The sequence below is a fragment of the Pseudoalteromonas sp. 2CM28B genome (assembly GCF_023161935.1).
In genome coordinates this window covers 113,809-159,557 of the sequence record NZ_JALNTH010000009.1, presented here as the reverse complement: position 1 = coordinate 159,557, position 45,749 = coordinate 113,809, and the positions used below count along the sequence as shown (strand labels likewise).

General features: G+C 40.8%; 37 protein-coding genes and 4 pseudogenes (1 of these 41 running past the window's edge). 24 read left to right on the top strand and 17 right to left on the bottom strand.

All coding sequences use genetic code 11. The annotated features are described in order from the left end of the window. The 11 genes and pseudogenes from MTN96_RS14585 to adk all read left to right on the top strand — a co-directional run. Positions 1-195: pseudogene (locus tag MTN96_RS14585) on the top strand (hypothetical protein); the annotation flags it as partial. 64 nt (positions 196-259) lie between these two features. Further along, positions 260-1,117: a DUF692 domain-containing protein gene (locus MTN96_RS14580; RefSeq protein ID WP_069439628.1), complete on the top strand. Its 858-nt coding sequence runs from the start codon at positions 260-262 to the stop codon at positions 1,115-1,117. A gap of 54 nt (positions 1,118-1,171) precedes the next feature. Beyond that, a complete protein-coding gene (locus MTN96_RS14575) occupies positions 1,172-1,924 on the top strand; it encodes a DUF2063 domain-containing protein (RefSeq protein ID WP_069439627.1) in 753 nt (250 codons plus the stop codon). A 71-nt stretch (positions 1,925-1,995) separates the two neighbouring features. Then, entirely contained in the window at positions 1,996-2,118 is a 123-nt protein-coding gene (locus MTN96_RS37035) for a hypothetical protein (protein ID WP_282447298.1), read from the top strand. 160 nt (positions 2,119-2,278) lie between these two features. Then, positions 2,279-2,824 carry an adenine phosphoribosyltransferase gene (gene apt / locus MTN96_RS14570; RefSeq protein WP_013465193.1) on the top strand — a complete coding sequence of 182 codons (546 nt, stop codon included), beginning with the start codon at positions 2,279-2,281 and terminating at the stop codon, positions 2,822-2,824. Positions 2,825-2,827: 3 nt separating this feature from the next. Next, complete coding sequence (gene dnaX, locus MTN96_RS14565; protein WP_069439626.1) at positions 2,828-5,161, top strand: DNA polymerase III subunit gamma/tau; 2,334 nt, start codon at positions 2,828-2,830, stop codon at positions 5,159-5,161. A 60-nt stretch (positions 5,162-5,221) separates the two neighbouring features. After that, the gene (locus tag MTN96_RS14560) at positions 5,222-5,548 is read left to right on the top strand and encodes a YbaB/EbfC family nucleoid-associated protein (protein ID WP_013465191.1); all 327 of its coding nucleotides are present in this window, start codon (positions 5,222-5,224) and stop codon (positions 5,546-5,548) included. Positions 5,549-5,554: 6 nt separating this feature from the next. Further along, positions 5,555-6,163, top strand: coding sequence for a recombination mediator RecR (recR, locus tag MTN96_RS14555; protein WP_036982332.1), 609 nt, complete (start codon positions 5,555-5,557; stop codon positions 6,161-6,163). Between the two features lie 104 nt (positions 6,164-6,267). Beyond that, positions 6,268-6,980 (top strand): annotated as a pseudogene (locus MTN96_RS14550) (RluA family pseudouridine synthase). A gap of 121 nt (positions 6,981-7,101) precedes the next feature. Beyond that, positions 7,102-9,015, top strand: a complete 1,914-nt coding sequence (htpG, locus tag MTN96_RS14545; RefSeq protein WP_036982337.1) for a molecular chaperone HtpG — start codon at positions 7,102-7,104, stop codon at positions 9,013-9,015. Between the two features lie 361 nt (positions 9,016-9,376). Further along, on the top strand, positions 9,377-10,021 hold the full coding sequence (adk, locus tag MTN96_RS14540; RefSeq protein WP_036982340.1) for an adenylate kinase: 645 nt from the start codon (positions 9,377-9,379) through the stop codon (positions 10,019-10,021). A 73-nt stretch (positions 10,022-10,094) separates the two neighbouring features. On the opposite strand, the gene tpx is transcribed toward adk, so the two are convergent. Next, the gene (gene tpx, locus MTN96_RS14535) at positions 10,095-10,676 is read right to left on the bottom strand and encodes a thiol peroxidase (RefSeq protein ID WP_036982343.1); all 582 of its coding nucleotides are present in this window, start codon (positions 10,674-10,676) and stop codon (positions 10,095-10,097) included. Positions 10,677-10,897: 221 nt separating this feature from the next. On the opposite strand from tpx, the gene MTN96_RS14530 reads away from it, so the two are divergent. Continuing rightward, positions 10,898-11,902, top strand: coding sequence for a response regulator (locus MTN96_RS14530; RefSeq protein ID WP_069439624.1), 1,005 nt, complete (start codon positions 10,898-10,900; stop codon positions 11,900-11,902). A gap of 6 nt (positions 11,903-11,908) precedes the next feature. Then, a complete protein-coding gene (locus MTN96_RS14525; RefSeq protein WP_069439623.1) occupies positions 11,909-12,880 on the top strand; it encodes a diguanylate cyclase in 972 nt (323 codons plus the stop codon). Positions 12,881-12,890: 10 nt separating this feature from the next. On the opposite strand, the gene MTN96_RS14520 is transcribed toward MTN96_RS14525, so the two are convergent. The 5 genes from MTN96_RS14520 to MTN96_RS14500 all read right to left on the bottom strand — a co-directional run bounded on the left by MTN96_RS14520 (position 12,891) and on the right by MTN96_RS14500 (position 19,338). After that, on the bottom strand, positions 12,891-13,772 hold the full coding sequence (locus MTN96_RS14520) for a universal stress protein (RefSeq protein WP_069439622.1): 882 nt from the start codon (positions 13,770-13,772) through the stop codon (positions 12,891-12,893). A gap of 5 nt (positions 13,773-13,777) precedes the next feature. Beyond that, positions 13,778-15,292 carry a SpoVR family protein gene (locus MTN96_RS14515; protein ID WP_069439621.1) on the bottom strand — a complete coding sequence of 505 codons (1,515 nt, stop codon included), beginning with the start codon at positions 15,290-15,292 and terminating at the stop codon, positions 13,778-13,780. 18 nt (positions 15,293-15,310) lie between these two features. After that, complete coding sequence (locus MTN96_RS14510) at positions 15,311-16,594, bottom strand: YeaH/YhbH family protein (protein ID WP_248532062.1); 1,284 nt, start codon at positions 16,592-16,594, stop codon at positions 15,311-15,313. 31 nt (positions 16,595-16,625) lie between these two features. Further along, positions 16,626-18,548, bottom strand: a complete 1,923-nt coding sequence (locus MTN96_RS14505) for a PrkA family serine protein kinase (RefSeq protein WP_013465180.1) — start codon at positions 18,546-18,548, stop codon at positions 16,626-16,628. 208 nt (positions 18,549-18,756) lie between these two features. Then, positions 18,757-19,338, bottom strand: coding sequence for a superoxide dismutase (locus MTN96_RS14500; RefSeq protein ID WP_010388603.1), 582 nt, complete (start codon positions 19,336-19,338; stop codon positions 18,757-18,759). A 264-nt stretch (positions 19,339-19,602) separates the two neighbouring features. On the opposite strand from MTN96_RS14500, the gene MTN96_RS14495 reads away from it, so the two are divergent. Continuing rightward, the gene (locus tag MTN96_RS14495; RefSeq protein WP_008113155.1) at positions 19,603-19,941 is read left to right on the top strand and encodes a Grx4 family monothiol glutaredoxin; all 339 of its coding nucleotides are present in this window, start codon (positions 19,603-19,605) and stop codon (positions 19,939-19,941) included. A 202-nt stretch (positions 19,942-20,143) separates the two neighbouring features. Here MTN96_RS14495 and MTN96_RS14490 read toward each other — a convergent pair. From MTN96_RS14490 to MTN96_RS14480, 3 genes and pseudogenes are all read right to left on the bottom strand, one after another. Then, positions 20,144-20,600 (bottom strand): annotated as a pseudogene (locus MTN96_RS14490) (PAS domain-containing sensor histidine kinase); the annotation flags it as partial. A 1-nt stretch (position 20,601) separates the two neighbouring features. Further along, a pseudogene (locus tag MTN96_RS14485) lies at positions 20,602-20,829 on the bottom strand (ABC transporter ATP-binding protein); the annotation flags it as partial. Continuing rightward, a complete protein-coding gene (locus MTN96_RS14480; protein ID WP_069439619.1) occupies positions 20,825-21,031 on the bottom strand; it encodes a hypothetical protein in 207 nt (68 codons plus the stop codon). The pseudogene MTN96_RS14485 and the gene MTN96_RS14480, both read right to left, overlap by 5 nt. Before the next feature lie 883 nt (positions 21,032-21,914). Between MTN96_RS14480 and gltB the strand changes: the two genes are divergently transcribed. Continuing rightward, positions 21,915-26,372 (top strand): glutamate synthase large subunit, encoded by a 4,458-nt coding sequence (gene gltB, locus MTN96_RS14475; protein WP_069439618.1) that lies wholly within the window; start codon positions 21,915-21,917, stop codon positions 26,370-26,372. 9 nt (positions 26,373-26,381) lie between these two features. After that, positions 26,382-27,797 (top strand): FAD-dependent oxidoreductase, encoded by a 1,416-nt coding sequence (locus tag MTN96_RS14470; protein ID WP_013465171.1) that lies wholly within the window; start codon positions 26,382-26,384, stop codon positions 27,795-27,797. Positions 27,798-28,020: 223 nt separating this feature from the next. Here MTN96_RS14470 and MTN96_RS14465 read toward each other — a convergent pair whose 3' ends face one another. From MTN96_RS14465 to nadK, 4 genes are all read right to left on the bottom strand, one after another. Continuing rightward, the gene (locus MTN96_RS14465; RefSeq protein ID WP_013465170.1) at positions 28,021-28,338 is read right to left on the bottom strand and encodes a hypothetical protein; all 318 of its coding nucleotides are present in this window, start codon (positions 28,336-28,338) and stop codon (positions 28,021-28,023) included. A 48-nt stretch (positions 28,339-28,386) separates the two neighbouring features. Beyond that, on the bottom strand, positions 28,387-30,060 hold the full coding sequence (gene recN / locus MTN96_RS14460; RefSeq protein ID WP_069439616.1) for a DNA repair protein RecN: 1,674 nt from the start codon (positions 30,058-30,060) through the stop codon (positions 28,387-28,389). 91 nt (positions 30,061-30,151) lie between these two features. Continuing rightward, the gene (locus MTN96_RS14455) at positions 30,152-30,691 is read right to left on the bottom strand and encodes a hypothetical protein (protein ID WP_069439615.1); all 540 of its coding nucleotides are present in this window, start codon (positions 30,689-30,691) and stop codon (positions 30,152-30,154) included. A 75-nt stretch (positions 30,692-30,766) separates the two neighbouring features. Further along, positions 30,767-31,651 carry an NAD(+) kinase gene (gene nadK, locus MTN96_RS14450; RefSeq protein WP_036982364.1) on the bottom strand — a complete coding sequence of 295 codons (885 nt, stop codon included), beginning with the start codon at positions 31,649-31,651 and terminating at the stop codon, positions 30,767-30,769. Between the two features lie 167 nt (positions 31,652-31,818). On the opposite strand from nadK, the gene MTN96_RS14445 reads away from it, so the two are divergent. Together MTN96_RS14445 and grpE are read left to right on the top strand one after the other, a co-directional pair. Then, the gene (locus tag MTN96_RS14445) at positions 31,819-32,784 is read left to right on the top strand and encodes an HrcA family transcriptional regulator (protein WP_069439614.1); all 966 of its coding nucleotides are present in this window, start codon (positions 31,819-31,821) and stop codon (positions 32,782-32,784) included. 58 nt (positions 32,785-32,842) lie between these two features. After that, positions 32,843-33,454, top strand: a complete 612-nt coding sequence (grpE, locus tag MTN96_RS14440) for a nucleotide exchange factor GrpE (RefSeq protein ID WP_013465165.1) — start codon at positions 32,843-32,845, stop codon at positions 33,452-33,454. Between the two features lie 27 nt (positions 33,455-33,481). Here the strand turns inward: grpE and MTN96_RS14435 are convergent, their stop codons facing one another. Beyond that, a complete protein-coding gene (locus MTN96_RS14435) occupies positions 33,482-34,681 on the bottom strand; it encodes a Bcr/CflA family efflux MFS transporter (protein WP_248532060.1) in 1,200 nt (399 codons plus the stop codon). Positions 34,682-34,851: 170 nt separating this feature from the next. On the opposite strand from MTN96_RS14435, the gene MTN96_RS14430 reads away from it, so the two are divergent. Next, positions 34,852-35,649 carry a M48 family metallopeptidase gene (locus MTN96_RS14430; RefSeq protein WP_214552014.1) on the top strand — a complete coding sequence of 266 codons (798 nt, stop codon included), beginning with the start codon at positions 34,852-34,854 and terminating at the stop codon, positions 35,647-35,649. Between the two features lie 112 nt (positions 35,650-35,761). Here MTN96_RS14430 and MTN96_RS14425 read toward each other — a convergent pair whose 3' ends face one another. Both MTN96_RS14425 and MTN96_RS14420 read right to left on the bottom strand, forming a co-directional pair. Next, complete coding sequence (locus tag MTN96_RS14425) at positions 35,762-36,550, bottom strand: nucleoside-binding protein (RefSeq protein ID WP_374275314.1); 789 nt, start codon at positions 36,548-36,550, stop codon at positions 35,762-35,764. A 118-nt stretch (positions 36,551-36,668) separates the two neighbouring features. Next, complete coding sequence (locus MTN96_RS14420) at positions 36,669-37,982, bottom strand: Na+/H+ antiporter NhaC family protein (protein ID WP_248532102.1); 1,314 nt, start codon at positions 37,980-37,982, stop codon at positions 36,669-36,671. 362 nt (positions 37,983-38,344) lie between these two features. Here MTN96_RS14420 and dapB point away from each other — a divergent pair, with 362 nt between their 5' ends. From dapB to MTN96_RS14395, 5 genes are all read left to right on the top strand, one after another. Continuing rightward, positions 38,345-39,142 (top strand): 4-hydroxy-tetrahydrodipicolinate reductase, encoded by a 798-nt coding sequence (dapB, locus tag MTN96_RS14415; protein ID WP_248532057.1) that lies wholly within the window; start codon positions 38,345-38,347, stop codon positions 39,140-39,142. A 362-nt stretch (positions 39,143-39,504) separates the two neighbouring features. Next, positions 39,505-40,641, top strand: coding sequence for a glutamine-hydrolyzing carbamoyl-phosphate synthase small subunit (gene carA, locus MTN96_RS14410; protein ID WP_036982376.1), 1,137 nt, complete (start codon positions 39,505-39,507; stop codon positions 40,639-40,641). Positions 40,642-40,657: 16 nt separating this feature from the next. Next, a complete protein-coding gene (gene carB, locus MTN96_RS14405; protein ID WP_248532056.1) occupies positions 40,658-43,876 on the top strand; it encodes a carbamoyl-phosphate synthase large subunit in 3,219 nt (1,072 codons plus the stop codon). A 50-nt stretch (positions 43,877-43,926) separates the two neighbouring features. Beyond that, positions 43,927-44,403, top strand: coding sequence for a transcription elongation factor GreA (gene greA / locus MTN96_RS14400; protein WP_010388635.1), 477 nt, complete (start codon positions 43,927-43,929; stop codon positions 44,401-44,403). 170 nt (positions 44,404-44,573) lie between these two features. After that, positions 44,574-45,632, top strand: coding sequence for a S66 peptidase family protein (locus MTN96_RS14395; protein ID WP_069439609.1), 1,059 nt, complete (start codon positions 44,574-44,576; stop codon positions 45,630-45,632). A 44-nt stretch (positions 45,633-45,676) separates the two neighbouring features. Here MTN96_RS14395 and MTN96_RS14390 read toward each other — a convergent pair whose 3' ends face one another. Next, positions 45,677-45,749, bottom strand: partial view of a nitroreductase family protein gene (locus tag MTN96_RS14390; RefSeq protein WP_069439608.1) — the 3' portion only. It continues 584 nt past the right edge of the window; 73 of the gene's 657 nt are visible here — the last part of the coding sequence; the start codon falls outside the window, past its right edge; the stop codon is at positions 45,677-45,679.

The window sequence follows — 45,749 nt, the reverse complement described above, 5'->3', positions numbered from 1 at the left end:
GAAGGCAAGTGCGGCGAAGGTAAATGCGGCGGTGATGCTAAGGCCAAAAAAGAAGGCAAGTGCGGCGAAGGTAAATGCGGCGGTGATGCTAAGGCCAAAAAAGAAGGCAAGTGCGGCGAAGGTAAATGTGGTGGCGATGCTAAGGCCAAAAAAGAAGGCAAATGTGGCGAAGGTAAATGTGGTGGTAGCCACTAAACTTTTCTTTTTCCGATAAGTGAGAGGGCCATTAGGCCCTTTTTATTTAATATGAGGTTTTATTATGGCTCAAAATCAAACGCCTAACTTTGGCATGGTCGGTTTAGGCTTGCGAAGAGAAATGCTAGATGAGCTTGAGCATGCCATACCAAAACAAATTGAGTTTATGGAAGTGGCCCCTGAAAACTGGTTAAAGCTAGGTGGGCGCTTTGAAAAGCAATTTAAGCAGTTAACTAATAATAATCACTTTGTTTGTCATGGTTTATCTCTTTCTATTGGCTCACCTGAACCGCTAGATATTGAATTTATAAAGTCGTTAAAACCGTTTTTTGATAACCACGATATTAAAGCTTATAGCGAACATTTAAGCTATTGCTCAGGAAAAGGACACATGTATGACTTAATGCCAATTCCTTTTACTGAAGAAGCGATCAAACATGTCGTTTCTCGGGTTAAGCAGGTACAAGATATATTAGAGCGACCACTTGTGCTGGAAAATGTGTCTTATTATGGCGCGCCTGGACAACAGTTAACTGAGCTTGAATTTACAAACGCTATTTTAGAACAGGCTGATTGCCAGTTACTACTAGATGTAAATAATATTTATGTTAATTCAGTTAATCATGGCTACGATGCACATGCCTTTTTAGCTGCATTGCCAGCTAACCGAATTGCTTATGCCCATGTTGCAGGGCATTACAACGAAGCCGAGGACTTGATTATAGATACTCATGGCGCCGATGTTATTGATCCGGTATGGCAGTTGCTCGATAGCGCTTATGAAACGCATGGTGTATTTCCGACGCTGTTAGAGCGGGACTTTAATATTCCACCTATTAACGTGCTAATTGAAGAGCTGGATATAATTCATCAATTACAAGCAAAGCACCTGCAGCTGTTATCCACTGAGCAAAGTGCTTAAACAGTCTTATGCAGCTAGTAATAACAACAGCATGGTTTTAAAAGGGTATTAACTATGAGTTTTATCGATATTCAAAATGAGTTTATGGCTCATATTCGCCAGCCCAACACGAACCCTTGCCCAGCAGATGTTGAAGATAGACGTATGGCTATTTATCGGGAGCTTTTTTTTAATAACATCAATGGGTTTGTATCATCAGCATTTCCGGTATTAAAAACACTTTACACTGAGCAACAATGGCAGTTACGTGTTCGTGAATTTTTTAGTGAACACGATTGTCAGTCGCCTTACTTTTTAGATATTGCTGAAGAGTTTATAACGTACTTAATGACAAGTTATGTGCCCAAAGAGTGTGACCCTGTGTTTATGCTAGCGCTGGCGCATTATGAATGGATTGAGCTTGATGTATCGGTAACTCAGGCTGACTTGAATGAGAGCGAATTGGTAACGAATCAATTAACCCAAAGCCCTTTATATTTATCTAAAACGGCACGTAACTTAAGCTATGAATTCCCCGTGCAACATATTAGCGAAGCGTTTCAACCACAACAGCCCTCAGAGCAGCCTCATTATTTTGTGGTGTACAGAGATAAAGGTGATGAAGTGCAATTTTTATCAACTAATGCGATGACCGCCATGCTGTTGTCTATTATTGACAATAACGCAGGAAGCACATTTGCGCATGTTTGCCAGCAAGTCAGTGAAAATGCACCTCAATTTAGCCTTGAGCAAATAACTCAAGGCGCATTAAGTACCTTAACGGCTATGGCACAGCGTCAAATTATAGTGACAAAAAATCAAGATTAAGCTCTTTATAGATTATTTCACATCGTCTATTATAACGCCTTTATTTGTTGTGCTTAATAAAAGGTTGTACGATGTCAGATGATAAAGAGTTTAAAGACCCGTTTAATGCGGCTTACTTTTTTGCATTTTTAGCCGTGTTTGCTGGAATAGGGTGTTTAAATGCTATTTTAGGTTGGATCACCAACTTGACGTAATTTTTGCTTTATTTCATAAGGCTGTTGTTTTCATCAGCCTTATATTTTTTATCTTGTTTATCCTTCCTGAATTTTTATGACTACCGCAAACTCGCAATTTACGCTCACTTAAGGTTATAATCACCTGCTTTGTAATATGAACCATTGAGCAGTTAAAATTATGACTCAAGTAACACCAGCAATTATCAAAAACAGCATTACTACAATTGCTGATTACCCTAAAGCGGGCATTATGTTTCGCGATGTAACAACCCTAATGGCAAACCCTGAAGCGTTTAAAGCAACCATAGATGCATTTATTAACGCCTATAAAGATCAAGGTTTTACTAAAATTATTGGCACAGAATCGCGTGGCTTTATTTTTGGTGCACCGCTATCTTATGCCTTGGGAATTCCTTTTATCCCTGTTCGCAAACCTGGTAAATTACCGCGCGAAGTTATTCGCCAAGATTACCAACTCGAATATGGTGAAGATACATTAGAGCTTCATACTGATGCAATTGTAGCCGGCGACAAAGTTTTGCTAGTTGATGACTTGTTGGCGACCGGTGGTACAATTGAAGCAACAGCCAAGTTGGTTGCAAAATTAGGCGGCAACGCCACAGATGCAGCATTCGTTGTATCGTTACCTGAACTAGGTGGGGAGCAGCGTGTTGAAAAAATGGGTATTAAAATCCTAAAATTGGTTGAATTCGAAGGCGAATAATCGATGAGTTATCAGGTTCTAGCGAGAAAATGGCGTCCTCAAACCTTTCATGAATTGGTTGGGCAGTCTCATGTTAAACAAGCGCTGGTTAATGCGCTGAATCAAAATAGACTGCATCACGCTTATTTATTCACTGGAACCCGTGGTGTTGGTAAAACGACCATTGCGCGTATTTTTGCTAAAAGCTTAAATTGTGATGAGGGCATTTCTGCCACACCATGTGGTCAATGTAGTAGCTGTGTTGATATAGAAGCAGGGCGCTACATTGATTTACTCGAAATAGATGCGGCCTCACGCACAAAAGTTGAAGATACTCGCGAAATACTCGATAACGTTCAATATGCGCCAACCCGCGGACGCTATAAAGTGTACTTAATTGATGAAGTACACATGTTGTCAAAGCACAGCTTTAATGCCTTATTAAAAACGCTCGAAGAGCCACCTGAGCATGTAAAGTTTTTACTGGCGACCACCGATCCACAAAAATTACCGGTAACTATTTTATCGCGCTGCTTACAGTTTAATTTAAATGCCTTGTCGCAAGCTGAAATTAAGCAACAGCTTGAGCATGTTCTTACGCAAGAGCAGCTCAATTTTGATAATGATGCCCTAAGCATTATTGCTAAAGCAGCCGATGGCAGTATGCGAGATGCGCTGAGCCTGACCGATCAGGCTATTGCTCAAACAAATGGCGATATTAATAATCAAGCTGTTCAAGCCATGCTTGGTTTAATGGATACCCATTATAGTCAGAGTTTACTCGCTGCATTACTCGCGCAGGATGGCGCAGCCTTAATGGCTGAAGTTGCCCAAGTCGCGAGCAGAAATCCGAATTACATTGCACTACTTGATGACTTAATTGCACTTACGCATATTATTCAATTAAGCCAATTAGTGCCTGAAGCGGCAGCACTTGATAGCAATAATGCTGACTACATTAAGCATGTTGCAGCGCACACTCATGCTCAGCAAATTCAAGTGTATTATCAGTTATTACTGAATGGCAAAAAAGATTTACAGTGGGCGCCTGAGCCACGCTTAGGGTTTGAGATGATTATGCTACGATTGTTAGCATTTCAACCTGAGCAGTCACAAACGACGCATTCAGCGCCTAGCTCGCAACCCGCGCCAGAGCAAAATGCCGCAGGGCGTACCAATGCATTGCGTGATATTTTAAATAAAAATAAACCAGCGCAGAGCAATAGCACTGAAAGTCAGCCATCAATACATAATGCACAGCCAACAGAGGCCGCTGAGCCTGAGGTTTCGCGCTCTGATAATAGCCTGACTCACATTGAGCAAGAGTCAACACAAAGTCAGCCAAACGTGTCTGATACAACGCTAATTAGCGATGAACAAGCGCAGCGTCAAAGCGAAGATGATGCCTACATGCAGCACAGCGATGTAGAACAAACCATTGCAGCTCAATACGATGATGTAATGAGTAGCGCGGTTGATCAAGGATTTAATCCTGAGCTATCAAACGCACCTAGTAGCACTGAGCATTCAGCGCCAACAATGGGCGAGCAAGAAGCGCGTGCACAGTCTGCAATAGCGCGTATTTTACGTGACAGAAATATTTCCGGTGCGGGTAAACTGTCAAGCGCAGCAACCGATAAACCTGTTGTGCCAAAATCGACCCCTGCTAGGCCCGTCGATAAACCTATTAGCAATACACCTCAAACTGTAGCGCAGGAGCCGCCTCCATGGGATAGTGAGACGGGTGATGAGTTACCAAAAAAGCCAGCGCTCCCCATGTCAGGGAGCAAGCCACAGGTAAGCACTAAACCTGCAAATAAAGTTGACTTTAAAGCGAAGCACCAAACAATTACCGAAAATCTTGCACCTGAGCTATTAGAGCAAATTAATCCGCAAAAACCGGCTCCTGCTGTTGAACAAGCACCAAGTATTCCGGTACCGGATGATTTTCAAAGCCCCATCAGTGAAATTAGATTTGCCCATCAACAAGATGAATGGGCTTATTTAATTAAGCGAATGGGGCTTGGCGGGCGCATGCGCCAGTTTGCCTTGCATTCAATTTTTACCAAGCAAGATAATCATTTTCATATTGAAGTGGATGAATCGCAAAAGCATTTAGATACGCCTATGCTGCGCCAAAAGTTAAATGTGGCGTTATCTGCTATTTATGGGCATAACGTTGAGCTAAATATCGACTTTGCCAGTGGGGTGATTGACTCGCCTTATCTGATTCAACAAAAAATTGATGCAGGTCGTCACCAGCAAGCGATTGATGTGATCACAAGCGATGAAAATATAGTACAATTTCAACAGCTATTTAGCGCTGAAATTGACGAAAACAGTATTCAGGCATTGTAATTAACTATCAGTGCCCTTATTTATACTTCAGTTAATGTATTAAAAGAAAGAGAGACGATTATGTTTAAAGGTGGAATGGGTAACATGATGAAGCAAGCGCAGCAAATGCAAGAGCGCATGCAAAAAGCCCAAGAAGAAATCGCAACAATGGAAGTCGTTGGTGAAGCTGGTGCAGGTTTAGTTAAAGTAACCATGCTTGGTAACCACAACGTGCGCCGTGTTGAGCTTGATGAGAGCTTAATGGAAGACGACAAAGACATGATTGAAGATTTATTAGCTGCAGCATGTAACGATGCTGTGCGCCGTGTTGCCGACGAAACGCAAGAGCGCATGGGCAAAGTAACAGGCGGTATGCAATTACCACCTGGTATGAAAATGCCGTTCTAAGCAACTATGCAACTTTCAGATAGTTTAACATCGCTTATTGAAGCACTGCGTTGTCAGCCCGGCATTGGTCCAAAGTCTGCTCAGCGTATTGCGTTTCATTTGTTAGAGCGCGACCGTAAAGGCGGTGCTCAACTTGGTAATGCCCTGACTAAAGCAATGAATGCTGTAGGTCATTGCCAATCGTGCCGCACATTTACCGAGCAAGCGCATTGTGATATTTGCTTAAGCACTAAACGCCAAGACAGTGGTATTTTATGTGTTGTTGAATCGCCAACGGATGTACTGGCCATTGAGCAAACAGGTCAATACAAAGGGCTTTACTTTGTATTAATGGGGCATTTATCACCGATTGATGGCATAGGGCCTAAAGAAATTGGCCTTGATGTACTTGAGCAAAAGCTCGCGCAAGGCGGTATTAATGAAGTCATTTTAGCCACAAATCCTTCGGTTGAAGGCGAAACAACGGCGCATTATATTGCTCAGCTTTGCCACAAAAACAATGTGGGTGCATCGCGTATTGCTCATGGTATTCCTGTTGGTGGTGAGCTTGATTTAGTCGATGGAATGACGCTTATGCATGCATTTAGTGGTCGGCGCTTAGTCAGCCATGAATAGTTTATTTTAAGCTTAACTATTTGAACTTATTTTAAAAGCCTACATACATCTTGTAGGCTTTTTTATTGCCTTTGATGCAATATAAATAACAACTTAAGGATGGTATGGCTGCAATAACTCAAAGTGCTAATGTGATTGTTGATGGCTTTATCGCACCTGTTTGCCATGAACACACAGAAATCATTTATCAAGATGATGATATTTTGTTGATCAATAAACCTAGCGGTTTGTTGAGTTTATCGGGTAAAAACCCTCTTAACTGGGATTCGGTTCACCATAGGCTTGTTAATGGTCAACAAGGCGTTACCGCAGCGTTTCCTAAAGCCATATTACCCCACCGTTTAGATTTGGTACCTCCGGAGTGATGGTGGTAGCACTTAACGCGCAAGCAGCTAAAGCACTGAATCTGCAATTTCAATACCGAAGTGTTAAAAAACAATACCGCGCAATGCTCTCAGGGTTGGTTGCTGTGTCTCAAGGAGTGATTACTGCGCCTATAGTAAAAGATAAAATGCTATTTCCGAAAGTGAAAATTTGCCACCACAGCGGCAAACCCGCGCAAACCGAATTTAAAGTGGTTAAACGTTTTCACAAAGAGCAAAAAACCTTAGTCGAATTTACTCCTATAACTGGACGCACTCATCAACTTAGAATACATAGCCTAACGTTTGGCCACCCTATACTAGGGTGTGATTTATATACAAATGATTGCAGTGAGCAGAGAACTCAACGGTTATTATTACATGCCAGCGACTTATTTTTTGTGCATCCACGCACTGATAAGCTAATGCACGGGCATGCCGCAACGCCTTTTTAGTTGATTAAGCCTTTTAAAGTGTCTTTGAATGGGGTTTTTTATATTTTTTTACTTGAAGTTCTCACACCTCCCCCCATATTAAGTGCATAACGCAGACACTTTGCAAATTGGAGATACATAAATGACTGCTGCACAAAAAGAAACATTAGGCTTTCAAACAGAAGTAAAACAATTATTAAACTTAATGATTCATTCGCTTTATTCTAATAAAGAAATATTTTTACGTGAGCTTGTATCAAATGCATCTGATGCCGCCGATAAATTACGCTTTTTAGCGTTATCAAACGGCGACTTATATCAAGGTGATGCTGATTTACGTGTACGTATTAGTGCTGATAAAGAAGCGAATACGGTAACCATTTCTGATAATGGTATTGGTATGACACGTGATGAAGTGATCAGCTCTTTAGGTACAATTGCAAAGTCGGGTACCGCAGAATTTTTCAAAAACTTAACGGGCGACCAAAGCAAAGATTCACAACTTATTGGTCAATTTGGTGTGGGCTTTTACTCAGCGTTTATTGTGGCTGATGAAGTGACAGTGCGTACCCGTAAAGCAGGGGAGACAACAGCTGTAGAGTGGCAATCAAAAGGTGAAGGTGAATACACGCTGCAAGAAATTGAAAAACAAGGCCGTGGTACAGACATTATTCTACACCTACGTGAAGAAGAAAAAGAGTACGCAGACGAATGGCGCCTTCGTAGTATCGTGACTAAATACTCTGATCATATTTCTACACCAGTACAAATGTACAAAGCAGAAGTACCAGAGTCTGAAGGCGAAAACGGTGAGAAAATTCCAGCAGTTCCTGGTGAGTGGGAAAGCATTAACCGTGCTACGGCATTGTGGACGCGTGATAAGTCTGAAATCTCTGAAGATGAATACAAAGAATTTTACAAACATGTAAGCCATGACTGGGAAGATCCACTTAGTTGGGGGCATAACAAAGTTGAAGGTAAAACTGAATACACCAGTTTGTTATACATTCCGAAAAAAGCGCCGTTTGATTTATGGAACCGTGAGCGCCAAAGTGGCTTAAAATTATACGTGCAACGTGTATTTATTATGGATGATGCTGAGCAGTTTATGCCAAGCTACCTGCGTTTCGTTAAAGGTTTATTAGATTCAAATGATTTACCACTGAACGTATCGCGTGAAATACTTCAAGATAACAAAGTGACCCAAGCTATCCGTAAGGGGTGTACGTCGCGTATTATTAAAATGCTTGAGCGTATGGCGAAAAACAAAGCCGATGATTACCAAACGTTTTGGAATGAATTTGGTCAAGTAATGAAAGAAGGCCCAGCAGAAGATGCGGCTAACAAAGAGAGCATTGCTAAGCTGTTACGTTTTGCTTCAACGCATACCGATTCAGACACTCAAGATGTATCGCTTGAACAATACATTGAGCGTATGAAAGACAGCCAAGATAAAATTTACTATGTTGTTGCTGACTCATTTATTGCAGCTAAAAACTCACCGCATTTAGAAATTTTCCGCAAAAAAGGCATTGAAGTTTTACTACTAAGTGACCGTGTTGATGAGTGGATGATGAGCCACTTAACTGAATTTGCAGATAAGCAATTTCAATCAATTACTCGCGGCGATTTAGATTTAGGTGACTTAGACGACGAAGAAACGAAAAAAGCACAAGAAGAGTCTGAAAAAGAAGTTGCAGGCCTTATTGAGCGTATTAAAACCGCATTAGGTGATGATGTTAAAGAAGTACGCTTTACACATCGTTTAACCGATTCGCCAGCCTGTGTGGTGAGCGACGACAACGACATGAGCTCGCAAATGCAAAAGCTGATGGAGTCAGTAGGTCAAGCAGTGCCAGAAGCTAAACCTGTATTTGAGCTAAACCCTGAACACCAGATTGTTAAGCATTTAAATGATGAGCAAGACGAAGATAAATTTGCGCAGTGGTCACATGTATTGCTAGATCAAGCATTACTAGCTGAGCGCGGTACGCTTAAAGATCCAACTGGATTTGTCACTCGCTTAAATAAACTTATGCTTGATTTGAGCAAATAAGTATTAAAAATCAATGATTGAGTAAAAAGGGAACGTTTGTTCCCTTTTTTATGCGCTGGAGCATAGAGTTTATTGATTTGTAAAGGTTAAATTTTCTGCATAGGCGCTGCCCGAAAGGGTCTGTCTGCCTACATGGGGGGTGGCAAATGGCGTGAGCAGGACGCAGAAGTTTTGCTCAATTTTTACACAACCCACTAGGTGGCAAACCTTGTGCCGCTATTAAAGTGCCCCTGGTTTGCACAAATATTAATCCGCAAAGGCCAACAGACTCTAGACAATTAGTATAAGTTACTTGAGTATCTGTGGCGCTTGTGGAAGAATTCAGACTTTAAAATAAACTCTCATATTAGGGGACAATGATATGCGCATTATTCTTTTGGGCGCGCCGGGTGCAGGTAAAGGTACTCAAGCTCAGTTTTTAATGGATAGATACGGTATTCCACAAATTTCTACCGGTGATATGCTACGAGCTGCAATTAAAGAAGGCACACCACTTGGCCTTGAAGCAAAAAAAGTAATGGACGCAGGTCAGTTAATTTCTGATGACATCATCATTGGCCTTGTTAAAGAGCGCATTGCAAAACCTGATTGTGAGAAAGGCTTTTTACTTGATGGCTTCCCACGTACCATTCCACAAGCTGATGCAATGAAAGACAATGGCGTTGTCGTTGATCATGTTATTGAGTTTGATGTTGCTGATGAAGTAATTGTTGAGCGTATGGGTGGCCGTCGTGTTCATCCTGGTTCTGGTCGTGTTTATCATGTTGTTTACAATCCACCAAAAGAGGAAGGTAAAGACAACGAAACAGGCGAAGAGCTTATTATCCGTGAGGATGACACAGAAGAGACAGTTCGTAAACGCTTAGGCATTTACCATGAGCAAACAATGCCACTGGTTGACTACTATCAAGCAGAAGCGCAAGCAGGTAATACGCAGTACCATAAATTAGACGGTACTCAAGCGGTTGAAGCTGTAAGCAAGCAACTAGCTGAGCTTTTAGGTTAATTTTTATCTAAAATTAAAAGCATAATTAAAAAAACCGCTTTATAGCGGTTTTTTATTATCTGAAATTTGACCTTTAAAGCGTTTTAAGCTTTTCAATAACGCTATCGTATTCAGGCTCGGTTGATAAGCTACTAACTAATTGTTTATATATAACTTTATGGCTTTTATCGAGAATAAAAACAGCGCGAGTAAGTAACCCCATATCTTTAATTATTAACCCATACTTTTGGCCAAAATCACGCCATACAGAATCAGAAAGTGTCGTAACTTTATCGATATTTTCTGCTTTGCAAAAACGTTTTTGTGCAAAAGGTAGGTCGGCACTAATCGTCAACATGGCTACGCTAGGAAACTGTTGCGCTACTTTTTCATTAAAATGTTTTGTTTGCAGGCTACAAATACCAGTATCTAAGCTTGGTACTACGCTGATCAATATAGCCTGTCCTTGGTAATTTTCTAATGTAATGGCAGTAAAGCTGTCGTCGACCACTTTAAAATTTGGCGCATCAGCACCGACTTTAAGGCCTTGGCCTAGTAACGTAACAGGTTTACCTTGCGCTGTTACTTTTCCTGCATCTAAGGTGTTTTCAGGTAACTCTGATGCAAAACTAGTGCAACAAAACAGGCTTAATGCAAAGGCTAATGAACGACGCATGGATTTTTTCCTTTTAAGAATTAACGTAATAGTGGTGAGTGTATTATACAGTGACGGAGTTACCAAGCAGAATAATTGACGCGTTTATTTTTCCCTAAAATTGTAAATAAGCAATACTTTGATTAATATGTATATATAATAAATAGGTAATGATTAATAATATCCGTGCCTTTATTTTTTGCGGTGTCAGCGTACAACAAGTTTTAAAATAGAGAGATAATATGTCAACATCGGTTTTAATTTGTGATGATTCAAAATTAGCTAGACGTCAATTAGCTCGCTCTTTACCCGATGATTGGGATATTAAAGTTGAATTTGCATGTGACGGTGTAGACTGCATAAAACAAATAACTAAAGCCCAGCCTGAAATTCTTTTCCTTGATTTAAATATGCCAGAAATGGACGGTTATGGCGTGCTTGCTGCAATGAAAGAGCAAGGACTCGACGTTCTCACTGTTGTGGTATCAGGCGATATTCAACCGAGTGCGCATCAACGTGTGCTTGAGCTTGGCGCCATAGATTTTATTCAAAAACCGTGTTCCCCCGAAAAGCTTGCTGCCATTATTGAACATCATGGTATTAGAGATAGAGCACTGCGTGAACGCATGTCTCACTCGTTAGGTGAACAAGTTGACCCTGATGTTCGTGATATATATCAAGAGCTGACTAATGTTGCCATGGGTCAGGCGGGAGATTTACTAGCAAGACTGCTTAATGTATTTGTTAAGTTACCCATTCCTAATGTTAATGTTTTAGAAGTCAGTGAGCTCAACATGGCGTTAAGCTATGTTGATACCAATGACACTACATCGGGTATTTGCCAAGGCTTTATAGGCGGCGGGGTATCTGGCGAGGCATTATTACTTTTAAATGACTCTAGTTTTAAAGAAATAGCCTCACTGATGAATTACGAAGGTGAACTAAACGACAAGGTTGAGTTAGAGTTGCTAATGGATGTAAGTAACATTTTAATTGGCGCTATTTTAACCGGCTTGTCAAAACAGCTCGACATGACCTTTAGCCAAGGGCATCCAATAGTTTTGGGGCAGCATCGGGACGTTTCTGAACTTGTTCAGTCGAATGAGTCGCGCTGGCAACGGACTCTAGCCATAGAAATAAGTTACGGTATTGAAAATCATGATATTAGTTGTGATTTAATGTTGCTCTTTACTGAAGATTCACTGAAAACTTTGAAATACAAAGTTGCTCATCTACTAGAAGATTAAATATTTATGCCAGCTGATTTAGATGTGAATGAAATCCATTGGTTAATGGATATGTTTAATACGGTTGATGTCGGTCTTGTTATACTCGATCGAGAATACAAAGTGCATGTATGGAATGGTTTTATGGAAAATCATTCTGGTTTGTTACCGAGCGCTGTGAAAGACAAAGACTTATTTGATTTATTTCCGGCCATTGATGAAAAATGGTTTAGAAGTAAATCTGAGTCAGTGTTTGTATTAAAGAATCGTTCATTTACTATTTGGGAACAACAGCCTTATATTTTTCGTTTTAAAAACTACCGACCAATTACCGGTAAAGCGGACTATATGTATCAAAATGCCACGTTTATCCCACTTACCAATGTGCGAGGCGAAGTCGAGCATATTTGTATTATTATTTACGATGTGACAGATATTGCGGTTAACAAAAAAGAACTAGAAGAGTTAAATAAAAAACTAGAACAAGTAAGCCAAACAGATAGTTTAACCCAGCTTGCCAATAGAGGGCACTGGGAGCATTTATTGCACCAAGAATTTTTACGAACGAAGCGAAACGAAGGTTGTTGCTCGTTATTAATTTTTGATATTGACCACTTTAAAAAGGTAAATGATGATTTTGGACACAGTGCTGGAGATGTAGCACTTCGTCATGTAGCGAGTTTACTGAAAACTGCATTGCGTGAAACAGACATTGCTGGGCGATACGGCGGTGAAGAGTTTGTTGTTACTTTATTAGATACCGATAAACAAGGGGCTATTGTATTTGCTGAACGCTTACGCCAGCTAATTGAAACCTCTCCGGCGAAATACAATGAGCACACGCTGCATTTGGCCATTAGTGTGGGTATTGCGTGTTTTGATGATCAATTTAAAGATCACGAACGTTGGATTGAAGCTGCCGATAAAGCGCTTTACCATTCAAAAGAAACAGGTCGAAATAAAGTGTCGGTATACGCTGATATAAAAAATGATGCTTAGGCATCATTTTTTAATTGGGGGGTAAAATAAGCAAGTCAGTTTTAAGTAAGCGCATTATTTTTTCTGCAGTATTACCAATGAGTTTTGCTTTAATTCCTACATTCCCAACAGATCCTATAATTACTAAATCAGCATTGAGCTTGGCTGCTAAGCTTGGGATCACCTGCTCAGGTAAACCCGCTTTAATATAAAGTTTGTCGCGTAAGTTATTATCAATAATGAGTTGTTGCTGTGATTGAGGTAATTTCTCAAAGGCATTGACTAGTTGCTCTTCTGAAAATACTAAGCCTAAATCTCTTAATATTGGAGAAATATACACTGTGTAGCCGGCATAAAATTCACAGTCTGTTCGCTGTGCGTATGCTAGGCCATATTTAATAATTGACTGATTAAGTTTATGTTTTGCGGTTTTTTCGCTAGCTAAATCAAGTGCGGCGAGTATGTTGGTATGCTTGCGCCATTTGTTATCTGCCGCTAAATACAAAGCGATGGGTGTAAAGCGGATAAGTTGCCAATCAAGCTCACTAAATTGGCTATCGCTGTCGATATGGCGTGTTTTTATCACCATTTCGTAATCATCAGTATTAATATCTTCGTTAAGCCACTGCTCGGGGGCTTCATGCCATGCGGTTTGAAAGGTATAACTGCAACCCTCCAGTTCAGCGCTAATCAGTGGCTCCAACTGAGCCCTTAATGATGAAAGACATTTATCTTGGAGTGAAAGCAATTGTTCTGGCGACAGAGAAAATAAAATATTGCTGGTTTCTTCAAAGCTAAATGCAACAATATCAATATGTTTATTGCCTTGCAGCGCTTTTTGTTTAGCGTGCTGCAATGACGTTTTTGCAAATTCAACCGAATCAATCAGTACAAGAAGCTTTTTTTTGTCCATTATTTTTACTCTGTTGTATGGCGTGAATCATCAATTGGACATTGACCAATGGTTGAAATCTCACCCGAATTTGACTCCTGTTCCAGTTTTACCTTAAAGCCCCATAGTCTGTAAAGGTGTTTTAATACTTCCCCATGGGAGTTAGCCAGTGGAATAGCATTATGGGGTACATATCGTAGGGTTAAAGAGCGGTCGCCGCGTAAGTCAACATCGTAAACTTGTATGTTAGGCTCATGATTACTAAGGTTATATTGTGCAGAAAGTGCTTCTCTAACCGATTTGTAGCCATTATCGTTGTGAATAGCGCCTATTTCTAAATGTGGGTTACTAGCATGGTCGACTATGGTGAATAATTTAAAGTCCCGAATCAGCTTAGGGGATAAAAATTGGCTAATAAAACTCTCATCCTTGAAATTTTGCATTGCAAAGTGGAGTGTCTCGAGCCAGTCACTGCCCGCATGCTCAGGAAACCAGCGTTTATCTTCTTCTGTTGGGTTTTCACAAATACGACGTATATCAACCATCATATTAAAGCCCAGTGCATAGGGGTTAATACCCGAGTAATAATCGCTATTGTATGGAGGTTGGTACACAACATTAGTATGGCTTTGTAAAAACTCCAACATAAATGAGTCGGTTAGTTTTCCCTCATCATATAAATGGTTCAAAATAGTATAGTGCCAAAAAGTGGCCCAACCTTCATTCATTACTTGGGTTTGTTTTTGCGGATAAAAGTATTGTGATATTTTTCGCACTATCCTGACGATTTCTCGCTGCCATGACTCGAGTAAAGGGGCATTTTTTTCAATAAAGTACAGAATATTTTCCTGTGGCTCTTGCGGGAAGTGGCGTTCGTTTTTTTTTGACTCTTGCTGTTGAGAAGGAATGGTACGCCATAATTCGTTAACTTGTGATTGCAAATACTCAGCCCGTTCTTGCTGACGTTTTTGTTCTTCAAATAACGAAATTCGTTGTGGACGTTTGTACCTATCAACACCGTAACTCATTAATGCATGACATGAGTCGAGTATGCTTTCTACTTCGGAAATACCGTACTTTTCTTCACAGCGGCTAATATAGTTTTTAGCAAACAATAAATAATCAATAATTGAGCCTGCATCAGTCCAAGTTTTAAATAAATAATTACCTTTAAAAAATGAGTTATGCCCGTAGCAAGCATGTGCCATAACCAGTGCCTGCATCGGAAGGGTGTTTTCTTCCATTAGGTAAGCAATACAGGGGTTGGAATTAATCACAATTTCATACGCAAGTCCCATTTGGCCGCGTTTATAATTTTGCTCTGTTTGAATAAATTTTTTACCATACGACCAGTGAGTGTAGCCAATGGGCATGCCTACACTTGAGTAGGCATCCATCATTTGTTCTGCGGTGATCACTTCAATTTGGTTAGGGTAGGTGTCTAACTTGTAATGCTCAGCCACACGGGCTATTTCGTCTTGGTATTGTTGCAATAGTTCAAAGGTCCAATCGGGCCCATCACTTATTCGATTATCGTTCATAATGCTACCTCGCTTTGGCTATGCAGCCCCTTGCTGTTGACGACCTTTTTTAAATAGCTCCCTAAATATAGGGTAAATATCTTCAACACCTTGGATATGTTGGATGGCAAAATTACTGTTCGTTTGGCTAATGCTTTGATACTCGCGCCATAAACTTTGATGGGCACGTGTGGTAATTTCTATATAGGCAAAATAGCGAACAGCTTTAAGTATTTTATTACGTAAAATGTGTCCACATTGGGGCGTGTCATCGGCCCAATTATCGCCATCAGAAGCTTGTGCTGCGTATATATTCCATTCATCAGCATTATAGCGCTCAGCTATTATTTCATTCATCAGTTTTAGTGCACTTGAAACAATGGTACCGCCTGTTTCTTGTGAATAAAAAAACTCCTGCTCATCAACTTCTTTGGCTTGGGTATGATGGCGAATATACACAACGTCGATGTCTTTGTAGCTGCGAGTTAAAAACTGATAAAGCAAAATGTAAAAGCGCTTTGCCATGTCTTTTGTTGCTTGATCCATCGAACCTGACACATCCATAATACAAAACATCACCGCTTTACTAGTTGGGTGTGGTTGCTTGTCGTAGTTACGAAAACGTAAGTCGTAATTATCAATAAAGGGCACGGTTTTTATTTGCTGTTTGAGTGTGTCGATTTCTTTTTGTAATAAGGCCACAGCGGCTTTATCACAGTGTGGTTGTTCAAGCAGCAGTGCTAGTTGCCCCTCAAGCTCGCTAAGGCGGCGTTTTTTACCTGCGGTCATTGCAATACGACGAGCTAGAGAGCCTTGTAATGAGCGCACTACATCAATATTGCTGGGCATACCATCACTGCAAAACCCAGCGCGATGGGTTTTCATTTGCACTAGCTTATCAAGCTGATTTTCTTGCAAATTAGGGAGTTCTAAATCCTCAAATAACAAATCAAGGTATTCATCTTTAGAGATAGAAAAAACAAATTCATCTTGGCCTTCGCCAGAGTCACTTGCTTCACCTTCGCCTGCGCCACCGCCTTTGCCTCCTTTAGGGCGTTCTATTTTGTCGCCAGTAGAGAACTGATCGTTCCCAGGGTGTATTTGCTCTCTATTACCGCCTCTACCTTGATGAAAAGTAGGTTCGCTAATATCACGCTGCGGAATAGAGATGCTCTCTCCAGAGCTTGAATCAGTGACACTGCGTTTATTGATCGCATTAGACACCGCTTCTTTGATCTGCTTTTTATAACGCCTAATAAAACGCTGGCGGTTAACTGTGCTTTTGTTTTTGCCATTTAAACGCCTGTCGATAAAATGCGCCATAATGACCTCCTAAAAACTGCAATTATGAAGGTTATTGCGATTTTCTAACCCGTAAATACCACTCAGATAGCAAGCGCACTTGTTTTTGCGTGTAGCCTTTTTCAACCATACGATTAACAAAGTCCTCATGCTTTTGCTGATCTTCAGCTGATGTTTTTGCATTAAATGAAATAACAGGGAGTAAGTCTTCCGTGTTTGAGAACATTTTTTTCTCAATAACCGTGCGTAGTTTTTCATAACTCGTCCACAGCGGATTTTTGCCATTGTTATGAGCGCGAGCACGCAGCACAAAGTTAACAATTTCATTTCTAAAATCTTTAGGGTTTGAAATACCTGCAGGCTTTTCTATTTTTTCAAGCTCAGCGTTGAGTGCATCACGGTCAAATAATTGCCCTGTGTCAGGGTCGCGGTATTCTTGATCTTGAATCCAAAAATCAGCATAAATAACGTAGCGGTCAAAAATATTTTGGCCATATTCTGAATATGACTCTAAGTACGCGGTTTGTAGCTCTTTACCTATAAACTCAACATATTGTGGAATTAAATAGCCTTTTAAAAAGCTTAAATAACGTTCTTCAACCTCGGCACTAAATTGTTCACGCTCAATTTGCTGCTCAAGCACATAAAACAAATGCACAGGGTTGGCGGCCACTTCGGTGGTGTCAAAGTTGAATACTCGCGATAAAATCTTAAACGCAAAACGGGTTGAAAGGCCGGTCATGCCCTCATCAACACCAGCGTAATCACGATACTCTTGATACGACTTCGCTTTTGGGTCGGTGTCTTTAAGGGTTTCACCATCGTAAACTCGCATTTTAGAGTAAATGCTTGAGTTTTCCGGCTCTTTTAAGCGCGAAAGAGTGGTAAATTGGGCTAAAATTTTAAGTGTACCTGGCGCACAGGGGGCGTTGTAAAGCTCACTGTGTTCAATCAGCTTATCGTAAATTTTAATTTCTTCGGTCACTCGTAAGCAATAAGGGACCTTAACAATATAAACACGGTCTAAAAAGGCTTCGTTGTTTTTATTGTTTTTAAAGGTTTGCCATTCTGATTCATTAGAGTGGGCGAGTATCATGCCGTTAAATGGCAGGGCGCTTATGCCTTCTGTGCCGTTATAGTTACCTTCTTGTGTGGCTGTTAGCAGTGGGTGTAACACTTTTATGGGGGCTTTAAACATTTCCACAAATTCCATTAAGCCTTGGTTGGCTAAACATAATGCGCCTGAATAGGCATAAGCATCAGGATCATTTTGTGCAAAGTGTTCAAGTTGGCGAATATCGACCTTACCGACAAGAGCAGAAATATCTTGATTGTTTTCATCTCCGGGCTCTGTTTTAGCAATCGCAACTTGATTTAAAATTGATGGGAAGCGTTTAACCACTCTAAATTGACTAATATCACCATTAAATTCTTGTAAACGTTTTGCGGCCCATGGCGACATTACCGTTTTGAGGTAACGAGACTTAATTCCATATTCTTTTTCGAGTAGGCTGGCATCTTCAACGGGATCAAATAATGACAGCGGATGGTCATTAACCGGGGAGCCCTTAATTGCATAAATAGGCACTTGTTGCATTAAATACTTTAGCTTTTCAGCAATCGATGACTTACCGCCACCTACCGGACCAAGCAAGTAAAGCACTTGTTTACACTCTTCTAATCCTTGCGCGGCGTGTTTTAGATAAGAAACAATTTGCTCAATGGCGTCTTCCATACCATAAAAATCGGCAAATGCAGGGTAACGTGCAACAACACGGTTCGAAAATAAGCGACTTAAACGAGTATCGGTAGCGGTATCTACCATTTTAGGCTCGCCAATGGCCATCAGTAATCTTTCAGGAGCACTGGCATAAGCAGACTTATCGGTTTTACAAATTTCTAGAAACTCAGCAACACTGTACTCTTCTTCTTGTGTTGATTCATAACGTGCTTGGTAGTGATCAAAAATAGTCATAATGACCTCCGAAACCTACTTGGAAAATGTATTCACCATTTAAAGTCTAGTCACGAATTTAAATTTTTGTGCAATAAAATTAAAAATTTATATGAAAAATGATCATGATGCACTTTTAGAAAACAACCTACGTATAACCTTAATCAAATAAAGTAGCGGACATAAAAAAAGACGCCTAAGCGTCTTTTAAAGATTAGTTTAAAACTAATTATGCGAAGTTAGCGTTCGCGAATTCCCAGTTAACGAGTGACCAGAAACCTTTAAGGTAATCTGGACGCACGTTACGGTAATCAATGTAGTATGCGTGTTCCCATAAATCCACGGTTAGGATTGGTGTAACACCTGCATCTGTTAATGGTGTTGCAGCGTTAGATGTATTAACGATATCTAGTGAACCATCTGCTAGTTTAACTAACCACGTCCAGCTTGAACCAAAGTTATTTACTGCTTTGTCGTTTAACGCGTCTTTAAATGCGTCAAATGAGCCCCATTTAGCGTTAATTGCATCAGCAATTGCACCTGTTGGAGCGCCACCGCCATTTGGAGATAGGCTGTTCCAGTAGAAAGTGTGGTTCCAGATTTGAGCAGCGTTGTTAAATACACCGCCTTCTGAAGAACATACGATCTCTTCAAGTGATTTACCTTCAAACTCAGTGCCTGGGATTAAACCGTTAAGTTTAGTCACATAAGTGTTGTGGTGTTTACCATGGTGAAACTCTAACGTTTCTTGTGAAATATGTGGCTCAAGTGCATCAATTGCATACGGTAGTGACGGTAGTTCAAATGCCATTTTTTATCTCCATCTTCTTTTGGTTGATAGTCTATTTAGTAATACGTAATGCCTGCGCAAACAGGGCACTTATCTATACCAAACAGGAATATAGTGTTACTATAATTGTTGAGTATTTTACTCAAGTTTTAGCAAACAGCAATGCTCTTGCTAAAGCTATTTAAGATTGAGGCTTTAATTGCCAATGTTAATCTATATATCTGAGGCCACAGTGAAACTTTTTCAAGGCCTAATGTGTTCGCTATCGTCATTTTGAGGTTGTAAATGGAAACCATCGATAAAATTAAACAGCAAATTGCTGAAAACCCAATCATCTTATACATGAAAGGATCACCAAAACTGCCTAATTGTGGTTTTTCTTCACAAGCATCACAAGCATTAATGTCGTGCGGTGAACCGTTTGCATATGTGGATATTTTACTTAATCCAGACATTCGTGCAGAGCTTCCTGCTTACGCTAACTGGCCTACCTTCCCGCAACTTTGGGTTGAAGGCGAGTTAATTGGTGGCTGTGACATTATCATTGAAATGTTTCAACGTGGTGAATTACAACCACTGATCACTGAAACAGCTGCAAAGCATAAACCTGCAGACGCTGAATAAGCGTTTAAGTAAAAAAAAGCTGCAATTTGCAGCTTTTTTTATGTCTATAAAGTATTTACTCATAGTTGCTTATACGATGACAGTACCGAATGAGTAGGCAGCTTTTCGCGGTTTTTACTTAGCTCACTAGGTCATAAACTTCAGAACGCGATTGTATCATTTCTAAATTGGATGAGTTTTCAGCCTTAAAGCTAAACAACTCTCAGGGTAAACTTACAAAAACACTGATCCCGCCGACGTCCCGATTGTGTAGGCTAATTTGCCCATGGTGGGCTTCAACAATTTCTCGACACAGTGCCAAACCTAATCTACTTCCTGCCACCTTGGTAGAACAAAAAGGGATAAGCGCACTGGCCATAACTGTTTCACTCATGCCTTTTCCTTTGTCGCTCACATTAATATGAGTGCCGAGACTATCTTGTGTTACTTTTAAACTAATATGCTCTGCTAGCGACTCTGATTCATGTGCATTTTTCAACAGGTTAATGAGCAATTGTTCTATTTGGGTTTGATCGGCTTGTGTAGTGATGTCTTTTTGAAGGTCTAAATTAAATTGCCATTGGCTTTGTAATTGATCGAGTAATGAATGCCAGTCAACCGTCGTTATTATAGGTGGTGGAAGTTTAGCAAACCCAACCATAGCCTTGAACGAACTCGTTTTTTAAGGTTTTGTGCACCTTGGTACAAGGTGAAATCAGCAAGTTGACCGTCTACAAGTTGAATGTTTCGAGGGGCACGCCGAGCAAGTTCTGCATCATGGGTGACCATGACAATGGTTGCGCCATCACGATTTATTTGTTCAAGCAGCTCCATTATTTGACGAGCCATAAGGCTGTCGAGATTACCAGTTGGTTCATCGGCTAATAAAAATCGTAGCTCGCCCTCAAGACGAGCTAAAACAGTATTGCTGCTTTAATTCGTTTGTGAACTCGGGGCTCTCAACCATGGCTATTACATCATTCAGTTTTACTGAGTCACCAGCATTTACCTTCAATGAAACAAAGCCTCGTTCAGGGCTGTAAACTTTTGGTGCTCTGGCGGCCACAATTTTACCGCTGGCTGCAGCATCGCGTATTAGCGATTGGCGCATCTCTGTGGCTATTTATAGGCTTACTCTATAAACCGAGATAGTACCTTCTTGATCAGTATTTAATAATGCATATACACATAGAGCAACTAAGCCCACAATAAATATAAACAGCCATATGTTTTTTTTAAAATTTATAGGTCGTGAGATTTGCGTGTCTTGCCCGCTAGTGTCTTTAAGCATTATTTGTTCTCTTTGCTTAGTGTTTTTCAAACACAGTAATCATTAGCGAGGCAATAAACAGAATAATTGGTGAAATTAAAAATAAGCCAATAGTAAACATTCGAATGCCCTCAAAATTTATGTAGTTATGCGATATTCGAATAACGCTCCATTTTTTATCTTTTTGAATTTAATTACTTTTTATTTTTAAACTTTCTTTTTATATGTCCGCGGACATAAAAAGTGTCCGCTGCGGGGTGAGATTACCTCAACGTAAAGCAAAGAAAGTTGATAATTAATGCATAGCATAAGACTAACGTGCAAATTCATTGAATAAACTATGTGCTAATAAAAGTCGATGTAATTAAATGTCATGTTTAGATGTATTACGAATAAAGCAAAAATGATGGAATGATATTCGGTGAATAGTTATTCACATTGGGGTTTATTTACGTTTACGTAAACTGCTTATTGTGAGGAGGCTTTATTTACAAGTTCTTAAAAATAACACCGGTGTCATTAAAGTTTTCGATCCAATATCTACTCAAATGTTAATATTTAGCATTGTTTTATGATTTTTAATGAAGTTGAAATATATTCAATATAATGAATATATATTCATAAAGGTATTGACTCAGGTTAGGAATAACGCTAATTTTGATCGTCTGTTAGCAAATCGTCGAGCCGTTCATCCACGTTAACAGTGCAGCAAGGGGAGGGGTCCATGTTATATGACTCAAAACTAGAAAAAGATAATTGTGGCTTTGGCTTAATAGCCCAAGTTAATAACAAAGCGAGTCACCGACTCATCCGTACGGCGATCACCGGTTTAGATCGCATGCAGCACCGCGGCGGAATATCTGCTGATGGTAAAACGGGTGATGGTTGTGGCTTGTTACTTCAAAAACCAGACAGCTTCTTTCGTGCTATTGCTGCTGAAAATAATTGGCATTTAGGTAAAAATTACGCCGTTGGGATGATTTTCCTCAATGCTGATCCGGTATTAGCACAAGCAGCTAAAGATGTTTTAAGCGAAGAACTAGAAAAAGAAACGCTTAATATTTTAGGTTGGCGTGTTGTCCCTACCGATCCATCAATGTTAGGACCTATAGCCCTAAAGCAATTGCCTGGGTTTGAACAAATTTTTATTAGTGCGCCTGAAGGGTGGCGTTCTAAAGATTTAGAGCGACGTTTATATGTTGCACGTCGTCGTGCAGAAAAGCGCTTGATGGATGATGAATCATTTTATATTGCGAGCTTATCTGGGCTAGTCACCATCTATAAAGGCTTAATGATGCCTGCTGACTTGCCAAATTTTTATCTCGATCTTGCTGATATTCGCATGACCAGTGCTATTTGTGTTTTTCATCAACGCTTCTCTACAAACACACAGCCTCGCTGGCCTTTAGCGCAACCATTTCGTTATTTAGCGCACAATGGTGAAATTAATACTATTGAAGGTAACCGTCAGTGGGCCCGTGCACGCTCTTATAAATTTGCTTCGCCGCTTATTCCTGATTTACAAAGCGCAGCGCCGTTTGTTAATGAAACAGGGTCTGACTCATCTAGCCTCGATAATATGCTAGAGCTGTTTTTAGCCGGTGGTATGGATTTATTTCGTGCGATGCGTATGCTGGTACCGCCAGCATGGCAAAAAAACCGTGCTATGGATGACGACCTTCGCGCATTCTATGATTTTAATTCTATGCATATGGAACCGTGGGATGGCCCTGCAGGGATTGTTATGTCGGATGGGCGTTTTGCTGCCTGTAACTTAGACCGTAATGGCCTGCGCCCTGCGCGCTATATCATTACTCAAGATGGCTTTATTACTTTAGCCTCTGAAGTTGGGATATGGGATTACACCGCTGACGAAGTGGTCGAAAAAGGACGTGTTGGCCCGGGCGAACTCCTCGTTATTGATACTAAATTAGGCAAAATTTGGCATTCAGATGAAATTGACCAAGATTTAAAATCACGCCACCCTTATAAGTCGTGGTTAGAAGAAAACGTTAAACGATTAACGCCTTTTGAAGCACTTACCGAGCAAGATGCGGGCAATCGCTCATTTGATGATGAAACCCTTGTCAAATACCAAAAGATGTTTGGCTATACTAACGAAGAGCTAGACAGCGTCATTCGTGTCATGGGTGAAAATGGGCAAGAAGCCACTGGCTCAATGGGTGACGATACGCCGTTTGCCGTACTGAGCGAAGGGCACCGTTCACTTTATGATTATTTCCGTCAAAAGTTTGCTCAGGTTACTAATCCGCCAATTGATCCGTTACGTGAAAACCATGTAATGTCGCTTGCAACGTGTATTGGCAGTGAGCAAAACGTATTTAATGAAACAACAGGGCACGCTAAACGCCTGCAATTTGATACGCCTATTTTAATGTACGCTGATATGCAGCAGCTACTTAACGCCGATGAAGCGCACTACAGCTATTGTAAGATTGATATTACTTATACCGTAGAAGAAGGCCTTGAGAATGCGGTAAAGCGCATCTGTGATGAAGCACAAGCAAAAGCCGCATCTGGCTGCATTATGCTGGTATTAACGGATCGTAACTTTGATGACAATCAATTACCTATTCCTGCTGCTATGGCGGTGGGTGCGGTACAAAAACGCTTGGTAGATAATAACTTACGCTGTGAGTCAAATATTATTATTGAAACTGGCAGCGTTCGCGATGCGCATCAATTTGCGGTACTACTTGGATTTGGTGCAACCGCAATTTACCCGTATTTAGCGTACGAGTCACTTGTGGCTATGAGCGATACCAAGGTAATTAATAAGTCATACAGTGAAGTTACACTGGCTTATCGTCAAGCAATTAATAAAGGCTTGTACAAAATCATGTCTAAAATGGGCATTAGTACCGTGGCTTCATATCGTTGTTCAATGCTGTTTGAAGCAGTTGGTCTATCGGACGCTATTGTTGAGATGTGTTTTAAAGGCGTGGCGAGTCGTATTAAAGGGGCGTGTTTTAGCGACTTTGATGACGATCAGCAAAGCTTGCATAAACTGGCGCTTAGTAAACGTAAATTATTAAGCCATGGTGGCTTGTTTAAATACGTTCACGGCGGCGAGTACCATGCTTACAACCCTGATGTGATTCAAACGTTACAAAAAGCAGTACGTAGCGGCGAGTACAGTGATTACAGCGAATACGCAAAGCTAGTTAATCACCGTCCAGTCGCGACTCTGCGTGATATGTTGGCTTTAAAACTGCCAGAAAAGGGTATAAGCATTGATGAGGTAGAGCCTGCCACTGAGCTTTATAAACGGTTTGACTCAGCGGCCATGAGTATTGGTGCATTATCGCCAGAAGCGCATGAAGCACTCGCAATTGCCATGAATCGTTTAGGTGGCTGCTCAAATTCTGGTGAAGGTGGCGAAGATAAGCTGCGTTACGGTACAGAAAAAAATTCACGTATTAAACAAGTAGCTTCGGGTCGATTTGGTGTCACCCCACATTACTTACGTAGCGCTGATGTTATTCAAATAAAAGTGGCACAAGGCGCTAAACCAGGGGAAGGCGGACAACTACCAGGTGAAAAAGTCACTCCCTATATTGCCAAGCTTCGTTACTCGGTACCGGGTGTGACACTTATTTCACCTCCGCCGCATCACGATATTTATTCTATCGAAGATTTAGCCCAGCTGATTTTTGACTTAAAACAAGTAAACCCGAATGCATTGATTTCTGTAAAACTGGTATCTGAACCGGGTGTTGGCACAATTGCAACCGGTGTAGCGAAAGCGTATGCCGACTTAATTACTATTTCAGGCTATGATGGTGGCACAGGTGCAAGTCCATTAACCTCGGTTAAATACGCTGGCAGCCCATGGGAGTTGGGACTTGCTGAAACACAGCAAGCCTTGGTAGAAAATGGCCTTCGCCATCGCATTCGCCTGCAAACAGATGGTGGTTTAAAAACTGGCCTTGATATCATCAAAGCGGCCATTTTAGGTGCCGAAAGTTTTGGCTTTGGCACAGGGCCTATGGTGGCATTAGGCTGTAAATACTTACGAATCTGTCACTTAAATAACTGTGCGACAGGTGTGGCAACACAAGACGAAACATTACGTCAAAAGCATTATCATGGTCTGCCAGAAATGGCGATGAACTACTTTAAGTTTATTGCTCAAGAAGCGCGCGAAATTATGGCAAGTTTAGGGGTTGCAAACCTAACCGATTTAATTGGTCGCTTAGACTTACTCGAAGCCATTGAAGGCAAAACAGCGAAGCAGCAAAAAATAGATTTATCAGCGGTTATCGCTCAGCCAAATAACCCAACAGGTGAAACTTTGTTTTGCAGTGCACCAAATAGCTCGCATTATTTAGGTGAGTTAAATGAGAGCTTACTAGGCAAGGCACAAGAGGCAATAGATAACTCAAGTGGCATTTCATTAGTAAGTCGTATTTGTAATACCGATAGATCGGTTGGCGCTATGCTCTCTGGTTATATTGCTGATAAACACGGTAATCAAGGCATGGCCGCAGATCCGGTAGTTATTGAATTACATGGTACAGCTGGTCAGTCATTCGGTGTATGGAATGCTGGTGGCCTTGAAATGACTTTGGTTGGCGATGCTAACGATTACGTTGGTAAAGGGATGGCGGGCGGTAAGCTAGTTATTCGCCCACCATTGGGTTCGTCATTTGAAAGTCATAAAGCAACAATTATTGGTAATACCTGTTTATATGGTGCAACCGGCGGTAAATTGTTTGCAGCAGGATGTGCAGGCGAGCGTTTTGCTGTACGTAACTCAGGCGTGCAAGCCGTTGTTGAGGGCGTAGGTGATAACGGTTGTGAATACATGACCGGTGGCGTTGTGTGTGTACTTGGTAATGTAGGAGTGAACTTTGGTGCAGGTATGACCGGTGGTTTCGCTTACATTTTAGATGAACGAGGTGATTTTGAGAAACGCATTAACCCAGAGTTGGTTGAAGTGGTTACTTTAGATGACTTAAGTTCACATCAAGAGCATTTACGCGGCTTAATTGCTGATCATTTAGAGCTAACAGGCTCATGCAGAGCAGAAACTATTTTAGCTAACTTTGAACTTTATTTACCGATGTTCAAATTAGTAAAACCTAAATCAAGTGACGTAAAAAGTTTACTCGGGCACCGCGCTCGCAGTAGCGCCGAACTACGTGTTCAGGCGCAATAAGGGGGCAGTATGAGCGAAAATGTATATCAATTTATAGACGTGCAGCGTGTAGACCCACGCAAAAAACCAATCTCGTCGCGTAAAAAATCGTTCGTAGAAATTTATGAACCCTTTTCAGAAAATCAGGTTAATTCACAAGCGGATCGTTGCCTTGATTGTGGTAACCCTTATTGTGAGTGGAAATGTCCAGTACATAATTATATTCCACAATGGTTAAAACTGATCCGTACAGGGCGTATTTTAGAGGCCGCTGAGCTATCGCACCGTACTAACAGTTTGCCAGAAGTGTGTGGACGAGTATGCCCGCAAGACCGCTTATGCGAAGGCTCATGTACATTAGATGAAGAGTTTGGTGCAGTAACAATCGGTAATATTGAAAAATACATCACCGACACCGCGTTTAAAATGGGCTGGAAACCAGACATGTCCTATGTGACATGGACTGATAAAAAAGTTGCCATTATTGGCGCAGGGCCTGCGGGCCTGGGCTGTGCAGATATCTTAGTGCGTAATGGCGTAAAGCCTGTGGTATTTGACCGTCATCCTGAAATTGGTGGGCTGTTAACCTTTGGTATTCCTTCTTTTAAATTAGAAAAAGAAGTCATGCAAAAACGTCGCGAAATATTTACCGAAATGGGTGTTGAATTCAAGCTTAATGTCGAAGTAGGTAAAGACATTAGCATGGATGAAATACTTAATGAGTATGACGCTGTATTTTTGGGCGTGGGGACTTATCAGAGTATGCGAGCGGGGCTTGAGAACGAAGATGCACCGGGAGTACATGATGCCCTGCCATTTTTAATTGGTAACACTAATCGTGTTATGGGTTACGATGAGTCTAAACAAGCTTGCATTGATATGGCAAACCAAAAAGTAGTGGTACTAGGTGGTGGTGATACAGCAATGGACTGTGTGCGTACCTCTATTCGTCATAACGCGTTAAAAGTAACGTGTGCTTATCGTCGTGATGAAGAGAACATGCCTGGTTCAAAACGCGAAGTAAAAAATGCCAAAGAAGAGGGCGTCATTTTTACTTATAACGTTCAGCCTAAAGGGATTGTACTTGATGACAAAGGTGCTGTAGCCGGTGTTAAAATGGTAAAAACTCAGCTTGGCGAGGCAGATGAAAACGGCCGCCGTCGCGCCGAGGAAGTACCGGGTTCAGAGCATATTATTGAAGCCACACAAGTGATTATGGCATTTGGTTTTAAGCCACATAAAATGGATTGGTTAGAGCAGTACGACGTAGAAATTAACCACTGGGGTGGTATTAATGCACCCGAGCAAGGTGAATTTACACATCAAACCACTAATCCTAAAATATTTGCTGGTGGCGATATTGTTCGTGGTTCAGACTTAGTGGTCACCGCTATATTTGAGGGGCGTAACGCTGCAGAAGGCATTATGGATTATTTAAAAGTGTAAATAATGCTTTTGTTAGAATGGAGTCAAAAGCAAACCTTCTGGTTTGCTTTTTTTATTTCCTCAGTTTTACAAACAAAGGTAAATATTTATGGTTCCATAGCCGGTGTTTAAGGTCTATAAAAAGGGACCTAGGTTTTGACCTAGCTATTTACAATTATAAGATTTTACAAATAAAAAAGCCCGCAATACATAGATTGTGGGCTTTTTTTAAACGCGCTGTTAGTTAATCCATCGAGAAGTGATCTAGGCTCGGTTTCACTCTGGCTTGTCGGCGTTTCACACTTTTATAGCAAATAACGTTACAAACAAGCTGTAGGCCAATAACTAACCAACTTAGTGTTATTAAGCCACTAATAGCTGTGCTGCTAAAAACTAACATAACAGCAATAACAATATGTACAATTAATGCCACATTTAAAAAGCGATATAAGCTCTGCTTAAATTGTGTATGTTTAAACTTACTAAAAACAGCCAAAAGTATACTGACAATCAGTAGCAGCCAGTTAATTGCTAAGCCAAAATAAATGACCGTCGTTTGCATTAATGTATCCTCACCGTATCAAGGTAACGCACTGTAAAGCGATTCACTTTATCCGTGCGCTTTTATAAGCTCTTTTGCATTTGCTTTAGCTGTTTTGCTAATGTTATCACCACCCAGTAATCGAGCAATCTCATTTACTCGACCATCTTTATTCAATGCCAGCATATGCGTAAATGTTTCACCGTCTGCAATTTCTTTGGCAACAAAAAACTGCTGATGAGCGCTACTGGCCACTTGCGGTAAATGGGTCACACAAATTACTTGCGTAGACTTACCTAGTTGGCGCAGTAGTTTACCAACAGCAGCAGCTGTTGGGCCAGAAATACCAACATCCACTTCATCAAATATAAGCGTAGGGGTCGTGACTTTTTGCGCAATAATAACCTGAATAGCCAAACTAATGCGTGATAGCTCACCACCCGAGGCTACTTTTGCTAAAGGTTGCAATGGTTGCCCTGGGTTTGTTGATACTAAAAATGAAACATTATCAAAGCCTAAGCTATTTGGAGCGCGATCGTTTTGTGCAGTCAATGCTATTTCAAATACGCCATTTTCCATAGATAGATTAGCCATGCTTTCGCTGATCAATCCATTTAATGTATTCGCATATTGGTGGCGACTTGCACTTAATTGTTCACTGGCGTTTTGATAATCCTCAAGGGCATGTTCAATTTCACCTTCAAGTTGCTCAAGACGTGAGCTGTTATTACTTATCGACTCGAGCTCTTGTGCAATAGTTTGATGAAATCCAACAAGCTCTTGGGGTTTTATATGGTGTTTTCTGGCTAAGTCCATTGCACCACTGAGTCTGTTTTCTACTTCAGTTAATCGCTGAGGATCCAAGTCGGCTTGTTCAGTGTAATTACGTACTTCTCGGCTTGCTTCTTCAACTTGAACAGCGGCTTCTGATAATAATGTTGCCACACTGGCTAAGCTTTCATCATACTGTGCAAGTTCAGTAAATTGTTGGGCGCTGTGCTGTAAAATGGAACACGCATTTTGTTCATCATTTTCATATAAATGCTGCAACTCGCGCTGGCAGACTTGCAATATAGTTTGGCTATTGCTGAGTTTATAATGTTCAGCTTCTATTTGCTCAAATTCATCTGCCTGCAATGCAAATTCATCAAGCTCTGCGACTTGATACTCCAATAGTTGCTTTTGTGCGGCTTGTTGCTGCTGCTGTTGTTCTAGTTGCTTAAATTCTTTTTGTAAATCAGCATAACGTTTATAGCGTTGGTTTACAGCATTAACTAGATTTTGGTGCCCGGCGTAAGCATCCAGTAGCTGTAATTGATGCTCTGCTTTTAATAGATGCTGGTGTGCATGTTGACCATGAATAGAAATTAAATATTGGCCTAGCTCTTTTAGTTGTGCAGCGGTAACTGGGCTGCCATTAATGTAGCTTTTACTGCGACCATTTTTGCAAACAACTCGACGAAGTAAACATTCGTTGTCGTCGTTATTAAGCATGTTCTCTTCTAAAAAAGCATGAGCGAGTGGTAAATTGCTTAAATCAAATTGTGCACTTACCTCTGCTTTATCAGTTCCTGGACGCACAGCAGACGCTTCTGCTCGCTCTCCAAGACACAATGATAATGCATCAATGGCGATTGATTTACCTGCTCCCGTTTCACCGGTGATAGCGGTCATGCCCGAATGCCATTCTGTGCTTAAATTACTTACGATTGCAAAATTTTTAATTTCTAAACCAATTAACATACTGTTCATCCATCCAGTGAATTAACTGTTAATTTATACAGTGTTTTGGTTTTTTGCAAATTAAATTTCTATATTTTAAGCAAGGCTGGACTCAATTAATGTTTTTTTCTTCATCAATAGGGAGGTTTTCATCGTTAAGATCAATACTATCAACTGGTTGCGCTATGTCATCAGTTTTTAACTTTAAAATTAGCGTAGGAAGGACTTCTTGATAAAAGTTTTTATTATATAAAATACCTTGAGCTGGTAACTCTGCTATAAAATATTGAGTGGTATCGGAAAAAGCTTGGCTGTTATTATTTTTATAGGTTTTTATTAGTTCTTCGTTAAGTATATTAATAAGTAAATCGCATAGCGATTCTAGCTTGTTTAAATTTTCATCAGTGTGTGGCTGTACCACAAAAAAATTACTGACAACGGCTTGAATTCGAGGAAGGTGTTTAGCACTAATGACTTTTGCATCAAGTAACTCGTTAAGTTTTATTTTTAAACGTGAATGAGTACTTGCAACGCGCTCGTTAAACAGCTTTTTCTTTGCTTCAATAGTCTTTTTACGATTACTTTCAATGAGTAAGTAACTGCCAAGTAAAGTAATTAACAATAATAAAGCAAGAAATACCACATAATTCATTACTACTTTTTCCTGACGATATTTAAAATTTCTAGTCCAATATTTTGCGCTAAAGTTGCATGTTTGGCAATAAAATTAGTATAACCGGCTACCCCAGTTTAACTTCTTACGAAGCACATTATAATAAGAGTAATTTTTTGGGTGAATTAATCGTAATTTTCTATCTGCTTTGCGAATAACGACCTCATCACCGGGTAATACGGCAAGTACAACATGGCTGTCGCAACTTACCTGTAAGCTATCGGTATTTTCTAAACTAAGCTTCAAACGTACTTCGTTATCGGCATCTACCACTAAAGGGCGGCTTGATAAAGTATGCGGGAACATAGGAACCAATGACATGGCGTTGAGTTCTGGGGTTAAAATAGGGCCGCCGCCCGATAAAGAGTAGGCTGTTGACCCTGTTGGAGTGGATACAATCAAACCATCGGAACGTTGTGAAAATACAAAGTCATCGTTTATAAAGGCTTCAAACTCAATCATATGTGCTACTTTATCAGCATGGAGCACAGCTTCGTTTACGGCAGAATTAGCGCTTTTAAGTTCGTTATGTCGATACACTTCAACTTCTAATAGAAAACGTTTTTCTTCAATGTAATCGCCACTGAGTACTTGTTCTAAACTGCCCTCAAACCCTTCTGGATTCAAATCAGTTAAAAAGCCTAAATTACCTCTATTTACACCAATTACGGCTATATCAAAGCGAGCAAGCACCCGTGCAGCACCCAGCATGTTGCCATCACCTCCAACCACAATCGCCAAGTCGGCACGCTCGCCTAAATCAACGAGCTTTACGAGTTTGTCGCTTGGTACATCGCTAAGTTGACTCCCTGTACGTTTTTCAACAATCACCTCAAAGCCTAAAGCTAATAAAAACGTATGTAATCGTTGTAAAGTAGCGGCAGCATTAGGGTGATTTTGCTTACCAATTAAGCCGATAGTATTAAAGGGAGAATCCATAATAAATACACTGAAAGTTCTAATATTTGTAGAGTAACCTAAAACAGAAGTGTTTGAAAACATGGATTTTAGTAATACCCAGCGGATTTAATTAATTCACTGTAAAATTTAGATTTATTGTATTTTTTTTACTTGAAATAATAATACCTAGCCCCGATATAACAGTCATGTATAAAGATGTAGATAACATGAAACTAAATCCACGAGATCAGCAAATATTTGCCGCTGTTATGAGTATGTACTGTAACGGCGATGGTTTACCTGTGCCGTCAACAAAAATTGCAAAACAAAAAGGTATGGCGGTATGCTCTGCCACTGTGCGTAACGCGATGGCGCGCCTTGAAAAAATAGGCTTGTTGTATTCACCACACACATCGGCTGGTCGAGTACCAACCAATGATGGGTTTGACTATTGGTTTGATGAGTTTTTTACTTTGGGTGCTATTGCTAATTATTGGCAGCCTGAACAGGCTGAGCTAGTCGAATTGGCCCATGGCTTGAGTCAACGTTACCAAGTGTGTTGTTGTGTGGGGCTACCGCAGGTTAGAGCACAGCAGGTATTTAGAGTAGAAGTGCTCGACTTTGATGCAAACAACTGGCTTATCTTACTTTTAGACAGAGCAGGGCAAAGCCATAATATTTGCATTAACAAGCCTGATGATCCTAGTGACGGCCAGCGCTACGAGTTTGCCACTTGGCTTAACACTGTATTTAGCCAGCAAACGCTCATTGAAGGGCTATACAGAATGCAGGCCATGGCAAATACGGCACCGCGTAATTGTCATGACTCTTTAACTCAATGGACGCGTGAACTAAGCCAAAAATTAGGCTCAGATAACAGTATCGTGGTGGGCGAAAACTACCTTTATAAAAAAATAGATTGTGAACAAAGTCTTAATATTGGTGTTTCATTTTTAAATTTTGTGGAAGATAAGCTTGCATTTAAAAATGGGGTCTCAATTCTCAGTGCTGAAAACTTACCTTTTAGCACCTGTGATGATCTCATTGTGATCACTGTGCCGTACTTCCAAAATCAGGAATATCAAAGTCGTTTTTGTGTTATTTGTCCGAAATCAGCGCAATTAGAGAAAATAATCCAAGAATTTAAATTATTAGAGCCATCGGGCTCTTGAATCTTTTTATTCAATCCCCATAATTACCGCAGTTGTAAAGAATTGGAGCGTATATTTTATGTCTGAGCAGACACAAAACCCAGAGCAAGAAGTAGAATTGAACGAAGAAGTGGCGCAAATGGAAGCCGACGTTGAGGCTGCAGTAGAAGCAGCAGAACAACACGCCGAGCAAGAGCAAAGCCCTGAAGCAGAAATTGCAATGCTATATGCTGAGTTAGAAGCGGCAAAACAAACTATTGCAGATCAGAAAGATAGCGTCGTTCGCGCTGCTGCTGACGTTGACAATATGCGTCGTCGTGCTGCACAAGATGTTGAGAAAGCACACAAATTTGCACTTGAAAAATTTGCTAACGAATTACTTCCTGTTATAGACAACTTAGAGCGTGCTATTGAGTTCTCTGATAAAGAAAATGAAACGCTTAAGCCTTTGTTAGAAGGTATTGATATGACAGTAAAAAGCTTTAACGATGCAGTGGCTAAATTTGGCGTTGAAATTGTAAACCCACAAGGTGAGCAGTTTAACCCAGATTTTCATCAAGCAATGTCGATTCAGCCAAGTAATGATGTGACGCCTAATACTGTGTTAGCAGTAATGCAAAAAGGTTACACATTAAACGGTCGTTTATTACGTCCTGCAATGGTTATGGTATCTAAAGCAGCTGATGCTTAACTAAGTATACAATTAAAAAATGCCTCATTATGAGGCATTTTTTTTGTCTTTAAAATAATGAACTAACTGCACTAGAATAGTGAGTACAACTGCGCTGAACATTAAACTTGAAAATGGAACTGCGCTTTGTGCATGCATTACCGCTAATATAGGGCCTACTAATGCGCCACTACCAAAACGTAAGGTGCCAATAACCGCGGTTGCAGTCCCTGTATTTTGCTCAAATTTCATCAAAATCAACGAATCTGCGTTACTTGCTATTATACCTAGGCTCATCATCAACGGAGCAATAGCCGCAACAATAAAGTAAAGTGATAAGTTTAATACGCTAAAGCTAAGTAATGCTGCGCCAGAGATAAAGCCACACATTAAGCCATAATAAAGCATTTTGCGTGAGCCAATACGTGGCACTACGCGAGTATTTAAAAAATTACCAAACATCAACGCCATTACATTAAAAGCGAATAACAGGCCAAACAATCGTTCTGATACTTTAAATAGGTCGAGGTAAATAAAAGGGACGGACGTTAAAAAGCAAAAAAAGCCAAACGACACAAGCATCGAGCTTAAAATATCGGCGCGGGCGTGCGTATTACTTAAAACCACTTTATAACTTGAGAAGAATAATGCTAATCCTTTTCGCTCATTTTTAAATATTGGAATATCGATTAAGTAACGTTGCACAAAGAGTAAAATAACAAAGCTATAGCTCGCTAAAACAATAAAAATAGTCGACCATACCGAAAAGCCTAAAATAACCGAGCCGATAGAGGGGGCAAGTAAAGGCGCTATCATCATAATCATAGACACGTAAGACATACCTTTAGCAGTATTTTTTTGATATATATGCCTAATGATCCCTGGGACGACAACCGTAGCGGCCGCGCCTGTAAATGCCTGTACAGCTCTTAACCCCCAAAAAGCATGCACTTCAGTGGTAAATGCTAACGCCAGTGAACTTAAGCCAAATAAACTGAGACCTATCCGTGCCAGTTTACGCCTGCCAATTTGATCCGCTATAGGACCAAAAAACAACATGCCCAATGCATAACCCGCTAAGTATATACTCAACGATATTTGAACATTTGGCATGCTGGTATTGAGATCATTGGCAATCACCAGCATCGCCGGTAAATACATATCAATGGCTAAAGGCGTGATCGCGACAATACTGGCTAATAAAGGCAATAAAATACGGGTATTAAAAGAAGAAGCCGAAGCACTCATTTAAAAACTCAAAACAACGAATATAGGCCCAGCATTATAGCAGGGCAGTAGCCTTGGATAAACTTAGTTTGCCTGCTAACTTAATTGTTTAATCGCAAAAAGCAAAGATTTTAAAATAACACCGCGTTTGGTATTCTATACTTAGTAACAAACTTTTTTAGGGTAACACAATGAAAAAATTGGTTTTGGTAGTTCTAGCCAGTGCAGTATTAGCAGGTTGTAAAACATCACCAACTGGGCGCACGCAAATTGCGCTTTACTCAGATCAGCAAATGACTCAAATGGGCACTGCCAGTTTTGCAGAGATGAAAAAAACGCAGCCGATAAATAAAGACCCAAAAGTAAACAGTTACGTCAATTGCATTGCTGAAAAAGTCGTGGCCGTGCTTCCTACAGAATATGCATCTCAAAATTGGGAAGTGGTGGTATTTGAAGATGAATCTGCAAACGCCTTTGCATTGCCTGGCGGTTATATTGGTGTACATACGGGGCTCTTAAAAATAGCCACAAATCAAGATCAGGTTGCCACTGTTTTAGGCCATGAAGTTGGACACGTGATTGCTGAGCATTCAAATGAACGGGTCTCACAAAGTTCTATTTTACAAACGGGAATGCAGCTGGGCAATGCGGCGCTTGAAATAGGTAACGTGCAATACCGTAATGAAATTATGCAAGGCCTTGGTTTAGGTGCTCAATATGGTGTGGTTTTACCCTTTAGTCGTTCACACGAGTCAGAGGCGGATACAATTGGTTTAGATCTTATGGCGCAAGCAGGGTTTAATCCCAAAGAGTCTGTGACGCTTTGGCAAAATATGAGCCAAGCGGGCAGTGGGGCTACGCCAGAGTTCTTATCAACTCACCCAGCACCGACCAGCCGTATTAGCAATTTGCAGTCACAAATGAGTAAAGCGCTTAGTGAGCAAAAAGCAGCTAAGGCAAAAGGTAAAAACCCGCAGTGTAAGTTGTAATTTAAATAGTCATTATACAATTAAAAAAGCCTGTAGATATAAACTGACAGGCTTTTCAATTATCATGTTACTAGAACCTAGAACCTAGAACCTAGAACCTAGAACCTAGAACCTAGAAAGTCCACTCTAAGTGAACTTGTGGTACTGATTCGCTAACATCAGTACCAAATTTATTGTGCCAGTATTGCCATTCCATACCTAACAGTAAGGTATTTTCTTTCATTTCTAGCGCATGTCCCATATCCCATACAATAATAGGTTGGGCTAAAAACCAAGCACGCACATCGTTACCAAACTCATCTTTTCGTTCAGCAATGTACTCTGCATGGCCTTTTACGTTAAACTTTTGCGAGCCAATCATGAACGGGTAATCAAAGGCTACATCAAACATCCAGCTGTTAGTTTCAATGGGGGCACCACCTTTTGCAACGCCTTCGCTATCATCAATGTATGCACTGATAAGGGTTGAAAAGAAATTAAAACCAGGCACATCCCAGCTTAATTTTACGCCTGGTAAATATTTAACTACTTTGGCATCGCCAGCAGCATTAATACCCATGGTTAGACCAACATCAACGAGCGCCCCTGACGCTACTTTTTCGTCCATTACAGCAGATAAGCTAATGGTAGAGTAACCTTCAAAATAAAAGTCTTGATCTTGAAAGCCATCATCGTTGCTGTCGGTACTGTAATCAATAAAGAAAAAGTTATCGCCATAATCATGCCCAGAAGCATGTTCAATTGAGTACACCGTGGTATTAGATTTTTGTTCAGTAAATGGGTTTTTGTGGTTGCCGTTGTTAATATGAAGCGCCGTATTGCTCCAATTAGCAGCGGTAGCTGTTGAACTTAAGGCACACACACTTAGTGCAACGAGAGGAAGTAAGTTTTTAATTTTCATAACCATATTTTATGTGACACGCTGAATATCACATTATAGCAAACACGGTTAATTTGTTAATTATTTATTGAGATAAACAGTGCATTAGCACGCAGCTAATACACTGTTTAAACAAGCTTTAAGCTTTATTACGACGTAAGCAAATCACCGCAATCGCGGTAAAAGCTAAAATAAAGCAGTAGTAAGATGAGGTTGAAACATCCCATGGGCTAATTTTAAATGTAGCACCGAGTAATAATGCTTGCGCGCCATAAGGCAAAGACCCTTGGGTTACACAAGCAAAAATATCTAATAAACTGGCAGAGCGCTTACCACTAATTTCGCCATCATCAGCCAGTTTTTTAGCAATAGGGCCTGTCACAATAATAGACACAGTATTATTGGCAATACACATATTACTGGTGACAACTAACGCCGCGATCCCTAACTGATCAGCTACTTTACGGTGCCATTTGGCAATGACTTTAGTAATAGCTTGAATCTTTTGAGCGATGTAGTCGAGGCCGCCATTAATACGAATAAACTCAGAGAGGCCACCAATAAACATAGACAGTAAAAATATTTCCTGCATTTCACTAAAGCCTTTGTAAATATCTTTTACAAAGCTTGCACCTTCATAGCTGCCAGTAAAGCCCATTAATGCGGCAAACACAATACCGCTTAACAGCACGACAAACACATTAAAGCCCATTACCGCCAAGACTAAAATAAAGGCATACGGAAGTACTAATAAAATATCGTAGTCTTTGGTATCAACTACTTGTGCTGCAGGCGTTAAAAATAATAGCAATGCAATAGTGAGTATGGCGGCCGGAACTGCAATTTTAAGGTTTTCTCTAAACTTATCTTTCATTTCACAGCCTTGCGTACGCGTAGCAGCAATCGTGGTGTCAGAAATTATTGATAAGTTATCACCAAACATAGCACCAGATACAATGGTACCGGCCATTAAAGCAGGATCAATCCCTGTTTTAATAGATACAGCATAGGCAATTGGGCCAATAGCACCAATAGTTCCCATTGATGTGCCCATAGCAGTAGAAATAACCGCCGCTATCAAAAACAAACCAGGTAGTAGTAACGAAGGGGGAATAAGTGAAAGTCCGGCATTAACAACCGCATCCACACCGCCGGTAGCACCAGCAACCGCCGAAAAAGCACCCGCTAGTAAGTAAATAAGACACATGGTAATAATATTGTTATTACCTACGCCCTTTATAAAGGTTTCTACGCTTTGGTTGATGCTGGTTTTATTTAAAATAAAGGCTAAAACAATCGCGGGTAAAATAGCGACTGGTGCTGGGAGTTGATAAAACGCGTAATCAACCCCTTGAGATTGTAAATATATGCCTGAGCCTAAAAAAATAGCAACAAAGGTGAGTAGGGGAAGCAAAGAAAATCTTGCTTTATTTTTATCAAATGATGGCTGCATCATAATCCTCGTTAATTATTCATAGCAATCGAAGTCGATTGATATATTAAACAGCCAAAGCATCCCTCTTTTAGCTGAATTTAGTAGATCACTCTTTAATTGAAAAGTAGATGACCACAGCGCCCGCAAGCCAAAGACCAAATCGACGCGAAAGAGAAGTTTAAATGTATAGATGGCTAAAGTAAACTGGTATTGTTATTATTATTTAATTAAGGGCTTACCTGACTATTGCACGACTTTTAGATAATATCTACCGGTGTGCGATTATATGCGGCTAATAATTGCTCAAAGCAAGTTTAGGTCGGCAAATTAGTCAGGGTACGCAACAACAGATCCAACTAAATCAGATTAAGGCAATAACAATGAATCGAATAGGTGTTTTTGGTGCTAACGGCAGAATGGGCTTAGCCCTATTAGAAGCCGCGACAATTAAAGAGCAAACACAACTTGGTGGTGCGTATGTTCGCAGCAGCTCATCGTTATTGGGTATTAATGTAAATCAAGTAAACAGTGCAGCCGACAAAGCCATTAGCTTTAGCGACGAGAGCAAGGTTGCTGATGTTGATGTGCTTATAGACTTTACTTTGCCTGAAGGCATGAGAAATCATTTAAAAACAGCCGTTGAGCAAAAAACACCTATGGTAATTGGCATCACCGGCTTAACTCATGACGATATGGCGCTATTAACGGATGCCGCTAAACATATTCCGATTGTATTTGCGCGTAATTATAGCGTGGGCGTAAATTTACTGCTTAACTTAGTGCAAACGGCAGCGACAAAACTAGGCGATGATTTAGATATAGAAATTTTTGAAGCACATCATCGTCATAAAATTGATGCGCCATCGGGCACCGCACTTGCCATTGGCGAATCGATTGCTCAGGCAAAAGGGTGGGATCATGATGAGGTTGCCGTTTATGATCGCAACAATATAGAGCAGGCCAAATCACAAAATGAAATTGGTTATTCGGTGCTAAGAGGCGGTGATATAGTAGGTGAACACACGGCCTACTTCGCTACAATGGGCGAAAGACTTGAATTAACCCATAAAGCAAGTTCGCGAATGACCTTCGCCCTAGGTGCTATAAGAGCTGCGCAGTGGTTGAAAAATAAACCAGCAGGACTTTATGATATGCAAGATGTGCTAGATTTAAAGTAGTTAAGTTCCTTTTTTAACGCTTTGAGGTGGTTTTTTGTTATAACCACTTATTTATTGCAATTTACTAATTAGCGTTAGACCTAAAAGCCAACTTCATGTAGAATACAGCCAATTTGCCAAAAATTACTAAATGCGTGTTTCCAATTATACTCATGTGGTTAGCAAAACCGGGGTTTGTGTGGGAATGAAAAGAGTTTTAGGCAAGAAAAATGAATGAAGGTTTAGTGGTTTACATCGGCATCATTTAAGACTGCGTAAAACAATTTAAGCTCACAGAAATCAGGTTTTGACCAATTATCTGAGTATTGGCGGGGTGTTAAGCAATTTGCTTACTCCCGTTTTTTACTGTTAGGAGGTTTAACTTGACTAAATCCGCTCTGTTAGTCCTAGAAGACGGCACAGTGTTTCGCGGTACTGCAATCGGCGCTGACGGCATGTCAGTCGGTGAAGTAGTATTCAATACGTCTATGACTGGTTATCAAGAAATTTTGACTGATCCATCGTACGCGGAACAAATCGTAACTTTGACGTACCCACATATCGGTAATACGGGTACCAACAGCGAAGACGAAGAAGCGAGTCATATTTGGGCTAAAGGCCTAGTGATCCGTGATTTGCCACTGCTAGCGAGTAATTTTCGTAACGAGCAATCGTTAGATGATTACTTAAAAGAACGTAATATTTTAGGTATTGCGGACATCGACACCAGAAAACTAACCCGTATTTTGCGTGATAAAGGCGCACAAAATGGCTGTATTGTTGCCGGTGACGAACTAGACGAGAAAAAAGCGCTTGAAGCTGCGCAAGCCTTCCCAGGCTTAAAAGGCATGGATTTAGCAAAAGTTGTCTCAACCAAGGAAAATTTCCAGTGGCGCGAATCAAGCTGGACATTAGGTGAAGGGTTTAAAACCTTACACGCTGATGATGAAAAGTTTCATGTTGTTGCCTACGACTTCGGTGTTAAACGTAATATTTTACGTATGCTTGTAGATCGTGGTTGTAAACTAACGGTTGTACCCGCACAAACCTCTGCCGCTGACGTACTAGCCTTAAACCCAGATGGTATTTTCTTATCAAATGGCCCTGGCGATCCTGAGCCATGTACTTATGCCATTGATGCAATTAAAACCTTTTTAGAAACCGACACGCCAATTTTTGGTATTTGTTTAGGGCATCAACTACTAGCGCTTGCCTCAGGTGCTAAAACAGTAAAAATGAAGTTTGGCCACCATGGTGGTAACCACCCAGTTAAAGATCTTGACCGTGATGTTGTAATGATCACTGCACAAAACCATGGTTTTGCTGCAGATGAAGCCACATTACCAGATAACTTACGTGCAACGCATAAATCGTTATTTGATGGCACATTGCAAGGTATTCATCGTACAGATAAACCAGCGTTTAGCTTCCAGGGTCACCCTGAAGCAAGCCCAGGCCCGCACGATGCAGCCCCATTATTTGACCACTTCATCGATTTGATGCAAGCGCGTAACCACTAATTTAACCGGAGTAATAATGCCAAAACGTACCGACATAAAAAGCATTCTTATCTTAGGCGCAGGCCCAATTGTAATTGGTCAAGCTTGTGAATTTGACTACTCTGGTGCTCAAGCGTGTAAAGCACTAAGAGAAGAAGGCTATCGAGTTATACTCGTTAACTCAAACCCAGCCACTATCATGACTGATCCAGAAATGGCCGATGCAACATACATCGAACCAATTCACTGGGAAGTGGTAGAAAAAATCATTGAAAAAGAAAAGCCAGATGCTGTCCTGCCTACAATGGGTGGCCAAACAGCATTAAACTGTGCGCTTGATTTAGACAAGCATGGTGTATTGGCTAAGCATGGCGTTGAGCTTATTGGCGCAACAGCCGATGCAATCGATAAAGCAGAAAACCGTGAGCGCTTTGATGTTGCTATGCGTAATATCGGCCTTGAATGTCCACGTGCTGAAATTGCCCATTCAATGGATGAAGCTCGCGATACTATGAGCCGTATCGGCTTACCGTGTATTATTCGTCCTTCTTTCACAATGGGCGGCACCGGTGGCGGTGTGGCTTACAACATGGAAGAGTTTGAAGAAATCTGTGAGCGCGGTTTAGACCTTTCACCAACCAGCGAGTTATTAATTGATGAGTCGTTAATTGGTTGGAAAGAATACGAAATGGAAGTTGTTCGTGACAAAAAAGACAACTGCATCATCGTTTGTTCTATTGAAAACTTTGACCCAATGGGTGTGCACACAGGTGACTCAATCACGGTTGCACCAGCACAAACATTAACCGACAAAGAATACCAAATCATGCGTAATGCCTCTATGGCCGTATTGCGTGAAATTGGTGTTGAAACTGGCGGTTCAAACGTACAATTTGGTGTAAATCCAGTTGATGGCCGTATGGTTATCATTGAAATGAACCCACGTGTATCACGTTCATCGGCACTGGCGTCTAAAGCAACGGGTTTCCCTATTGCTAAAATCGCCGCTAAGTTAGCGGTAGGCTACACGTTAGATGAGCTTCAAAACGATATCACTGGTGGTAAAACCCCAGCATCGTTTGAACCGTCAATCGATTACGTGGTAACAAAAATTCCTCGCTTTAACTTTGAAAAATTTGCCGGTGCAAACGACCGTTTAACAACGCAAATGAAATCAGTGGGCGAAGTAATGGCGATTGGTCGTAACCAACAAGAGTCATTACAAAAAGCATTACGTGGTTTAGAAGTAGGCGCAACAGGCTTTAACCCAATTGTGGCACTTGATGACCCTAAAGCAAAAGAAAAAATCATTCGTGAATTACGTGAGCCAGGTGCAGAGCGTATTTGGTACATTGCCGATGCAATGCGCCATGGTATGAGTGTTGACGATGTGTTCGAACTGACTAAGATTGACCCTTGGTACTTAGTACAAATTGAAGATATCTTAAAAGACGAAGCTAAAATTTCAGAAGTCGGTATGGCCGGCTTAAATGCAGACTTCTTGCGTAAACTTAAACGCAAAGGGTTTGCCGATCCGCGTATTGCAGAAATTGCCGGTGTGTCAGAAGCTGAAATCCGTAAAAAGCGTCATCAACTCAATATTGTGCCTGTGTACAAGCGCGTTGATACGTGCGCTGCCGAATTTAGCTCAGACACGGCTTACATGTACTCATCTTACGATGAAGAGTGTGAAGCTAACGCATCTGACCGTGATAAAATCATGGTGATTGGTGGCGGTCCTAACCGTATCGGCCAAGGTATTGAATTTGACTACTGTTGTGTTCATGCTGCGCTTGCGCTTCGTGAAGACGGTTACGAAACTATTATGGTTAATTGTAACCCTGAAACGGTATCTACCGATTACGATACGTCAGACCGTTTATACTTCGAACCAATTACACTTGAAGACGTACTAGAAATTGTACGTGTTGAAAAGCCAAAAGGCGTTATCGTACAGTACGGTGGTCAAACGCCACTTAAACTTGCGCGTGAGCTTGAAGCGAACGGCGTGCCAGTAATTGGTACTTCGCCAGATGCGATTGACCGTGCAGAAGACCGTGAACGCTTCCAACAACTTGTTGAGCGTTTGGATTTACTGCAACCAGAAAATGCGACGGTTACCTCTACTGAAGAAGCACTACTTAAATCAGCTGAGATTGGTTTCCCACTGGTAGTACGTCCTTCGTACGTATTAGGTGGTCGTGCGATGGAAATTGTATACGATGAGCAAGACTTACGTCGTTATATGACCGAAGCTGTATCTGCATCAAATGAAGCACCCGTGTTACTTGACCGTTTCTTAGATAACGCAATCGAAGTTGACGTTGATGCTATCTGTGATGGCGAGCAAGTCATCATCGGCGGCATCATGGAGCATATTGAACAAGCAGGCGTTCACTCTGGTGACTCAGCGTGTTCATTACCAGCTCACTCGCTAACGCAAGAAGTACAAGATGTAATGCGTAAGCAAGTAACTGATATGGCCCTTGAGCTTGGCGTAGTTGGTTTGATGAATACACAGTTTGCGGTTAAAGATGGCAAAGTGTATTTAATCGAAGTAAATCCACGTGCAGCACGTACAGTTCCATTTGTATCTAAAGCGACGGGTGTAGCACTTGCAAAAGTTGCGGCACGTTGTATGGCAGGTCAATCTTTAGCAAGCCAAGGCATTACTAAAGAAGTGATTCCACCGTACTACAGCGTAAAAGAAGTGGTATTGCCATTTGCTAAGTTCCAAGGTGTGGATCCTATCCGTGGCCCAGAAATGCGCTCTACGGGTGAAGTAATGGGTGTTGGTGATACTTTCGCCGAAGCGTTCGCAAAAGCACAATTAGGTGCAAGCAACACTTTACCACGTGGTGGTCGCGCGTTACTATCTGTACGTAATAGCGATAAGCCACGTATTGTAGAACTAGCTAAAACCATGACAGGCCTTGGTTTTGAGCTAGATGCAACAGGTGGAACAGCTGCTGCACTTGAAGATGCTGGAATTACGGTTCGCCGTGTAAATAAAGTATATGAAGGTCGTCCGCACATTCTTGATAGAATCAAAAATGGCGAGTATAGCTATATCGTTAATACCACCGAAGGTCGCCAAGCGATTGAAGATTCGAAGGTGTTACGTCGTGGTGCATTGCAGCACAAAACCAATTATACTACGACATTGAATGCGGCATTTGCTAACTGTACTGCTAACCAAGCAGATGACCGCAGTAAAGTGACGTCTGTTCAAGAACTACACCTGCGATTGAACTAAGGAAATGTGCCAAGGCCGTAACTACGGCCTTGGGATTAAGTGAGAAAAGTATGCAATCAATTCCAATGACAGTTCGTGGCGCAAAATTATTGCGCGATGAACTTAACGAATTAAAAACTGTTACCCGTCCAAAAATTGTATCTGATATTGCTGATGCACGTGAACACGGCGACTTAAAAGAAAATGCTGAGTATCACGCTGCGCGTGAGCAACAGGGTTTTTGTGAAGGCCGTATTCAAGAAATTGAAGCAAAACTTTCAAACATGCAGATGATTGACGTAACAAAGATGCCTAATACAGGTAAAGTGATTTTTGGTACTACAGTAACCATCGTTAATGTTGAAACCGACGCTGAAGTTAAATATCAGATTGTTGGCGATGATGAAGCAGATATTAAAAGTAATTTAATCTCTGTTAATTCACCAATTGCTCGCGGCTTAATTGGTAAACAAGCGGATGACGCTGTGATTATCAAAACGCCAAAAGGTGATGTAGAGTACGAAATCATTGAGGTTGAGTATATTTAATTAGTTAACTCACTTTAGCGTTTTATAAAAACCAGTGCTTAGCAACAAGCACTGGTTTTTTTATGCTTGGTTTTTATATTTGATTTATATACCGGTCAATTATTATTCATTGTTTGTAAATGTAGGCTATGTTGTTATGGTAGTAACCTATTCTTCAATAAGGAAATAATATGGCAAATATACTGTATCCAGCACCTTTAAAAATGGGATCTAAAATCGCCGTGTGTTCTTTATCAGCGGGGATCAAATCAAAATATCACCCACGGTTAGACATCGTCATTAACGGCTTAAAACAAAGAGGTTATGAGGTTGTTGAGGGGGAGTTTTTACGTCAAAACGAACCGCGAACTCAGCTAACAGCCAAGCAGCATGCCAAGCAACTAATGGACTTTTTATTAGATGATGAAATAGATGCGATTATGCCGCCAATGGGCGGAGAGCTGGCAATGGAAATATTGCCGTTACTTGATTTTGGCGCAATTAAAAATGCCAAACCTAAATGGTTGGTGGGTTATTCAGATGTCAGCACGATTGCCTGTGCACTGACAGCAAAATGTAATTGGGCAACACTGCATAGCGCCAATTTAATTCAGTTACACCCCGATGAAAAAGATCCGTATTGTTTACAAATTTTTGAAAGTCTAAGCTATGAGGCTAATAGTGAGTTTGAGCAAGCCCCCTCTGTTTATCACCAGCATAGTAAACCTGATTATGCACATAACCCAAACGCATTATTTGATCACAGCGTGCCCACCCAATGGCAATGTTTAAATTACACCGATAAACGCAGTATCGAAATGTCAGGGCGATTGTTTGGTGGATGTCTTGATACGGTTGGACTGTTGCTCGATTCGCCTTTTTTGGCACTGCATGAGTTTAAAAAGCACAGTGCCTCGCAAGGTATTGTGCTTTATTTAGAAAGCGCAGAGCTCACGCCTGCGACGGTTGCACGGTTTTTATTGTCACTCAAATTAGCCGGTATGTTTGATGATATAAACGGGGTGATTATTGGCCGCCATGTAACCTTACAGGGGCAAGATCTGGGGTTTGATTATCGCCAAGGCTTAAATGCCGCTTTTGGCGGGTGTTTATTTCCGGTGATCATTGATGCCGATATTGGTCACATCCCTCCTAATTTAAATTTAATCAATGGAGCTTTATGTACTGTTACCGCAGATGTTGATCAAGGCAAAGTTATTAGTGCGTCTGTGGTCACAAAACTAGCCTAATAAAGTAAGCTGCTCACTAACATTTTATAGTGAGCAGCTTTGACTTATAAAACCTGAATTACTTGTTCTTTGCTTAAACGTGATTTTGGCAGCTTAGCATTGTAGTCTTCTTCTGCA

What these genes read in the sequence shown, in the direction of transcription:
- MTN96_RS14505 (WP_013465180.1), bottom strand. Translation starts at nt 18,548, where the DNA reads ATGACTATTTTTGATCACTACCAAGCACGTTATGAATCAACACAAGAA.
- MTN96_RS14520 (WP_069439622.1), bottom strand. Translation starts at nt 13,772, where the DNA reads ATGGACAAAAAAAAGCTTCTTGTACTGATTGATTCGGTTGAATTTGCA.
- MTN96_RS14465 (WP_013465170.1), bottom strand. Translation starts at nt 28,338, where the DNA reads ATGCAAACGACGGTCATTTATTTTGGCTTAGCAATTAACTGGCTGCTA.
- carB (WP_248532056.1), top strand. Translation starts at nt 40,658, where the DNA reads ATGCCAAAACGTACCGACATAAAAAGCATTCTTATCTTAGGCGCAGGC.
- MTN96_RS14580 (WP_069439628.1), top strand. Translation starts at nt 260, where the DNA reads ATGGCTCAAAATCAAACGCCTAACTTTGGCATGGTCGGTTTAGGCTTG.
- tpx (WP_036982343.1), bottom strand. Translation starts at nt 10,676, where the DNA reads ATGCGTCGTTCATTAGCCTTTGCATTAAGCCTGTTTTGTTGCACTAGT.
- recN (WP_069439616.1), bottom strand. Translation starts at nt 30,060, where the DNA reads ATGTTAATTGGTTTAGAAATTAAAAATTTTGCAATCGTAAGTAATTTA.
- MTN96_RS14560 (WP_013465191.1), top strand. Translation starts at nt 5,222, where the DNA reads ATGTTTAAAGGTGGAATGGGTAACATGATGAAGCAAGCGCAGCAAATG.
- grpE (WP_013465165.1), top strand. Translation starts at nt 32,843, where the DNA reads ATGTCTGAGCAGACACAAAACCCAGAGCAAGAAGTAGAATTGAACGAA.
- MTN96_RS14510 (WP_248532062.1), bottom strand. Translation starts at nt 16,594, where the DNA reads ATGGCGCATTTTATCGACAGGCGTTTAAATGGCAAAAACAAAAGCACA.
- adk (WP_036982340.1), top strand. Translation starts at nt 9,377, where the DNA reads ATGCGCATTATTCTTTTGGGCGCGCCGGGTGCAGGTAAAGGTACTCAA.
- nadK (WP_036982364.1), bottom strand. Translation starts at nt 31,651, where the DNA reads ATGGATTCTCCCTTTAATACTATCGGCTTAATTGGTAAGCAAAATCAC.
- gltB (WP_069439618.1), top strand. Translation starts at nt 21,915, where the DNA reads ATGTTATATGACTCAAAACTAGAAAAAGATAATTGTGGCTTTGGCTTA.
- MTN96_RS14515 (WP_069439621.1), bottom strand. Translation starts at nt 15,292, where the DNA reads ATGAACGATAATCGAATAAGTGATGGGCCCGATTGGACCTTTGAACTA.
- MTN96_RS14420 (WP_248532102.1), bottom strand. Translation starts at nt 37,982, where the DNA reads ATGCAGCCATCATTTGATAAAAATAAAGCAAGATTTTCTTTGCTTCCC.
- MTN96_RS14530 (WP_069439624.1), top strand. Translation starts at nt 10,898, where the DNA reads ATGTCAACATCGGTTTTAATTTGTGATGATTCAAAATTAGCTAGACGT.
- MTN96_RS14455 (WP_069439615.1), bottom strand. Translation starts at nt 30,691, where the DNA reads ATGAATTATGTGGTATTTCTTGCTTTATTATTGTTAATTACTTTACTT.
- MTN96_RS14435 (WP_248532060.1), bottom strand. Translation starts at nt 34,681, where the DNA reads ATGAGTGCTTCGGCTTCTTCTTTTAATACCCGTATTTTATTGCCTTTA.
- MTN96_RS14495 (WP_008113155.1), top strand. Translation starts at nt 19,603, where the DNA reads ATGGAAACCATCGATAAAATTAAACAGCAAATTGCTGAAAACCCAATC.
- greA (WP_010388635.1), top strand. Translation starts at nt 43,927, where the DNA reads ATGCAATCAATTCCAATGACAGTTCGTGGCGCAAAATTATTGCGCGAT.
- MTN96_RS14470 (WP_013465171.1), top strand. Translation starts at nt 26,382, where the DNA reads ATGAGCGAAAATGTATATCAATTTATAGACGTGCAGCGTGTAGACCCA.
- recR (WP_036982332.1), top strand. Translation starts at nt 5,555, where the DNA reads ATGCAACTTTCAGATAGTTTAACATCGCTTATTGAAGCACTGCGTTGT.
- MTN96_RS14500 (WP_010388603.1), bottom strand. Translation starts at nt 19,338, where the DNA reads ATGGCATTTGAACTACCGTCACTACCGTATGCAATTGATGCACTTGAG.
- MTN96_RS14525 (WP_069439623.1), top strand. Translation starts at nt 11,909, where the DNA reads ATGCCAGCTGATTTAGATGTGAATGAAATCCATTGGTTAATGGATATG.
- MTN96_RS14480 (WP_069439619.1), bottom strand. Translation starts at nt 21,031, where the DNA reads ATGCGCCAATCGCTAATACGCGATGCTGCAGCCAGCGGTAAAATTGTG.
- dnaX (WP_069439626.1), top strand. Translation starts at nt 2,828, where the DNA reads ATGAGTTATCAGGTTCTAGCGAGAAAATGGCGTCCTCAAACCTTTCAT.
- apt (WP_013465193.1), top strand. Translation starts at nt 2,279, where the DNA reads ATGACTCAAGTAACACCAGCAATTATCAAAAACAGCATTACTACAATT.
- MTN96_RS37035 (WP_282447298.1), top strand. Translation starts at nt 1,996, where the DNA reads ATGTCAGATGATAAAGAGTTTAAAGACCCGTTTAATGCGGCTTACTTT.
- MTN96_RS14430 (WP_214552014.1), top strand. Translation starts at nt 34,852, where the DNA reads ATGAAAAAATTGGTTTTGGTAGTTCTAGCCAGTGCAGTATTAGCAGGT.
- dapB (WP_248532057.1), top strand. Translation starts at nt 38,345, where the DNA reads ATGAATCGAATAGGTGTTTTTGGTGCTAACGGCAGAATGGGCTTAGCC.
- MTN96_RS14445 (WP_069439614.1), top strand. Translation starts at nt 31,819, where the DNA reads ATGTATAAAGATGTAGATAACATGAAACTAAATCCACGAGATCAGCAA.
- htpG (WP_036982337.1), top strand. Translation starts at nt 7,102, where the DNA reads ATGACTGCTGCACAAAAAGAAACATTAGGCTTTCAAACAGAAGTAAAA.
- MTN96_RS14395 (WP_069439609.1), top strand. Translation starts at nt 44,574, where the DNA reads ATGGCAAATATACTGTATCCAGCACCTTTAAAAATGGGATCTAAAATC.
- MTN96_RS14575 (WP_069439627.1), top strand. Translation starts at nt 1,172, where the DNA reads ATGAGTTTTATCGATATTCAAAATGAGTTTATGGCTCATATTCGCCAG.
- MTN96_RS14425 (WP_374275314.1), bottom strand. Translation starts at nt 36,550, where the DNA reads ATGAAAATTAAAAACTTACTTCCTCTCGTTGCACTAAGTGTGTGTGCC.